Origin of the sequence: Lysinibacillus sp. AR18-8, assembly GCF_001705465.1 — a bacterium.
GTDB lineage: Bacteria > Bacillota > Bacilli > Bacillales_A > Planococcaceae > Lysinibacillus > Lysinibacillus capsici.
The window spans coordinates 57,672-108,878 of sequence record NZ_MDGU01000017.1; the positions used below are offsets into that span (position 1 = coordinate 57,672).

The following is a 51,207-nucleotide window of genomic DNA, read 5'->3' on the forward strand; positions in this document are numbered from 1 at the left end:
AGAGAAGTCCCAATTGCAACATTTGTAACATCTATTTCAATGGTTTCTGGAATGTCAGTTGGCTTCACTTTAATACGCACTTCACGATTAGGCTGGAGCAGGAATCCGCCATCAGCAACTCCAACTGCATCCCCAATTACAGTCACTGGAATATCCACTTCTAGCTCCTCTGACATATTGATGGATTTAAAATCCACATGCTTAACATTCCCTTTTAATGCACAACGTTGTACCTCTGTTAAAACTGCATTAATGCGTTTTCCTTCAACATCTAATTGGAAAACACTTTTCGTACCGTGTGTAGCTAACATTTTTGCAAAGGCTCTCGCATCTAACATAATTGCCGTTGATTCCATTTGAAAGCCGTAAACCACACCTGGAATGCCCCCATTTTGTCGAAGCTGTGTTAAAGAAGATTGTTGTCCCTTTTGACGTTTACTGGCAGTTAAAACCATATTCATCGAATATTTCCCCTTTCATGGAAACTAGTCTCATAAAAGGTTTTGCCTTTTCTATTGTATTTTATACATAGCAAGCACGCGATTATTTTGTCAGTATGGTAGTGATAATTTGCCTCTCAGGATTACCGTTACGCAATACAACACAGAGTGCGATAATCGCTAAAACCGTACAAACCATAAACATGACCATATAGGATGTAAATTGCACAATAAAGCCCATCAAAAACCCACCCAACCCAAAGCCTAAATCATAGGTAGCTAAAAATAAACCTAGCAAAACATTTCTTGATTCTTGTGGTACAACAAACGACATATATGTAGTAATTGTCGGATATAGCATCGCTGAGGCAAGGCCATTGAAAACAGCGGAAATATAGACAAAAGATCCTATTTCAGGTAAAACAGCAAGCAACGTTGTGCCCAATATGGAGCTGAAAAGCACACATGCAATAAATTTCGGATGCCATTGTCCATCTGAAGGAATTGAGCGTCGCAATACAAAGCGACTACCCACCACGACCAATGCCTGTAACGTTAAATAAATAGCTGGATTCCCCACTCCCTCGGTCAGCATAAACAATGGTAAAAAGGTGGTGATGGCGCCAAAAATAGCAGCACCAAGAACCATAACGATTGCTGATATGACTAGCCCCTTGTGTTGTTTTACCCCCTTCATGGCGGCTATCAGCTCTCTTGTTGTCACAACTTCTGTGTCTTCCTTTGCTTTTGGTAAAGGGGAGCCAATAAAAAACAGTAGTGGCAGAAGAGCCAACATAACCACAAAGATTAATAAATCCTGTCTATCCAATTGCGTCCACAAGAGTAGCGCTACTGCAGGTCCATATAAACCAGGTACAACACTGGATAAGGAATACATCGACATGCCTTGCCCCCGATCATGGTCGTGTAAGACAACTGTAATACCTAGCTGCATCGCCATAGAAAAGAAAGCGGTGATGATACCCTGTAGGACTCGTACTAAAAAAACACTATCAATACCAAATATGACATAGATAAGCAGTGCAAGTGCATGGCCTACTAACAGCCATTGCATAATCGTATAAGGACTATGCTTGGCGACCATTTGGCCAGCAAAAGGTCTTAATAGCATACAAACAAGCATATACATGGCCATCATGACTCCAATTTCACCCTCCAAGTACCCCCCATCCGCTGCTTCTAATGGAAAAATAACTGTCAACACGGCATTGGCGGTAAAAAAAATAACCGCAAGCCCATATAATTGCATCATGCGAAGGGATAAAGGCTGAAATTTCATGACACTTGCTCCCCTTGCAACGAAGAAATTTCTTGACGATTTATAGGTAATCTAGAGGCTAATAAGCGTTGGCTTATCGGATGGATCATACATGGAATTTGAGACACATCATGAAGAAATTCCACCACTTCACCCTGGTCTACAACAGCTACTTCATCTGCAAACAAACTAACTGCGTGTAAATCGTGAGTAATAAATAAATAACTGAAGCCTCTCTCCTGTTGCAATTGTTTCAGAAGTTTTAGGATACTGATTTGTACCAATATATCTAAACTATTAATGGATTCATCCAAGATAATGAGCTTAGGGTCTGTTGCTATCGCCCTTGCGATGGTCACTCGCTGTAACTGACCACCACTTAATTGATGAGGGTATTTTTGAGCATCTCTCTCAGATAGTCCCACCTGTACTAAAAGCTCCTTTATTTTTTCTAGCTGCTGTTGTTTTGTCAACTGTAAATGACAATTCATTGGCTCTGCAATGATGTCTTGAATCTTCATTTTCGGATTCACAGCACTATGGCAATCTTGAAAAACGATTTGAATATTTTTTTGTAATAGCTTCTTCTCTTCTTTAGATGTCGTTGCTAGATTAATATGATCGAAGTGAATGGTACCGCTATCTGGCTTTTCCATACCTATTATCAGCTTTCCTAGTGTGGTTTTGCCACTACCGCTCTCTCCGACAATGGCTAAGCAACCCCCTTGCTTCAAGGTGAATGACATATTTTTCACAGCTTCTATTGTTTCATGTTCCCCAAACAATCTCTTTTTTCGATAGGTTTTAGATACTTGTTGGATTTCTAACATCGGTTTTCCTCCTGTCTTACCCAATAGTTCGTGTCTAGTTCATATAGAATTCCGTTTGTATCACCTGACCAGCTATCCACAAGTTTTTCAAGTTGATCATCCTTCCTTTTCGCTGCGACTAATGCTTTGGTATAGGAATGAACAGGGTTTTGTAATAGCCGTTCGGCTGGACCATATTCCATGATTTTCCCTCTTCGCATAACAACAATTTGATCTGCCATTCGGGCAATGACGCCAAGATCATGTGACACAATCAGCATCGTTGTCTGATATTGTTGCTGACAATGAGACAATTCTTCTAAAACCTTGAACTGTGTCATCGTATCAAGGGCTGTTGTTGGCTCATCTGCAAGCAAAAGCTTTGGACGAAGACTCATAGCCATGGCAATCATGACACGTTGAAGCATGCCTCCGCTTAACTCGTGAGGATATTTTTTTAACAGTCTTGAATCGGTCAATTGAAAAAAAGCAAGTTGCTCAGTTGCTATGTGCAATGCTTGTTTTTTACTGAGCGATCGGTGTGCCTGTACTGTTTCAATCATATGGTCTCCTATTGTTATAATAGGATTAAACATAGCCATAGGATTCTGCAATATACATGCCACGTCATTGCCCCGAAGGCCTCGCAACTGCTGTTCATCCATTTCCATTAAGGAACGCCCTTCCAATAAAATGTCTCCCTCATAGTTTCGGGACTCCCGAAACAGTTGCAAGATGGCATAACATAGCATCGTTTTACCGCTACCGCTTTCCCCGACAATACCAAGCGTTGTACCAGTTGGAATCTGGAAATCAACATGCTGCACAACTTTTTTAGGTCCCCGTGCTGTTTGAAGCGTAATTGACAAATCCCTTATCTCTAACATATTGTCACCTCTTCTTCTTATACTTTGGCGTCCATAGCCGTACGAAGGGCATCCCCAAACCAATTAAAAATAAGAACGGTTAATGAGATCATGATACCTGGTATAAACATAAGCGTTGGTTCACTCATTAAATAGGTTTTACTATCATTAATCATCATGCCCCATTCTGCCATCGGTGCCGTAACACCTAGCCCTAAAAACGACAGCTCCGAAATTAAAAGTATTGTGGAGCCAAGCCCGATTAGTTTTAACAAAAATATTTGTGGAAAGACAAACGGCAATATATGCCTCCTTATAATTTTTCGTTTCGGTACACCTGTCAGCCGTGCATATTGTACATAAGTGCTTTCTTTTAAAGAACGCACCATATTGCGAATGATACGCGCAAAACCTACCCACGACACAAAACAAATTGCCACAAACATATTTTTAACGCCACCACCTAACGCACCTACAATGACAAGGGCAAAAATAAAATCAGGAATGGAGAGAAGAACATCACAAATACGCATTAATACTAGATCAACCAGCCCACCGATGTACCCTGCCAGACACCCTACGATGATGCTAATGATTAAGGTAATGAATAGTACGCCAGAGGCTAGCAGCAGAGAGGTGCGCGTACCAAATAATAAACGAGAGAGCACACAGCGCCCCAGGTGATCTGTACCTAAGGGGTAATGCATAGAAAATCCCTGTAATTTATTGGCTATATCTGTTGTATAAGGATCATGAGGCGCTAACCAAGGAGCAAATAGAGCCATTACCACCAGTATGAGTACGAGCAAGCTACTGATGATGAGTGGCAAATTTTTTTTCACTATAGAGCGCCTCCTTTCAGCCTGACACGTGGATCAACAACCGCACATAGTATATCTGCTATAAAATTGATAGTGATATACAATCCCCCAATGATGACGATAAAAGCTTGTAGTACAGCGTAGTCCCTTGCTAACATGGCCTCCACAATAAAGTGTCCCACGCCAGAAATGGCAAAAACATTCTCAATAATCGCTGCACCCCCTAATAGGCCTCCACAGGTCATGGCAAGGGATGTGATAAGTTGTGGTAAAATGCTTTTGAAAATATGTGTACGCAAAATAACCGTTTCTTTTACACCTCTTGCACGGGCAAATAGAACATGCGGTTTCTTCATTTCTTCTCTCATGCTTGAGCGGATGAGCCTAATGTAATAAGGGATAAATCCTAAAGCCAGTGTTATCGATGGTAAAATGACATGAGCAAAACTTCCCCAACCCATGAGTGGTAAGACGCCCCATTTCAAGGCCACTGTATAAATGAAGAGAAAGGCCAGCCAAAAACTTGGCATAGAGGCAATTGTAAAGATAGCTGTACGTGTAAACCAATCGAGCCATCCACCGTTTTTTCTTGCAGACCAAATGCCAATAGAAAAGCTAATGACAATAATTATGACCAATGCTGTTACCGCTAAAAGTAATGTTGTCTCAAAGCGTTGAAATAGTTCTGTTGCCACGGCCTTTTTCGATACAAAGGATGTTCCAAAATCTAATTGCAATGCATGGCTGAGCCAAGCAATATATTGCATCCACAAAGGTTGATCTAGCCCCATTTCTTCACGCATACTTGTCATGGCCTCTTCAGTAGCAGGAATTTGATTGATTGTAAAATAAGCTTCAACAGGATCAACAGGAATAAAGCGAATTAATCCAAAGGCGATGATGGTAATACCAAACAACGCCAGTAACATACTTGCTATCCGTTTAACAAAAAATGGCACCATTTTGACTACTTCACCTCATATTGATTCAGCGGCACTTCAAATTGCTGCATAGAAAACGATAAATTGGCTAGACGTTGATTGGCCACCAAATAATTTGTCCGATAAGATAATGGCATGAAAATCGCCTCTTCATGAATGGTTTGTAAAATGGCTTCATACAGGCTCTGTCTCTCTGATTCATCAGTTGAGCGAATCACTTTCGCAATATTTGCTGCTAATTGTTCTGAATGTGCTGTGCCTTTTAACGCATAATGGCCAATTTGCTTTTCCCCCGTCATCATTCGTAAATACATATGGGGATCATAAGGTGCCCCCCACGTATCATTCATAATGACATTGAACTCACCTGTTTTACTTCGCGTTCGGAAAAGTTGATCTTCTTCTCCAATCAATTTGACATCTACGCCTAATTCACGCCATGCGCCCTGTAAATATTCAAATATAGATTTATGCACTTGGTCATTACTGTTATATGGAATTGTGATGGTCAGTGCTTGACCGTCTTTGGATCGAAACGGAGCCCCTTCTTCAAAGATCCAGCCTGCTTTATCCAATAGTTGCTGGGCTTTTTCTAAATCATAGCTGTAAGACTCAAATGGAATATCACTATACGGAAATCCTGGAGCAAATAAAGACTTGGCCTCTTGTTCAATGCCATTTAATACATGTTCAATAATTGTTTGTCGATCAAAAGCATACTGCAAAGCAAGTCTGACATCTTTATCTTGCGTCACGCCATAGTCTGAATTGAAAGATAGTATTCTAGTAGAGGAAGGTTCAGAAATTAGCGTTTGATATTGGGGATTTTTCTCCAAAGCTCGGAGTTCCTCAGGTGCTAATTGACCACTTCCGAAAATTAAATCAATATCTCCTTTTTCAAGTGCCATCATACGTGCTTGTGAATCAGGAATAATTTTGACGATGACTTTTTCTAGCTTAGGCTTCTCTCCCCAATAATGCTCATTACGTGAAAACTCAGCAAAATTGTCTTGCTTGTAATCAGTTAAAATCCAAGGACCTGTTCCAACCGCTTTTTCAATGCCATTTTTGGTTGTCCCACTTGCTGGGAAGCCACTATCCCCTAACATACGTAATGGACGAATCAACGTTAACTCCTGTAAAAATGGATAGTAAGGCTCTTTTAAATGAATCTGTAATTTCAGCTTATCTAAGACTTCTACCCGATCAATGACTGCCACCACTTCTAGCCAACTATGCGGTGCAATATTCTCCACTACAGTTTCGATATTACGTTTAACATTGTCTGCCGTAAGCTGAGAGCCGTCTGAATACAAGACATTGTCTCGTAATGTAAATATGTAGCTCTTACCGTCTTGAGACATTTCCCATGCTGTTGCTAATCCTGGCTCTATTTGCCCATCATTTCCATAGCGTACAAGCGGATCGTATAACATTGCCTGAGCAAACATTTCATTTGGTGCATACAGGTGTGGATTTACTTCTCCAATATCCTTTGGCCAAGAAATGGTTAAAACATGTTCATTTTCACCTTTTGCCTTGTCTTTTTTTGTCTTGTCATCTGAATTTCCGCAGGCCACAAGCATACTTCCACTCACAATCAATAGAACTAGTAAACTCATTATTTTTTTCAATATACTTTCCCCTTCATTTAAATAGTAATGATTACTATTATCATTCAAAATCGAATTTTAAATGATTCATGACTTTTTGTAAAGTAGATATTCAAAAATAAATCTTAAAGACATAAAAAAACACCTCCTCTGTCCACGGAACAAAGGAAGTGCCTTCTGTCTTAATATAGTGCTATTTTTGTATGCAATAGCTCATGTAACTCATGCAATTTTTTAATTTCATAATGTGGTTCAATATCACTCGTATTTTCAACATTGCGGATGTTAAACCAACATGTATCAATGCCTGACAGCAATCCGCCTTTAATGTCTGATGTCAAAGAATCGCCGATTATAAGCGTTTTAGCTTTATCAAAATGCTCAATCCGCTCAAATACATAATCAAAAAAGGCAGGCATTGGTTTTTGATAGCCCGTTTGCTCGGAGATAAAGATGCCTTTAAAATATTGTGCTAAATCGGCATCCACTAGTCGTTTATTCTGTGTCAGCGTTACGCCATTTGAGACGACATACAAATGATAGTGATTGGCTAGTTGAGCGATGACTTCATAAGCTCCCTCTACATAATGATGTGCTTCCTGTAAGTATTGTTGGAATAGCGATTCAAAGTAGACGCCATCGACCTCCATCCCAAATTCCTTTAAAGCAACCGCAAATCTTGTATTATGTAGTGTATTTTTTGTCACTTCCCCACGCTCAAAAGCTCGCCACATCGATTCATTAATTTCTTTGTAGCGCGCTATCATCTCGGGCGTAGTGGCTATCTTTTCCTCTCTGAACATGCGGTCAAGTGCTGCATTTTCAGCTAAATCAAAATCTAGTAATGTATCATCTACGTCAAACAATAATATCTCATATTTCGTCATGTTCATTCCCACTTTCTTCGATGCATTGTGACTATTTACTCTATATCATGATAACGTTTTTTATGAAAAATAACAGTAAAATGCCCTATGACAGAATATTAGAACATGTATGCGCTTTATACACATGCTTATCCGTCCACACAAAAAAATACTTACAGGTAACATAGTCGCAGCATTGCTTTTAGCTGGTCCATTATCATTGGCTGGTACACAAAATACGTTTGCAGCTTCTAATGAGAATGAGTTTTCTAATATAGAGAACTTAAATTTTACCGAATCTGGCCAAACATTCACATTAGTTTATGATGAAGGTGAAACAGATTTTAACATTGAATATAATGGTGATAAAATGTTGTTAACTACTACAACTGGTAACAAAATTCATACATTTGAATATAATGAAGGTGATTCTTTTGCTATAATGGACGGAGAAAAAGTGGAATTATCTTTTGAAGAGTTTGTTGACCCTACTAAAGTCAATGATGATTCCCAACCTATATTTAGTGCTTATAAAGCAGATGATTATACACCTGTCTATATGTCAACTGCAAAAATCAATTTCGATAAAATGGTCACAGATGTATCTGATATTGTGACAGTAATTGGTGGTGTTATTGCAATTGGAGGAATTATCGGAGCTGCAATTACTAAAAAACAAATTGCATCAGTAATAGGAAATTGGGCTGGGGCTGTAGGGTTCGCCACACTTATAGTATCTAAGACATTTTCTGGGAAAATCACATATGATCAGTACAGAACTAAGGGTCTAGTTGATACAGGATATGGAACAAAATACCATGCAATTAGAAACGATAACGTTAGAGTAATTGCTTCCGTTGCAGGTTTTAGTATGAATGAACAATTAAGAGGTACTGGTGATTGGTATTTTAATACAAAGCCATATTAAGGAGGTTTATAGGTTTGCAAAAGTCTAGCATATTTAATAGAATTGCGTTAGTAGTGCTGTCTATTATGGTTATCGGGGTTCTTTATTCTTTCATTTGGCATAAAGAGAGTTTTGATAGACCAATTTGGATACAAGTTGTTATGACTTTTTGCTTTTTAATGTTGAGTATAAATAACTTTAGACTAAGGAAGTACGCTATGGGTTGGATTTTTGCTGGAGTAGTAGTAGCTTTTGGAATCAGTATATTTTGGGGTACTACTGCTGTTTAATCAATCAACACCATGTCAGTAAACTAAGATCAGCCAACAATTTCTTGTTACATTTTATGACAAAACCTCAAATTCAGATAAAGAGTAAAACGACTGTTTAAAAAGAATGGTCTTACAAAGACACAAAGCCTGTGATAACAGGCTGTAGGCCTTTGTCTTTGTGTATTAAGGTACAAGTAAATTGTGTTTTGACAAACTTTTAAATTTAAACTGAGTAGAAAAATTATATAGTATATCCCTAAGAAACCTCCAATGGTTATTCCAATGGAGGTCTTCATTTCATTATTTAACTGAGCCACTAATAAATGTTTTATCAGGATAATACATATTCTTTACAATTACATTTGGCCCTAAACATTTGACTGCTGGACAGTGGCAATTAATTGATTTAGAAATATTGGAATCTAACCACCGTTCGTAAATTTGAGGTAATGATTCATTTTTTATATTTCCGAAAGCCGAACCGTCATCTGAGAAATCCGTAACCGATATATCCCCAGTGAAAATATTTAAATTCATTCTTGATCGTCCATCAACATCATTTCTGATTGTTATATTATGTTCACTATTGATTCGCTTGATTAACGCTAAATCTCGCTCATCTTGACTACAAGGGTAAAATGGCAATGTACCAAACAATACCCATATGTCTTTATTTCTATAATCAAGAATTTCATTCACAACTTTTCTGTATTCCTCCAAACTAATAACTTCTAAATTTTCAGCGAAGTCACTAGCATACATAGGATGAATTTCGTGTCGCTTACATAACATTTCGTTAGCCACTTCATTATGAATTTTCTCCATATAGGGGACAGTATTACGATTTAACATTGTTTCTGCTGATACAAACATCCCTCCTTTGGAAAGTTCCCTTGCATTGTCGAAAATATTACGATATAAATTGCCTCTATATTCAATTGAAGGTTGCTTATCCATCATAGCGAAGCCTGTTTCAACAAATTCTTTTTCATCACACCAGTTATGCGATATGTGCATAACATCTAGATAAGGAGCAATTAATTCGTAATGAGACATAGGCAAAGTTAAATTCGAATTAATTTGCGTCTTAATTCCCCTACCCTTAGCGTATTTCAAAAGTGGTAACAAATTTTCCTTTATTCCCTTTTTAGTCATTAAAGGTTCTCCACCTGTAAAACTCATTGTACGTAAAGTTTCCACCTCATCTAACTTGTGGATAATTTCTTCTGTAGGTAATGCTGGTAATTCTTTGGTTAATAATGTGTAGCCAACTGCACAATGCGAACATCTCATATTACATAAATGTGTTGTAGTAAATTCAATATTTGATAAAGTTAATTTCCCATACCTATCAATGTCATGGTAACTTTCCCATTCATCATGAGTTTTCTGTACTGTAAACATATAAAAAACTTCCTTTCCATGCTTATAATTTTCGCACAGATAAAATAATTTTTAAAGTGCATTTATTTATAAATTATCTCGGAATCGAACTTAATCTTTATTATAACTTTTTTATTATTTTGTTTACATCTGCTCTATTTCTGACAACTCTATCTTCGTATCCTCTTTTATCTTCTATACAATTAATTTTTCTTGCGCCACTTTGTAATTACAAGGAGTTAAATTACCGACTTTGGTGACACACCAGCCCTCGGCAATATTGTACATGACGAACTACCATTGATTTTTGATAAATGGATGGCAACCGACTTGGCAAAATCGCTTAACTGCCATTGTCCAGCAGTCAAATGCTTAGGGCCAAATGTACTTGTAAAAAATATGTATTATCCTGATGCCGCGTTTGTGAGTGGCTCTGCTCGTGTATAAGTTCATCGATAACGAGAGAAACTCCATGTTGAACAAAGACTGATCAACATGGAGTTTCTTTTACATATGGCGTTATAAATTGTAGGTTGTCCTTATGCCTGCTCTTTAATGCATCGTATATAATTGTTCGATCCTAAGAGAGGAATCCGCCTCTTGATTTTTTTTGTCTTCGGAAATGATTTTCCCTTCATAAATCAATCCACCTGTACGTAAATCAACGATAGACAACCACTGTCCATCAGAAACACGATATACTAAATAAAATTTTCCCTCTGCTATACGTAAATATGGAGCATCATTCTCATTCGCAATGCTTGAATATTGAAGGGTTAAGGGTTCTTCCCACTGCTTCTTTTCAATATGATAACGATTCAATGTTAGTCCATTGGCTGAATAAACAGGAATGTATATCGTTTCTTTATGAATCAGCATTGACTTCCGATAGGGTTTTAATTCTTCTGGCATAGTCCATTCCTCTGCTTCATTCTTGGCATTATTATAGAGATATATTTGACTAGAGATAACTTCTAGCTCAGTATCTTCTTTTCGATCACTGTATTTTTCTACCATATATAAATAATAATTTTCGTTTTGAGTAGTAGTATTGTATTCATTAAAAATACGGATACTGGAAGTGCCTCTTTCTTCTGACACTAATTCTGCAAGGATGGCATCCTTTACTAATTCCTTCTTGTTCTCATCAATCGAATAGACATGCAACTCTTCCCTACCTTTTATAAGATAATTGGCTGATAAATAGTTGGTTGTTAATATATTTATTTTTCCATTTCCCACGTAAACGTCATTCACATTAATCCAATCATAGCTTGCTTTAACTGGTATATCGATTTTAAAGGAAGAACTGTCATTTGTATTTTTATCAAGTATATCAATTTGAAGCGTTACGACATTGCTAGCTTCTTTTCCACCATCATCTAAAAACGTTGTGTAAATCAAACGTGATTTGTCTTCATAATATTTTCTTGGATCAAATTCTTTCCCGCGCATAAAATTACGGTGTTCCTCAATATATTTTCGAAGAATCATAGGTTCATTCGGTGCCATCAAATCTCTAAAAAAAGACTGATTATTGGGATTCGTGGAACCATCCTTTGATATGTACAACATATGATAAAGATCATTACTCTGATAACTTGTTTGAAGAATAAGATTTTCGATTTCTTCCTTATTTCCGCTGATCGTTTCAATTTTATAGGATCTATCATTTTTAGAAGCCATTGCTGTTTTTTGGATATAGTAAGAACTGATAAACACCACGATGAAGAAACAAATACTGATTGTTTTCCAATATTTTTTCATTGTTATACCTCCTCTAGACCCTGATTTTATATTTTAATAAATGATTCGCAATCCAAATGGCACTGCCTAAAACGATCATGCTCGTTACCAGTACCATTAAGAAAATTTCAAGTGGGTAAAAGTAATTTGTATAAACATTAACTAATAGGATTGGAGCAAAAAATACCCCAAGTGACAGTAAGCCATAAAAAATAGCGTAAAAAATCCCTTTTAAACCATAACTTCGCTCAATTAAAATCGCGGTAAATATTACTGCCACGAAAAGTAACCCAAGTGCATATACCAGGATAAACTCTGTAAAGCTAGTCGGATACAGCCACCTCCACATATTTAAAGTAGAACTAGCATAAATTGAGAAATTTGATTGGAGGTCTATTGGTATAATCTTATTCACTATTTGTTTTTCCATCAAAATTAGCAAGATTTGCAAAGCAATCAAGCCAAGAACTAAAAGCATAATCGTCGTTAATTTCGCAAAATAAATGGCGATTCTTTCAGTTGGTAACATGAATAATCTGTAAATAAATGTATTTTTACCAAACCAATCTCGATACCAAATAAAGAAAACATAAATCATCAACATGGCGATACAAAAAAAGATTGGCAGCAGAAACCATTCTGAATCAGTGAATCGATCGAAAGAAAAAGTCCCGTATTGTTCCACATACTGGTTCATGGATAACTGGTTTTCTGCCATCAACTGTTTAGCATTTTTCATATAGGTTTGTGAGATAATTCCCGCTCCTATAAGCTGGCTGAGCATGGTCAAGCCTATTAAAATCAAATACAATTTAAAAAATCGATTTACTTCAAAATTAACAAGTTTTAAATAGTTTTTCATGCTCGATATACCTCCCTCATCACATCAACCACTGATTTCCCTTCATTTTCACGTACTTCCTCCACGCTAAATTCCCTCAATACTGCACCGTCATCAATAAGGACTGCTTTATCAATCAAATGCTCAATATCACTAATTTCATGCGTTGTTATAATGACACCACGTTCTTCAATTAAATGGCTTGTAAACACCTCTGCAATCTGCTCACGAGAGAAAATATCAATGCCAGAGAATGGTTCATCCATCAGTAAATAATCGACATCAAGTGACAATCCCAGTAGCATATTCACTTTTGCTGTATTTCCTTTCGATAAGTTAGCAATACGTTCATTCGGATCAAGTTTAAAAAATTGTAGTAATTCTTCTGCCCTCTGAGGATTCCAGCTTTTATAAAAATCAGCCATGAACGCAAAAGCTTCATTGATTTTCATTTGTGGCAACATCGTTATTGTGTCTGGGATGAAGGTTATTTTTTCAAAACTTTCTTTTGTGATTTTTTCTCCATCCATTAAAATTTCACCACTATTAATTGGTGTGAGCGCCATAATAGCTTTCATAATGGTCGTCTTACCTACACCATTTATTCCTATTAAACAAGTAATCTCTCCTTTTTCTGCAGTAAAAGAAATGTCTTTTAAAACCTGTTTCCTGCCGTATTTCTTGTTAACATTTTTTACTTCTATCATTTCGACTCCTCCGCTTCTCCGCTTTCGGCATCATGTTTTTTCTTTACAAGTTCCAATACTTCGGCTAAAGGCACATCGATAGATTTAATAGAGCCTAAAAATAAGTCAACCGCTTCGATAATCAATTCCTCACGGACATTTTTAAGGACTGCTTCATCTTTCGTAATGCAGCTAGGCATATTCCCCTCTGTAAAAATCAATCCTTGTTCCTCCATTTCCTTATAAGCTCGTTGCGCAGTATTTGGGTTAATCTTTAACTGATTGGCTAATTCCCTTCTGGATGGAATCTCCTGACCTGGCTCATAAAATCCCTTGGCAATTTGTTCTTTCAAATGCCGAATCACTTGGACATACACCGGGTCCCGATTATTAAAATTTATAGTCAAATAACTCAACTCCTCAAAAATTAATTCCGCGTATTAAACACTTAATACACAGTATGTAGAATGATGGGTTGCACCTATCAACATGAACATATTTTTTCTCTCGTTAACACCTCAGCGTATTAAGTGCTTAATACACCGACAATAAAAAAATGTATTAAACAGTTAATACACTTCTTGAAATGTATTATATGCTTAATACACATTTTAAGTCAACCACATTTATGGAAATATCTATCAATAATTAAAATCACAGCCAGTTGTACAAGTAGCATACATCATGGATGCAAATATACTTTTCTTCAAACAGACGAGTGTTTTTATCTTCATTGTTAACTGGTAATGACTGTATGTTTTCTTGTAATTATTTTTTAGCACAAAAAATATTTTATGTTCACAAGAGGTATAAGAAATAGAAGTTGAGCTATACTATTAAAGATTTCACTTCAAATCCAATGACTAGGAGGGTTAACCCGATGAGTGCGATTGATCGATAACTCAGAAGGACCATCAAAACTGAATAAGCTAAAGTACAGATTTCTTAGGAATATCTTAAGATCCTATGCGGAAGCGAGGCAGTGTGTCATGGAGCAGAAAATGTAAGTGGTAATCAGACCCGGAAATTCATTTCCGGGTTTTTCTAATTGTAAAGCCGTTATTCTAATTCAGCTAAATACATAAAAGCCATATTCAGATGAATATGGCTTTTTCTCTTATCCAATTAATTCCTTTGCAAGGAATCTATAGGTATTTAAACGACTTTCTAATTCATATTGATTGCAATTTAGCATCACTTCATCAAAGCCATAGCGTTCTTGCTCAGCGCTTAAAAAAGCAGCAATGTCTTGGGGTGTCCCGACAAGATTCGCCTTGCGATTATTGTCAATCGTCAATTTATCCATTTCAGTTAATGGATAATCTTTCGCCTCTTCGGGTGACATCGTTTGAATGATTTGCCCTTTCATTAATTGAAGACGAGAAATATCAATCGGTTTAGCTAAATATTCCGCTTCTTCTAGGGTTGGGGCAACTGTTGCTGCATATGTCACAATGATTTGTGGTTTATCCATATAATAAGAAGGCGTAAAATAGGCTTTATAGGCATCAAAGATATCCTTTGACATATTGCCCGTGAAAAATTGTGCATACGAATAGCCTACTCCCAGCTGGCCAGCCTGCATTGCGCTCTGACCACTAGAACCTAGTAACCAAGCCTCTGGTAATGAAATATGAGCAGGAGCTGCAACGACTTGATCATAGACATGTTCACCTGTTTTTTGATTATTCATTAGCTTTAATATGATTTCTAGCTTATCATACTGTTCTGTGAAGCGTTGTCGTCTTCCCTCTGCCAAGGCATAGATAGCGGCATGATCACCACCAGGAGCTCTCCCCACACCAAAATCAATACGATTGGGTGCCAGCCCCGATAATGTTTTAAAGACCTCTGCTAGCTTATAGGGTGAATAATGCATCATCATGACACCACCCGTACCAATGCGAAGCCGCTGTGTTTTAGCAGCTAAAAAAGCAGCAGTTACTTCAGGAGCTGAACTCGCCAATGACTGGCTATTATGGTGTTCAGCAAGCCACATACGGTGATAGCCAAGCTCTTCACCTAGCAATGCCAGCTGTTCTGTACGTTGGAAGGCCTCTTCTGCAGAATGACCTTTTGGAATCGGCATTTGATCTAAAATACTTAATCTCATGTAAAACATCCTCTCTGTCTCTAGCTCCCCCTTTTACTGTAATACAGTTTGGATGATTTACAAAATAAAAAACCTTACTCATAAGCTAGTTGTTTCTTTTCCCAAGTGTGATAGACCATGCCAACAAGCTTTTGTTGTTGTTGCTGGTTTAATACGACTTCTTTAAATTTCATTGCCTCTAGGGAAAATTGCTGCGTTTGTTCGTTCACGACAAATTGGAGAATAGCATGTCCTTTTTCGTCTTGAAACGTAATATCACCTGATAATTCTACAACTTGCTCCCCAGTTTTTGCTTCATAATAGCGCCAGTAAGGTTCATAAAAAGCGTAATTAAACGCATTTCGAACTGTGACATCTGAAAAATTCTCCAAATAGCCTTCCTTTACGGTATCAATATACTCATGATCTGTTATATCTTTTTTTGCATTAAAGACATACCCTACAAGTACTCCCATAAACACAACACAGAGAAATACACGTATATGATTTCCTAAACTCATGTCATCACGTCCCCTTTACGTAAAAACACCATTATCTACATAATACATCAAAATAATGACTCCAAGTAGAATTTTTTTGAGTTATGTAGAAATTATCGTCATTTCCTATTGAATCACTTCATTTATTTCTATTAAAAAATAGCAGCTAGAGTATTTACAGCCTATCCTCAGTTCGCTACTATCAGATTATTATGATAGAAAAGAGATGACCTTTTGTGCCTTTTGATTTAGATGTAAATATTTTATTAATTTTAATCCTCTTCGGTTTTTTAGCAGCCTTTATTGATTCAGTGGTTGGAGGAGGTGGGCTTATCTCATTACCAGCTCTTATGTTCGTTGGCCTTCCTCCCTCTGCTGCAGTAGCAACCAATAAATTGGCAGGTACAATGGGTTCCCTTACTAGCACAGTGACATTTTATCGCTCTGGTAAACTAGATATAAAAGCCGTCTATAAGCTATTCCCCTTCGTCTTTTTTGGCTCTATGCTGGGTGCTTGGATTGTCCACTTAATGGACCCAAGTGTACTGAAGCCATTAATGCTGATTATGCTTGCAGTCGTTGCCATTTATACCATCTTTAAAAAAGACTGGGGCAGTATGACCACCTTTAAACAATTAACCCCTAAGCGTTCTATTATTTTTGTTTTCGTGATTACACTTATTGGCTTTTATGATGGCTTTTTAGGTCCTGGGACAGGCTCGTTTCTACTCTTTGCTTTTCTCATAGTTGGCTATGATTTTTTACAATCAGCAGGAAACGCCAAATTTTTAAATTTCGGCAGTAATGTAGCTGCCCTCCTTATGTTTATATACTTAGGACAAATAAATTATGCCTATGGACTACCAATGGGTCTTGCGCAAATTGCAGGAGCTATTGTTGGTTCAAAATTTGCCATTAAACGCGGCAGTGGCTATGTACGTAAATTATTTATCGTTGTGACCATTCTATTACTCTTGAAAAATACATATGACTATTTTTCATGATCAGCCGTTATACTAACGTATGCCAATACTATAGAAGGATCAAACTTATCTCAATTGGGGTAAGTTTTTTTCATGGTATCAACTTTTTCCCTCTCCTCGTACGTCTAGTAAATGTATACAATTTGACAATGTTAAAAAGGAGCTTCTTTGGACATGAGAACAAGAAATGCATTTCAACATGAAGAGGTGTTTGTCCAATTCATTCGAGAACAAAAAGAGCGTTTTTATTTGCTCGCGTATAGCTATACAAAAAATGAACAGGACGCACTAGATGTTGTACAAGACAGTATCCAAAAAGCCATGCTTTCATTAGATCGACTTGAGAATGTGACCTATATGAAAAGCTGGTTTTATAAAATAGTTGTCCGTACAGCCATAGATTTTTTACGTAAGCATAAACGCTTACAAGTGACAGATGATGATACATTACAATATTTAACACCTGCTCAAGAGGATGTTTATGAGAATGTTGACTTGGAGCATGCGTTGGATGAACTCCCGCAAATGTATCGAGAGGTTGTCATTCTCCATTATTTCGAGGATTTAAAACTCGCTGACGTGGCGAACATCCTCGACATTAAGTTGAGTACAGCCAAATCGCGTCTTTATAAAGCATTAAAACTATTGAAAATCCAATTGGAAGATGTGAAGGGAGAAACTGCACATGGATAAAAAATTACAGGAGTTAGAAAAACAATATATGAAAGTCCCGATTCCAAAAGAGCTAGACTTCGTGGTTGAAAAAGCACTTAAGCAAGGTCGAAAAAAGAAAAAAAATCGTACACCTCAATGGGTCCTTGGATCTGCCGCTGCAGCCATGCTATTTACAGCTGGTTTAAATGTAAGTCCTGCAATGGCACGCACACTCTCAGAAATTCCCGTGGTTGGTAGTGTGATAAAAGTATTGACTTGGACAGAATATGAAGTGGCTGAAGATAATTATGATGCCAACATTAAAGTACCTTCTATTGAAAACTTAGAAAATCAGGATCTGGCGAATACATTAAATGAAAAATATCGTGCAGAAGGTAAGACACTTTACGATGAATTTATGGCAGAAGTGGGCGATTTAAAATTAAATGGCGGTGGTCATTTAGGTATTGATAGTGGCTACGAAATCAAAACTGATAACGAACAAATTTTGTCGATTGGCCGTTATGTAGTGAATACCGTTGCTTCTTCTTCAACGGTGATGGAATACGATACGATCGATAAAGAAAACGAAATTTTAATTACTTTACCTATGCTCTTTAAAGATCAACACTATATTGAAACAATTAGTGAAAATATTAAAGAACAAATGCGTACACAAATAGCTGAATCGAATCAAGATAAAGTTTATTGGGTAAAGGGTGCTGGCCTTGCCGATGAAGAGTTAATGGAAGAATTTACAACTATTAAACCTGATCAGCAATTCTACATTTCTGATAAAGGCAAGCTTGTGATTTCCTTTGATAAATATGAAGTGGCACCTGGCTATATGGGCGTTGTAGAGTTTGAAATCCCAACAGATGTCTTAAAAGACGATCTTGTAAGCACAAAATATATTCATTAATTTAGCTTACTTTTCCTATGACGAGGTATTGGATGATGGTGTCATCCAATACCTCGTTTTTTCATGAAACCATACCATTTTCTGCTTATAAAGCCGACTTTTTTTGTCAAAGCTAATATGTATCAATCAATGTTAGAGGGTTTTCAACATGAAAAGTGTAGGATCAATCAGTATTTTACATGTCATCTTCCTATCAATGACTGTTATTGGCTTAAAAAATCATGTAACCATTATTCCTCCGCTACTAGATGTGGCCAAAAGAGATGGCTGGCTATCCGTATTGTTTGCTGGAGGAATTATTTTCTTTTGGCTATTTTTATTAGTATATATTCAATCAAAATCTAATCAGGAGCCCATCCGAGATTGGCTCGATTCAAAAATCGGGAAAATTGGCTCTACTATTGTTATTTATACAGTTGCTATTTTTTTAATGATTATCGCAGCTTTTACAATGGTTGAAACACTGCAATGGATTAATACTACATTTTTACCGCAAACCCCTGTAATTATCTTACTATTTATCTACGTCATTCTGTGTATTCTTCTTGTGACGACTAGCTTACAGACGCTCGTCATTTTAAACGTTTTTGTATTATTCGGAGTAGTTATCTTTGGCTTTTTCGTGGCCTTTACGAACATGCAGGTAAAAGATTATGAATTATTACGTCCATTTTTTGAACATGGATTCCAGCCTGTCTTGCGAGGTATGATTTTCCCTGCATCAGGGTTTATTGAGCTTTTAATGTTGCTATTTTTACAGCATCAATTTAAGGAACGTATTCGCTGGTACCACTTTGCTATTATGCTGGCCATTTTAGTAGGACTGACATTAGGACCTTTAATTGGAGCCATTACAGAATTTGGACCGAATGAAGCGGCTAAGCAACGCTATCCTGCCTACGAAGAATGGGGATTAGTGACAATCGGTCGCTATATCGAGCATCTTGACTTTTTCTCCATTTATCAATGGCTGACAGGAACCTTTATTCGTGTTAGCTTCCTTTTGTACATTGTGGCAGATTTATTGAAGATGACAGGAGATCCCAAGCGTATATGGCAAATGCTTGCTCCTCCCTTCTTTATTCTTTGTTTACCATTAATCATGCTAAATGAAAGCCTATTTTTAAAAGTAAAAGGAAATTATATTCTGGCAGCCACTTTTATTTTTTTCTTTTTACTGTCAATATTTTTCGTAGTCGTAGCTTTCTTGTCGGATAAATCTTCTAAAAAGGGGAAAACTGAAAAACAAGATAAGAAAAGTGGTGAATCATAATGCCTCAGCAAGAACAAGCGCTAGATCTTAGTACGCTCAGAAAATTATTTCAAAAATCAGCAGATATTCAATTTCAGGAATATATGTTTAATCAGCAGAAAGTACACTTTATTACGTGTGATGCTATGATTGATCAACAAATGCTTAATGAAGTGATTATTCAACGTATTCAATATTTATATGATCATTTGGATGAGGTTCCCTTTGAAGAGAATATCGCAAGGCATCTTCATGTTCCAAGTATTCAAAAAGTACAAGACAAGGAACAGCTGATAACTTTTGTCTATAGTGGCTTCTTGTTGTTGTATTTTGACGAAGACAATCTTTTATATGCAAGCAATATTGCCCAAAAGCCGAATCGCCAGCCTGAAGAAACGCGCATGGAGGTTCTTGTTAAAGGGCCCAGAGATAATTTCATTGAAGATATTCGCGTCAATATCGCACTCATAAGAAAACGTTTGCCGACCAATTCATTTTGTGTGGAAAAAGTGGAGCTTGGGAAACGATCAAAAACTACGGTAGCCATTCTTTATTTTGATGATATTGTGGATATGGATATTTTACATGGCATCAAAAAGCAGCTTGCTGCTGTTGATACAGATATTGTTTTTAGTGGCGATTTATTGATGGAACGGGTGAATAAAAATTCCAAGCTTTTTCCGAAGTTTGATTATACTGGACGACCTGATTATGCGGTTCAGGCCTTAGCAAGAGGACGCTTTATTATTTTTGTAGATGGCGTCGCCTATGCCATCATTACCCCTGTCAATTTGTTTCTCTTACTGAAATCAGCTGAGGATAATGAATATCCTATTATTTTCAGTTCACTCGAACGATTATTAAGAATATTTGGTATTTTAATCGGCTTACTACTTCCTGCATTCTGGCTTGCCTTGACAACCTATCACCAAAACCAATTGCCGCTTCAACTACTCGCAACCGTCGTGCAAGCGAAGGCTGGCTTACCGCTCCCCTCTTCGCTTGAAATGTTGCTGATGTTGCTGATGTTTGAATTATTTCGTGAAGCAGGCTTGCGTCTCCCTTCCGTTATTGGTGGGACCATCAGTGTTGTAGGTGGATTAATTATTGGGGATGCAGCCATTCGAGCAGGTGTAACGAGTCCTGAAATGATCGTTGTCATCGCCATTTCTACCATTGCTTCCTTTACATTAGTGAATCAGTCACTTGTTACTTCAGTTAGCATATTACGCGTTGCCTTTATCTTTGCTAGTGCCTTTTTCGGGTTATTTGGCTTCTTTGTTTCTTTATACCTGACACTGCTTTATTTAAGTAATATTCGAATTTACGGCTACTCTTACATGAATCTAGCAACAGATCTAAATTGGGCAACCATTAAAAAATCCATCTTTCGATTATCACCCAAACGCTATACAGAGCGGAACAAAGCGCTTGCTCCTCAGGATTATACACGAACTTCAAAAGGGCATGAGAACAAAGATTCTCCACATAAAAACAAATAGCATCCCTATCGATTGTGAAGGGATGCTATTTTTATTCGCTCAACTATTTTGGACTCTTTCTTTTATAAGGTCCAGTACACTTTCCCAATGACCTTTCATTTCTTCTCGTACTGTCTGATCAGAAAGATGTTCTTGATGAAAGCTAATGGTTGTTTTATTACGCTCTTTGGGTAAAATACGTATTTGTACGGTAGATGGTTTTGACCACTCTTCCTTTTGCCAAGTCAATCGAAGCTGCTCTAATGGTTTAACAATCCTGATTTCGCCTGTCCCTGTCTTTGAATGGTATTTGTACCCAGGTTCGAATATAACTGAAGTGTCTTCCCCCAGCCATGTACGTACTCCTTCTGTTGTCGTAATCAATGCCCATGCTTGCTCCTGCGAAATTGGAAATGTCCTTCTAACCCCGATTTGAAAACCCACACTTTTCGTTTGACCGATAATTTTTTCGTTATCCATTGCTTCACCTCTATTTTATGACCTTTATTGTGAACTGTAATGTTCTATTCGATTTACCTGCTAAACATTCCTTCTATGATTCATAAATGAATGTTCCATTTTCCATATTAAAGATTTGACCTGTTACCCTATGCATATTCGATGGCATTACCTTCAATCGATTCCCTCTTTCCACATAAACCTTCACTATGCATGTCAGTGTCCTTTGGCTACCACATGAGCAGTTGTACAAGTAACTTAGGGAAGCAACCAAAAAAGGGAAATTGTTTTAAAAAACAATCTCCCCCTCCTTAATTTACGTCAATTCCACAAACTCTTTCTGAACGCTTTGTTCTGTTTGTCCCTTGCGAAATTGAATATGATGAAGCTTTGCAAAAATCCCATTTTGAGCCACTAGCTCATCATAGGTACCATCCTCTTCAATGCCCTTCGGTGTCACAACTAATACACGATCAGCATTGCGAATAGTTGCCAGTCGATGGGCAATAACTAGTGTTGTACGATTTTCAGCAAGCTCTGTTAACGATTGCTGAATAATCATTTCTGTTTCTGTATCTAAGGCAGAGGTTGCCTCGTCTAAAATTAAGATAGGCGGGTTCTTTAGGAACATACGAGCAATCGCTAGTCGTTGCTTTTGTCCTCCTGATAATTTTAAGCCACGTTCACCTATTTGTGTATCATAGCCATCGGGCAGCTCTGCAATAAATGCCTCTAGATGTGCTTTTTTCGCTGCCTCTCGAATTTCCGCTTCACTTGCATCTAATTTTCCATAGGCAATGTTTTCACGAATCGTACCTGTAAATAAAAAGACGTCCTGCTGTACGATACCAATTTGAGCACGTAATGACGCTTGTGTCATATTACGTATATCGATACCATCAATCGTAATAGCCCCTTTTGTCACCTCATAAAATCGAGGAATCAATGAGCAGATTGTAGTTTTACCAGCACCCGAAGGCCCTACAAAGGCAATAGTTTGGCCAGCTTTTACATCAAATGATATATCATGTAAAACCTGTTTGGATGCATCATAATTAAAATGAACGTGATTGAAGGCAATATTTCCATCTAAATGTTTTATAACCTTTGCATCCTCACGATCCTGAATTTCTGGCTCCTGTTCAATTAATTCACGGAAGCGCTTAAAGCCAGCCATTCCTTTCGGATAAAGCTCTAATAAAGCACTAATTTTATCAATTGGTTTAATCAGGACATTCGTATATAAAACAAAGCTCACTAGCTCCCCATAAGATAATTTCCCATTAAAGCTTAGCCAAGCGCCGACCACTAACACCATTAATGTAAGGAGGCGCGTCATCATGTAAATACTGGAGTGTGTCCCTGCCATAATTTTATAGGCATATAATTTAGCCGTACGGAAAAATCCATTTTGCTCCTTAAAGCGTTTAATTTCAAAATCTTCATTTGTAAAGGATTTCACAACACGGACACCAGATACACTATCCTCTACACGTCCGTTCACATCAGCAATTTTGCCATACATCGTTTTCCAAGCATTGTTCATTTTTATATTACTAAATGTCACAAGCCATGTTAAAAATGGCACCATAATCGCTGCAATCAAAGCGAGTGTTGGATTGACATTAAACATAATGGCAAAGGCCCCAACAAAGGTCATGATTGCAATGAAGAGATCCTCTGGTCCATGATGGGCAAACTCGCCTATATCAAACAAATCATTGGTAATACGACTCATAATATGACCTGTTTTCGTATTATCAAAGAATCGGAAAGATTGCCTTTGTACATGCGTAAATAATTCCTGACGCATATCCGTTTCGATATTTATGCCTAGTTTATGCCCTAAATAGTTAACGATAAAGTTCAATAATGTACTAATGGCATAAACAAGCAGTAATAGGACACTTATTTTCACGATCATGCCCCAATCCCCTGTTGGCAATAACTCATCGATAAACCATTGAACAGCCAATGGAAACGCAAGCTCTAAGATTGCTACAATAATGGCACTCGAAAAATCGATGACAAACAATCGTTTATGTGGCTTGTAGTAGGAAAAAAATTTTCTATACATGTTTGTCTCCTCTCTAAGTTGTAAAAATTTTGCCTATCTTTTAATAGTACCATTTGTGCAAACGTAACGGAAAAGTATTTTTTCTCCATAGCAGTATATTTTTATTTACTTTTAAAATGTTGCATGTTACTATGTTAGTAAGAATTGAATAGCTTTTGACTTTATTGTCAAAGGGGAGTAGCTAGCAGATGCGATCGAAGCATCTGATTCACATTCGTCATTACATGGTATATTACCATCGGGTGTGATGGCATTTCTTGTCACACAGAACACTTTCTGTGCAACGAACAGTTAATTGCTTAGCAAGACCTTTGCCTATTTTTTAGGCAGGGGTCTTTTTCTTTTGCTTAAAATAGGGAAAGAATAAGTTAGCAAGCCATTCATTTCTGTTCAACAATTAAAGGAGGCAATAAATTTGGAGGCAATATTTTTAGAATACGCATGGGTACTTGTCGTATTAATTGTACTAGAAGGTTTGTTAGCAGCAGACAACGCCGTCGTAATGGCTGTTATGGTTAAGCATTTACCAAAGGCACAACAACAAAAAGCTTTATTGTATGGATTGGTGGGGGCGTTTGTTTTCCGTTTTGCCGCATTATTCCTTATTACAACGCTCGTTAATTTCTGGCAGATTCAAGCAATAGGTGCAGCTTATCTACTGTTTATGTCTATTAAGCATATTTATGATTCGCGGAAAGCATCTCAAAACTCCGAAGAAATTCAAGAGCCGAAAAAACAATCTGGCTTCTGGATGACGGTTGTAAAAGTAGAACTTGCTGATATCGCATTTGCTGTGGATTCTATTCTTGCGGCGGTTGCCATTGCTGTCACACTTCCACATATCGGTGATTTTGATATTGGCGGTATTAACGCAGGTCAGTTCGCAGTGATGTTCTTAGGTGGTATTATTGGTGTCATCATGATGCGTTTCGCAGCTCGTTGGTTTGTAAAGGTTCTCGACAAATTCCCATCACTTGAAACAGCTGCTTTCCTAATTGTCGGCTGGGTTGGTGTAAAATTAGCTGTATTAACATTAGCACATGAAAAATTGGGTGTGATTCCACACGAATTCCCCCACTCCACTCTTTGGAAAGCTATTTTCTGGATTGTCTTAATTGCTATCGCATTAGGTGGCTACCTAATCGGTGTCAAAAATCAAAAGAAACAAGAACAATAATAATGAAAAATCGCTTCGATTACGATCGGGGCGATTTTTTTATTTTCTTAAAAATATAAAAGAAGGTATTTTCTAATTGAGAACGAATATCAATTATTTTTTGCATGAATTGCTTTAAAAATTAAATTTTTTGTATGTTACTGCCTCTACGCTGTATACTAGTAAAGAAGTCATTTACTGCAAAAGGAGGAAAACTTTTATGTTATCTGAAAAACTACACACAGCTCTTAATGAACAAATGAATTTTGAATTCTACTCTGCGCATGCCTATATGGCAATGGCAGCCTATTGCACAGATCAAGATTATGATGGCTTCGCTAACTTCTTTTTAGTACAAGCAGAAGAAGAACGCTTCCATGCCATGAAATTTTATAATTTCTTAAGTGATATGGGCTACCGCGCAACAATTCAAGGTTTTGAAAGCCCAGGCAATCATTTCGAATCCATTTTAGATGCCTTTAAAACGGCTCTATCACACGAAAAAGAAGTAACACGCCGTATTTACAATTTATCAGACATTGCTTTAGATGAACGTGAGCATGCGACAATGGCCTTCTTAAAATGGTTTATCGACGAGCAAGTAGAAGAAGAATCTACATTTGATACATTAATTCGTAAAATCGAGCGTATCGAAACTGACTCAAACGCAATCTTTATGCTAGATGCAGAATTGGCTACACGTACATTTACACCAGATACAGAAGCATAATATTTCTTATAAAAAAATCTGCCATTAAGGCAGATTTTTTTAGGTATCTATCTTGCTTGTGGGATTTTCAAAAGATGCAATAAAAGAGAAACGTTGAAAAATCAACGTTTCTCAGGTTCTTTATGGTTCCCTTACCACTCCATCAAAGGCAGCTTGATAGATTTGATAGATATCTTCACGCTTTAATGGCATTGGACTTCGCGCTAAAATACGCGTTTGTTTTGTAGCATCCTCTGTTAGCTGTTCAAGTGCTGATGCAGGGATATTGAATCCTTGTAATGTTGAGGGAATTTTCACATCTTGAACGAGTTGTTGTAAGGCGTCAACACATTTATAGGAAGCCTCTTCTTGCGATAAATAGGAAGATGATATCCCCATGGCATCTAAAATATCTTTCATTCGTTTTTCACAGCTTTGACGAATATACCCCATGACATATGGTAATAGTACTGCATTGGAATCACCATGAGCTATATGGAACTGACCTCCCAGGGGATAGGCTAAAGCATGGACGCCTGCTACACCGGCATTGAAAAAGGCTAATCCTGCTAAATAGCTGCCATAACTCATATCTGTGCGCGCTTGCTTGTCTTGTCCATTATGGACAGCTGTTCGGATTGACTGGCTAATTAATCGGATAGCTTGTAGTGCAAGTGCATCCGTTACTGCATTCGCATTTACTGATACGTAGGCTTCTATCGCATGAGTTAACGCGTCTACCCCAGTCGCCGCTGTCACCTTCGATGGTAAGGAAATCGTTAAGGCAGGATCTACAATCGCTACATCCGCTAATAAATAATCATGTGTCACGACATCCTTGGTTGTATCCAGTGATAGCACAGAAATATTTGTTACCTCCGAGCCTGTCCCAGAAGTGGTAGGAATTAAGATTTTAGGTAACCCTTTATTATCTAATGTTTTCGTTCCTGTTAGGTTTAAATAATCTGCAACTTTTCCATCATGTTTTGCTAATACGGCGGCAAGCTTTGCTAAATCCAGTGCACTGCCCCCACCTACACCAATCACCAAATCAAATGGATGCTTTCTCGTAAAATCAACCAGTTTTTCGCCAATTGCAAGCGGAGGCTCTGGTGCAATATCCGTATAAATGGTTGTTGTATAGCCTTTCTCAATCAAAGGCTTTTCAACATTGTCCGTTAGACCTATTTCTTTTAATAATGGATCTGTCACGATCAAAATATTGTGAGCGTTAAACTTCTTTACCTCTAGCAGAAGCTGACTCAAACAGCCCCAGCCAGTATAGCTAGCAGGCGTAAAGGTTAATTTATGCATGGCTTCTCTACTCCTATCTATTCATAATAGCCTTCCGTTGATTTTCTAAATGATTTAAATTGAATAGGATCATGGCCAAACCATACCTGTGAATTTGTTTCATTTGCTAGTCTTCGAATCCGTTCCACTGTTGTATTATAACCTACAGAATCGTAGATAATGCCTGGTGGCTTGACAGGAGGACCAAAGCTTTCTGCCGTATAAATGGCATCTGAGGCTAAAATAATACCACCTGTGTCAGGCATTTGAATATGCAAACCTAGCATTCCCCAAGCATGACCACTACCAAAATTTAATACTTGTATCCCATCAGCTAGTTTTACATGATCCTCGCCACGTTTGATTAAGCGCCATTGTAGATTGTTTTTAATCCACATATCAATGTCACCCCAAACATAGGCACCGTCTTTCACGTTTCTAGCATATGTTTGTAATGTGCCATTAAACTCATCTTCCTGTACAATAATTGTGGCATTTGTAAAGAGTTCTAAGCACCCTGCATGGTCGAGATGCAAATGGGAAGCAACAACATATTTGATATCCTCTGGACGAACATTTAATTCTTCTAGACGATGATGTAAATAGCATTCTTCTGGCATATTAATAGGAAATGCTTTTTGCGTAAATTCACCCCATCGCCCTTCTGGACCCATCGAGTTTGGATTGCATGCAGTATCAAATAGAATTTTGCCTTCTGGATGATCAATCAATACTGTATAAACAGGGAATTCAACAAATTCATTTGGCTGGTTTGGATGATCGATGGTTGCGGGATTGTGCATCGCAATCATATAATTTTTATCCATTCGCATCGTACCATTGTCCATCACATACAATTTTGGATGTTGTTTAATCATTTTCATTTTCCCATCTCCATTCGTGATTATTGGTTATTCCAAATTACTAGCTTCATTTCCGTCATTTCTTCTAACGCATATTTAATGCCTTCACGGCCTGTGCCGCTTTCCTTTACACCACCATATGGCATGTGATCTACTCGATAAGTAGGTACATCATTAATGATGACTCCACCAACGTGCAATGCTTTTGTAGCCTGAAAAGCTGTCTGAATAGAAGGAGTGAAGATGCCTGCCTGTAGGCCATAGTGAGAATCATTGATAGCCGCTATCCCTTCATCAATGGTGGATACCGTATTAACGATAACAACAGGTGCAAAAATTTCTTCACAGGATACACGACTCTGTGGTTGAACATTATATAAAACAGTGGGCAATAAAATATGATTGTCAATGTGACCACCTGTAATTACTTGTGCCCCTTCAGCTACTGCCTCTTCAATCCATTGATAAGCACGCTGTTGTTCAGCTTGTGAAATCATCATAGCAAGATCTGTTTGATTATCCATTGGATCACCAATTGTAAGCTGCTCTATTTTTTCCTTCAGCCGAATTAAAAATTCCTCCACCATACTTTCCATGACATAGATACGTTGTAAAGAAATACAGACTTGACCTTGGTTGGAAAAGGCCCCCATCACAATGCGATCCATAATACGCTCTAGCTGTACCCCTTCATCGATAATTACGCCTGCATTGGAACCTAATTCTAAGGTTACTTTCTTCAAGCCTGCACGATTGCGTAGAGAAATCCCTACCGCTGGACTTCCTGTAAACGTTATCATCTTAACATTTGGATGTGCTAAAAATGCATCGCCTACTAATTTACCTTGTCCAGTTACAAGATTAAAGGCACCTGCTGGTAAATTTGTTTGCGCCAATAATTTTGCCAAAAAATGGGCGGATAGCGCAGTTTGTGTGGCAGGTTTCAATACAATCGTATTGCCTGCAGCTAATGCTGGCCCAACTTTGTGTGCTACTAGATTTTGCGGAAAGTTAAATGGTGTAATCGCTGCCACAACACCGATTGGCTCTCTTAATGTATAAGCAAAGCGCCCCTCTCCATTTTTTGATGCATCCATTGGAACCATTTCACCAGTAAGTCGCTTTGCTTCTTCTGCCGCAAATTTATAGGTTTCAACTGTGCGATCAATTTCAGCGTAAGCATACTTTAACGGTTTGGCTGATTCCATTGCAATGATACTTGCTGCTTCATCTCTATTTTCTGCAAAAAGGGTGGATAACTGCTCTAATATCTCTGCTCGTTGAAAAGCAGTTAATGCAGCCATTTGAGGAGCTGCAGCATGCGCACTTTCAATGGCCTCCTGTACATCTTTTTCAGTGGCCATCGCAAAGTGTGCCAATACCTCTTGTGAATAGGGAGATTGGATCTCCATCCATTCAGCAGTCATCTTCCATTCTCCATTAATCCATAAGCCCTTTTTCAATCGTAATTCACTCCTTTCTTTTTATGGTTACGTATTCATTTCAGAAAATAAAGAAATGAATACGTAACCATTTTGGTGTAAAAAATAAACTGATGGTCTATCAGTTTATTTTACACGTTGTATTTCTTGGGAAAATCTTAACAGACTCTGTTTGTCTAATGCAAGTACTTTTTTTCTCCATTACCTCAAATAATTTTTCGATAGCAATAAAACCTAAGTTCTCTTCTGATGTTAAACCTACAGTTGTTAAGGCAATAGAGTGATGTTTACTAAGCTCTACATTATCAATACCAATGATATTAAAATCTCTCGGAACCTGAAAACCTCTCTCTAAACAAAGATTCAATATTTCAATGGCAATGGCATCCGTAGCAGCACAAATAGCTGTTGGTCTTTTTTCGAGTTGTAAAAGCTCTGCAAACGCACGTTCAATATCCATTTTATTGGTGTTCGTTAAAAAAGTAGGCACTAATTTTGCATCTAGCCCATAATCCTGTAAAGCTTGTTCAAATCCCAGATAGCGTCCATAGAAGGTACTCATTTGATGTGGACCCCCTATCCAACATAAAGAGTCATGCCCTAATGATAGGACATGCTTGGTCGCAAGGTAACCTGCTTGAACATTATCAATTTCTACAAAATGTCTATTCTCTTTATGCTTACGGTTAAACATAATAAATGGAATAGCTAGTTTTTCTAGTTTATAAAATAAATCATCTTGATACAACATAGAAGACAATATAATTGCGTCTGCTTTCGTTTCTAAAACTGCATTGTAGATTGAATTAAGATTATCCTCTGTGCCAAAATAGACATTAACTTTATAGCCACGTGCATTAACATAATTCACGATGGCTGTAGTTGTATCAACAAAAAAAGGGTTGTGTAAGGGCCCCGAAATCAATGTAATAATACCTGTTTTTTTCTGAACAAGCGATCTTGCTATATCATTTGGCACATAGTTTAGTTCCTCTATCGCCTGCATTACTTTTTCAATTGTTTTTGGCTTTACAAGCTCTGGTGTATTCAATACTCTAGATACAGTTGTTTGTGAGACACCAGCATGCTTCGCCACATCTTTTGAAGATACCAAAAAAACCACCCATTTCATCATTGTGAAGCTATATTATATCATCTATAGAATAATGATTATAGTGATGATTCCTTCTCTACCTTAACGCTTTCGCTCATATGGCTTTGCAGCTTCACTCGCTTTAAAGTTATAAACAGGTTTAATAACTTTGACAATATCTACAGTTTCCCTAATCGCAGAAGTAATTTCTGTCATCGGCTTATAGGCCATTGGTGCCTCATCCAATGTTTCTTCATTGACTGATGTTGTCCAAATCCCCTGCATCGTATCTTTAAAATCGGCCATATTCAAAGCTTTTTTCGCTGCGCGTCGTGAAAACATGCGTCCTGCTCCATGGGGGGCTGAATAATTCCATTCCGCATTGCCTTTCCCTATACAAATCAGAGATCCATCCCGCATATTCATTGGAATAACTAGCTTTTCATCTTTATTTGCACGAACAGCCCCTTTGCGAAGCGTCATCGTTTCTGTATCGATATAGTTATGAATCGTATCAAACGTATCTGTAAAATGCCAATCCATCTGTTTAGCAATGGTTTCTGCAATGGTCCAACGATTCATCCGTGCAAATTGCTGTGCAATCTTCATATCATGGATATAATCATGGAAAGCTTCCCCCTCTAAATATGACAAGTCTTTCGGAACGAACGGTGTTTGTTCTTTATAGGCTTGTATCATGGATTGAATCTCTTGTTGTCGTCCTTGCTGTTTCATTGCCTCTATTTTTTCTGTCAAATCTTCTCGACGTAAATTTTCATAAGCTCTTTTTTGATGCCAATTAGCAACCTTTGCCCCTACATAGCGTGACCCCGTATGGATGAGCAAATAGTGCTGATCATCTTCATCTTTGGCAAGTTCAATAAAATGGTTGCCTCCCCCAAGTGTACCTAATGACAAGTTCGTATAGTCGTCTTTCAAGCCGCTTGCTCGAAATTGTTTACCTTCAAACTCTACAAAATGTCGGCTTGGCGATACTTCTTTATGAATATCCTGCCCACTTGGTACATATGTGCGAATGATGGCATCGAGTTGAGCAAAATCAACTGTTGTTACGTCAAGTTGTGCTACAAATACACCACACCCCACATCAATGCCGACAAGATTGGGTACAACACGGTCTTGCAATTGGATGGTCGTGCCAATGACACATCCTTTACCCGCATGATAATCTGGCATAATACGTACTTTAGTGCCTGCCATAAAAGCCTGGTCTGTTAATTCTTGAATCTGATCAACAGCTGTTTGTAATGCTGTTTGCGCAAAGATTTTTGCATTCGTGAAGCGTCCATTTATTTCAATCAAGTGTATCCCTCCTTACTACTTATACGTAAAACTGGAATGATTTGTTTCATATCATAAAGAAAACGTTCTAAAAGCATGCTACTTTTAGAACGTTTGGTGAAAACCTAATCTTCATATTGTACAACTAATTTTTTAGGTATTTCGGGTATATCATTTGATTTTACATCTTCTTCCCTTAAGTCAAGCATTTGCAGGGGATATTTTTCTTGCACCTCAAAAGGTATTGCAATACTTTCCATTTTATTATTCATTTGACTTCTTGCGAGTAAGCCATTGTTTGATAAATCAATGGCTAAAATAGCCTGCACAGTTTCCTCAAGCATGGCAATATCCTTCGATTTCAACGGCATTTGCTCATTCATTAAAAATGGTTGAAGATGCTCTTTTATATAACCCTGTGCTTCGATTAAGCAAGAAAATTCATTTAATTTTTCAGCATAGCGCTTTAACTGACGCTTATCTTTTGCACGCTGTTGATTTAGTTTCTGTACCTTTTGTTCAATACGGCTCATGCGTACTTTCACTAAATCAATCAAAAAAGGCTGTGTATCTCGAATCGCCTGTAGCATTGAAACCTCTGCTTGTTGTACCTTGGCATATTGGGCGACACAAACCTCTTGCTGCTCATTGAGTTTTTGAACACGCTCTTTGAAAAATTCATTTTGCGTATGTTGGCCAAAGAAAGCTTTCATAAGACCTTTACCATGAATTTTTTTATGTTGTGCATCTAAACGCTCATATTCGCGTAAATACTCACTGTGCATGTTGCGGTATTCACGCAACATTTGTTGATAGTGCACAGCAATTTCAGTAAATTCTTCCACCTTGGAATCGTGTAAATAATCATGTTGCGCTATCGTTTGTAATAGCTGATACAGTGTTTGAACCTGTTTAAACGTGTTCGCTACCTGTTCATATTCTTGCTCATATTCTTTGACAATTGCTAAGTCACGTTGATAGCGAGAATATTCATATTGGGTATCGCCTGCATATTTTTCTATATTCTCTACAGCAGATTGAAATGGATCTCGTTGTGGAATTACAGTTAATTCGAAGCGGAATCGTTCAAGCCATTGTAAGAAGCGAATTAGGATGGCATATGTTTTTTTATCACTATTTTCAGCCACACGATGAATGTGAGCAATTAATTGATCATACTGACTTTTTTGCCAAAGCTCATGACTGTCTGTTTGTTTGGCTACTAGTGCATTAATTGCTGAAATCCCTATAAAATCACTCATCAAATGACCAATACGTTGTTGTTCAGAGTCCATAAATGCTGTGGCATGTTCCTCATCATCGATGCCGTTGATGACACATAAAGGTTCAACACCTTTATTCTTTAACGTTTCAATCAAGAGAAGTTCAGCATCCATTGCCATTGAACCAGCGCGTAACACCCAGAAAATTTCATCAACACGGTTCATAAGCGCCTCTGAAAAATAAGCCATTTCTCCTCCGCCTGCTTCTAATGACACAGAATCAATTATTGTCACGGATTTTAATAAATCATTTTTCAAATAGACTTCTAGGTAATCTAAGTGTTCACGTAAAATCTGGGAAGCAAACGTATCGCCAGTTGTTAGTAGCTCTAATTTACTGAGATCAAATACAGCGACAACACCATCTAAAAAATAAGCTTTAATCTCTTCTTGCTCGCCGTAGCGTATAAACGTATTTACACTTGTTGGATGCTGATCATCTACCGATAATATTTCGCGTCCTAGAAGTCCATTCACAAGTGTTGTTTTGCCCACCCGCTCTTTTCCAACTATTAAAATCATCGTCTGGTTATTGGCATCTTGAATGATTCGATTTAAATGTTTTGCTGTATCTTTCACATATGTATTTTGGACGATGATGCCATACAAGTGTCGTAGTTGGTCAACAAATTGCGGCAAAATATTATTCGCTGAGGTTGTATTTTCGATTGGCGTATTGTCAATGTTCGTCATCCTCAAAACCTCTTTTCGTATGTATCTATAAGACCATTATAAATGAAACTATGGCTTTTCTAATACATGGATTGATGAAAAGAGGACAATATACTTATACATTTATACGACAAATAGGAATTCATCCTTACACCTATTTCCTGTCTGCTTCATATATGATTGCTACACAGACTAAAGGGAATAGTCCCAGCTATGAGTTTAGAAGTATTAGGCTTGGAGATTTCTCTCCAAGGTTGCTGAATAGCTGACCTTTGTCCTATCCCTCCAAACCAGCCATACGTGCATAAACAGCTCCAAGTAATGGCATTCCACCTTGGGCACCTAGTTTCTCTACAGATAAGGAAGCAGCGATATTAGCAAAATATACAGCCTCATCCAACGATTGCCCTTCTACTAAAGCATAGGCTAATGCACCATTAAAGGTATCACCTGCGCCCGTTGTATCCACGACTGTTGTCATATAACCTGGAACATGAATTGGATAGGAGCCATCGAAATAACGTGCACCATCACTTCCTAGCGTCACGATTAATTTATTAGGATATTTTTCTAAAACTTGTTCCACTGGCTCGTTAAAAATTTCAGCACATTCTGTCTCGTTAGGTGTTAAATAGGTAATATCGTCCATCCACTGCACATCAAAATTGGCTGCTGGAGCAGGGTTTAACAGTATCGGAACACCCGCTTCTTTACATAAATGAATGGCATGGGCTGTCGTCTCTTTAGGGATTTCAAGCTGTATAATTACCAAGTGACTTTTTTGTATCAACTCTTTTGAAGCTTCAAGATGGGATATGCTTAGGTCATAATTAGCTCCAGGTACGACAACAATTCGATTATCGTTATTGTAAATAAGTATATTAGCAATTCCTGTAGGAGCAGTGGTGCTTTTTACAATGGCGTTTGTCTGAATCTGCTCTTGCTGTAAAGCAGCATGTAATGTCTCACCAAAATGATCATTCCCTAAACAGCCAACCATCGCCACCTCACTGCCAAGACGAGCTGCGGCAACTGCTTGATTAGCCCCTTTTCCTCCTGGAACTGTTTGAAACGAGTTACCTAGAATGGTTTCCCCCTGCTTTGGAAAAGCATTCATTTGTACAACTAAATCCATATTTAAACTTCCTATAACTGTAATCATGGAATTCCACCTTTCATCTTTTGATCAAACAAAAAACAACTGAAATGAGTATTATCATTTCAGTAGCTTAACAATATAAAAATTCGTATAAACTAAAAACCTATCGACTGTTTTAGGGATGCCCTAAATTCTTTCACTTACTGTAAATCGATACGAGCTTCTTTTACTCGTTAAATGAAAACGATCTAGTCACTCAGGCTATCTTCCTGTTATGCGAAGCAATGCTTGAGATGACGCTTTCAAAAACTGGCTGGATTTGTCCTTTAATATACAAATATTTTTATAATGATAACATAGTGCCACCTTCGCATTTGATGTTTCCTTTATTATAAATAATTTCATATAGGAAATGCACTACAAACACAAAAAAACTGAAGACAACATCAAATTTGTCTTCAGTCATATCAATTAATAGGCTACTCGCTTCGCCTCATATGCGGCAATGTGGTCCTCATATTTAAAGGTTAAGGCGATTTCATCCCAGCCATTCAGTAACGTTTCTTTATAGTATGGGTCAATTGTAAAATGATAGACTGTACCATCTTCCCCTGTTACGGTTTGCTCTGCAAGATTTACTTCCATACTATAGGGTTTTGCTAAGCCTTTTGCTAAAATAGCATCACATTCTGATTCTGTTAGCTTAATCGGTAAGATACCGTTTTTGAAGCAGTTATTATGGAAAATATCTGCAAAAGAAGGTGCAATCACAACGTTAAAACCGTAATCTAAAATTGCCCATGGTGCATGTTCACGAGAGGAGCCACAGCCGAAATTATCTTGCGCCACTAGAATTTTAGATTCTTTAAATTCAGGTTTATTTAATACAAAGTCAGCTATTTCATTCCCTTGTGCATCGAAACGCCAATGGTAAAATAAAAACTGTCCAAAACCTGTGCGCTCAATACGTTTTAGAAATTCTTTTGAAATAATTTGATCGGTATCAACATTTTTTCGATCAAGTGGTGTGATGACACTATTTACGATATTAATTGGTTCCATTTTTCAATCATCCCTTCCCGAGTAAAGCAAGACTTACACTGTTTCCTTCACAAATTCACGTACATCGACGAAGTGACCTGCAATCGCAGCGGCTGCTGCCATTGGTGGTGACACTAAATGTGTACGAGCTCCAGCGCCCTGACGTCCTTCAAAGTTGCGGTTTGAGGTAGAGGCACAGCGTTCTCCAGCTGGTACGACGTCATCATTCATCGCAAGACACATCGAGCAACCAGATTCTCGCCATTCAAAGCCTGCATCCATAAATATTTTATCTAAACCTTCTGCCTCTGCTTGTTTTTTCGTTGTATGTGAGCCTGGGACAACGATGGCTGTGACCTTGTCATGCACCTTACGCCCTTTGATGACATCAGCAGCTGCACGCAAATCACTAATGCGTGAGTTTGTACAGGAGCCAATGAAGACATGCTGGATGTCAATGGATGTTAATGGCTGGCCTTCCTCTAAGCCCATATAGGCAAGTGCTTTTTGAAGTGCCGCCTTGTCTGATTCATCCTCATAATCTGCTTGTGTTGGAACATGCCCAGAAACACCAGTACCCATCGATGGGTTTGTTCCCCACGTAATGATTGGTTCAATTTCTTCAGCTTTTATAATACGAACCGTATCGTACGTTGCATCTTCGTCTGAAGCAAGACTTAACCAGTAAGCGGCTGCTTCTTCCAATTTTTCTCCCTGCGGTGCATATTTGCGTCCACGAATATAATCGACTGTTGTTTGGTCAGGTGAGATAAGCCCTGCTTTTGCGCCTGCCTCAATTGACATATTACAAATCGTCATGCGTTCTTCCATAGATAGTTTGTGGATAGCCTCTCCAGTGAATTCCACAATATGTCCTGTACCAACACCTATTCCGAACTTGGCAATGATGGCTAGAATAATATCCTTTGCCGCTACCCCAACTGGTAGCTCCCCTTCAACACGAATCTCCATCGTTTTCGGCTTATTTTGCCATAATGTTTGCGTCGATAATACATGCTCCACCTCTGATGTTCCAATACCAAATGCAATGGCCCCGAAGGCACCGTGTGTCGATGTATGAGAATCACCACAAACAATGGTTTTACCAGGCTGTGTTAATCCAAGCTCTGGCCCAATCACATGGACAATCCCTTGGTCAGGGTGACCCATGCCCGCTAACTCAACGCCAAATTCCTCAGCATTTTTAGCTAATGTTTCGATTTGATTGCGCGCAATGGGATCATGGATAGTTGGTAAATTTTTTGTTGGTACGTTATGATCCATTGTCGCAAAGCTTAAATCAGGACGACGCACTTTACGTCCGTTCATGCGTAACCCTTCAAAAGCTTGCGGAGATGTTACTTCATGAATTAAATGAAGATCAATATATAACAGGTCCGGTTTGCCCTCTTCCTGATAAACAACATGTTTATCCCAAATCTTTTCAATTATATTTTTACCCATTGTCTTCACCTATTTCTTTAAATATATGTTGTCATAATACTTTGTGATACAAAGCTAGTATCAATTTCGTTAATTACCTTATCTGTCCATTCATTAGTCGATAAAATACGACTGCCGTCACGAGCAAGATCTGCTGTAAAGTAGCCATCATCAAATACTGCACTTACCGCGCGTTCAATTTCTGCTGCTTCTTCTTTTAAGCCAAATGAATATTGCAGCATCATCGCTACGGATAAAATGGTTGCAGCAGGATTTGCTACACCTTGCCCTGCAATTTCTGGTGCGGAGCCATGTACTGGTTCATATAAGCCAAAATTATCACCACGAATGGATGCGGATGGTAAAACACCTAGAGAACCAGTAATAACAGATGCTTCATCACTTAAAATATCACCAAACATATTTTCAGTAACGACTACATCATAGTGTCCAGGATTTGTAATAAGTTTCATTGCGACAGAGTCTACTAGGTTATGTTCTACGATTACATCTGGATACTCTTTTTTCTTTGCTTCTACAACTTCACGCCATAAGCGACTTGTTTCAAGCACATTCGCCTTGTCAACAGAGCATAATTTGCCACCACGTAAACGTGCTAGTTCAAAGGCATTTTCAACGATACGCTCTACCTCTGCTTTAGAGTAAACCGTTGTATCAATTGCGCCATTTTCAGTACGCATACGTGGTTCCCCGAAGTATACGCCGCCTGTTAGTTCACGTACAATCATTAAATCAACGTTCTCAGCCACTTCACGCTTTAATGGTGAAGCATCTAGTAAACTCGGGAACGCCTTTACTGGACGTAGATTGGCAAATAAATCGAAGTGTTTCCGAATTCGCAGTAACCCTTTTTCTGGGCGCAATTCAGGAGGGTTTTGATCCCACTTTGGACCACCTACAGCTCCTAATAAAATCGCATCACTATTTTCACACATCTCGATTGTTTCATCAGGTAATGGATTATTGTGCTGGTCAATCGCAGCACCACCAATTGTTGCATATCCTAAATGAAATGTATGATTAAATCGTTTACCAATCACCTGTAATACACGTACAGCAGAAGCAACAACCTCTGGCCCAATTCCATCACCGGGAAGTACTGTAATTTTTCTCTCCATCGTCAAAACACCTTTCTTTGTATAGCGTATTCGCTAATTTAGTAAAGACGCTCACCTACCTTTTATCGAGGTGAGCGTAGTCATTACGTCTAAGCGTAATTTTTGGTTAATTGATACAATACGCCATGACATCATTGCATCCGACTTGTGAATGGTACTTCATACAATTCACTACCTCAGAAACCTATACAGGATGTGCGCGAAGGCTTGCTTGAATTAAATGACGGTTAATAGCATTTAAATAAGCTTTTGCCGATGCTTCTAAAACATCTTGAGAGGAATTACGGCCTGTAGTCGAAACCTCATCATAGCGAATATTAATAACCGCTTCACCCAGTGCATCTCGTCCTTTGCCAACCGATGTCACACGGTAATCAATGACATGTACAGCTCCAGGTACAAGTTGCTCCAGTGTATTAAAAATTGCTTCTACTGAACCAGAGCCAGTAGCTACAACGGTTTTTTCTAGTCCCTCAGGTGTAAGCACAATAGCTGTAGCTGTAGGAATATTTTCAGTACCATATTGCACCTGCACCATTTTCAACTCAAAGAGTGGTACATCTTCTACTTGAACTTGTTGCTCAGTAAGAAGAGTAAGTAAATCTTCCTCTGTAATTTCTTTTTTACGATCAGCCAATTTTTTAAATTCCACAAATGCTTTGTTCAACTTTTCATCAGAAAGATGGAAGCCCATTGTTTCCGCACGATCACGGAAGGCTGCACGACCAGAATGTTTCCCGAGAACTAATGGAATCTCACCTTCGCCGATTAAAGCAGGTGAAATAATTTCATAGGTTTCTGGATTTTTTAAGACACCGTCTTGATGGATGCCCGATTCGTGTGCAAAAGCATTTCTTCCTACAATCGCTTTATTTGGCTGAATCACAACATTTGTCAATTTACTGACTAATTGAGACGTACGTTTAATTTCTTGCAACTGAATGCCCGTTTGCACCTGATAAATATCCTTGCGAATATGAAGTGCTACAGCAATTTCCTCGAGTGCCACATTACCTGCGCGTTCGCCGATACCATTGATTGTTCCTTCGACTTGTGCAGCACCATTTTCTATTGCGGCAATCGTGTTAGCTGTTGCCATCCCTAAATCATCATGACAATGGGCAGAGAATTTCACTTTATCAGCACCTTTGACATTTTCCAGTAGGAACTTAAATAATGCACCATATTCTTGCGGGGATGCATACCCTACAGTGTCTGGAACATTAATCGTTGTTGCACCAGCAGCAACCACTTCGTTCATAATTCGCACTAAAAATTCACGATCAGAGCGGAATGCATCCTCGGCAGACCATTGTACAAGTGGGAAGTACTTTTTAGCGTATTTAACAGCCTCTACCGCTTGCTCCACCACTTGCTCAGGGGATTTTTTTAATTTGTATTCCATATGAATAGGTGATGTGGCTAGAAAAATGTGAATATGTGGCTGTTGTGCTACTTTTATCGCTTCCCATGTAGCATCAATATCCTTTTGGATACAGCGAGCTAGCCCCGTCACAATGGAATTTTTTACTGTACCTGCAATGCGATGGACTGCATCAAAGTCACCGGGTGACGAAGCAGGAAATCCTGCTTCTATAATTGTCACACCAAGGCGCTCTAATTGTTTGGCAATTTCAATCTTCTCGGCTGTGTTTAAGTTGATCCCAGCAGATTGTTCACCATCGCGAAGCGTAGTATCGAAAATATCAATTTTTCGCACTTGTCGCCACTTCTCTCACAACTTTTTCTTTACCTTCGTTGATGAATGGCATCATAGCACGTAGTTTTGCGCCTACTTCTTCGATTTGATGGTTCGCACCAGCTTCTTTGAATTTTGTATATTCTGGACGACCATTTTCATTTTCTTGAATCCAACGACGAGCAAATGTACCATCTTGGATATCTGTTAATACGTCTTTCATACGAGCTTTTACAGACTCATCGATAATGCGTGGTCCTGCAACATAATCTCCCCACTCTGCTGTATCTGAAACTGAGTAGCGCATTGTTGCCATACCGCCCTCAAACATTAGGTCAACAATTAATTTAAGCTCATGTAGTGTTTCAAAGTAGGCTAATTCTGGTTGATAACCAGCTTCTACTAATGTTTCGAATCCTGCTCTTACTAGCTGTGTTGCACCACCACAAAGTACCGCTTGTTCACCGAATAAATCTGTCTCTGTTTCTTCTTTGAATGTTGTTTCAAGAAGCCCACCACGTGCAGCACCGATTCCTTTACCATACGCAAGCGCTAAATCTTTTGCTTGGCCTGTAGCATCTTGGTGAATAGCGAATAGTCCTGGTACCCCAGCACCTTCTTGGAATTGACGACGAACTAGATGTCCTGGTCCTTTTGGTGCTACTAAAAATACGTCAACGTCTGCTGGTGGTGTAATTTGACCGAAATGGATATTGAAGCCGTGTGCAAACATCAATGCTTTACCAGCTTGTAAATGTGGCGCAATTTCCGCTTCATAAACTGCTTTTTGGCGTTCATCTGGTAGTAGAATTTGGATAACATCTGCTTCTTGTGCTGCTTCAGCCACTGTTTTCACGTCAATACCATCTGCTTTTGCCGCATCGAAGGATCCACCTGGACGAACCCCTACTACCACGTCAAAACCTGATTCTTTAAGGTTTAAAGCATGTGCATGACCTTGTGAACCGTAACCGATAATTGCGATTTTCTTTCCTTTTAATACGTCCTCGTTGATATTTTGCTCATAGTACATTGTAGCCATTGTTAATTTCCTCCTAGAATATGTTTTGTTTTTTATAGCTTTAGATACTTGCTCTGTCTATAAAGCTATTCATTTTTATATGCAAACTATTTTAAAATAGAGAGCTGCGGGTTTGAGACTTTTTGTGTTTCACGAACGGAGGCAGTTGCCCCTGTACGTGTAAGTTCTTTAATGCCATATGGTCGAATGAGTTCGATAAAGGCATCAATCTTCTCTGGATGCCCTACTACTTGATACGTCACAACATTTTTGGCTGTATCAATAATTTGGGCGCGGAACGGTTCAACAATTGAATTCATTTCCAAACGTAAATTTGGTGGGGAAATCACCTTTACTAGTGCTAGCTCTCGCAGAACAATCGATTTATCGGTAATGTCATTGACCTTTAACACATCAATTTGCTTGGATAACTGTTTCACTAGCTGCTCAATTTTGCGTTCGTCCTCTATGTTGACTACGAAGGTCATCTTTGAAAAATTCGGTTGCTCCGTATGACCTACTGTAATCGATTCAATATTGAACTGACGCTTCATCAATAAACCTGTCAAACGGTTTAATACACCACTTTGGTTAATCACAGTTACGGTAATTACTCGCTTCAATTTTTTTTCACCCCAATCATTTCATGTAAGCCTGTGCCAGGTGCTACCATTGGGTAAACACATTCAAGCTGTTTCACTCGACAGTCAATTAATACTGGCTCATCAGACAGCAGTGCCTCACGGAAAATAGACTCTGCTTCATCGATTGTGTTAATACGATAACCTTTAATGTTATAAGCATCAGCTAACTTAACAAAATCTGGTTGGATCGGCATAAGTGATGATGAATAGCGCTCTTCATAGAATGTTTGTTGCCATTGACGTACCATGCCAAGACAGCTATTATTCAAAATCACTATTTTTACTGGTAAGTTAAATTCCTGTAGGATGGATAGCTCCTGTGCCGTCATTTGGAATCCTGCATCTCCTACAATCGAAATAACTTTTTTGTCTGGCTTCGCAAATTGGGCGCCAATTGCGGCCGGGAAGCCGAAGCCCATCGTACCAAGTCCACCAGACGTTACCCATGAATGATCATTATTTAAATGATAATATTGTGCTGCCCACATTTGATGCTGCCCAACATCTGTCGTCACAATGGCATTACCTTCAGTTACCTTGTGCACTAATTGCAATGCCTCTTGTGGTAGGATTTCTTGCGTATTTGTATCCTTGCAATACCATAATGGATATTCCATCGCATGATTCCTTAAATAAGCTAACCAATCGGCTGTATCAGGACCTTGGAAATCCTTTTTCAATAGTGCTTTTAAAGCCTCCTTGGCATCAGCAACAATTGGAATATCTGTCGGTACATTTTTGCCAATTTCAGCAGGATCAATATCGATATGGATAATCGTTGCATTTGGTGCAAATGTAGCTAGATTACCTGTTAGACGATCATCAAATCGTGCCCCAATATTGAGTAATAAATCCGATTTTGTGATCGCTGTATTTGCTGTAGCTGTACCATGCATCCCAGCCATCCCAAGGAATAAGTCATGTTCACCATGGATGGAGCCCAATCCTAGCAATGTATTCGTTACTGGAATACGATATTTTTCTGCGAAAGTCGTTAATTCCTCACGTGCATCTGCAAAAAGAACACCTGCACCCGCTAAGATGATTGGGTTTTTTGCCAATGAAATGGCTTGAATCGCCTTTTGGACTTGTAAATAATTTGGTTTATATGTTGGCTGATAGCCTGGTAAATAAATTTCATCAGGTGCTTGCGGTGGATTCTCTACATCAAACAACATTTGGGAAACGTTTTTTGGGAAATCCACGACAACTGGTCCCTTACGACCTGTGCTAGCGATATGGAAAGCTTCCTTCACAATGCGGGGAATATCATTGACATCCTGCACCTGATAGTTGTGCTTTGTAATCGGTGTTGTAATCCCCATAATATCGGCTTCTTGGAAAGCATCTGTTCCGATCACAGATGTCGCAACCTGTCCTGTAAAAACAACCAATGGAATAGAGTCGATCATGGCATCCGCAATACCTGTTACAAGGTTTGTTGCACCAGGTCCACTTGTGGCAATAACAACGCCCGTTTTACCTGAAACACGAGCATAGCCTTCCGCCGCATGAATAGCACCCTGTTCATGTCTTGTTAAAATATGGCGAATTGGGTTTTTATACATCGCATCATAAATTTGTAATACGGCTCCTCCTGGATAGCCAAAGACAATTTCAACCCCTTGATCGTGCAATGCCTGCACTAATACATCTGCACCGTCCTTCGCTTGATAGGTTTGTTCAGCTGTTGCTGTTGTAGCTAATTGTTCTTGTTCATTGATTGAAACATTCGCACTCATCAAATTATGCCTCCTTCATTTCTTTCAAACTCACACATCAGTGTTGTAGATTAGTGAAGTGTCAATAGCTGGATTGACTATTCCTCTCGTCCTTTTCGTTGAGAGGCTGTTCAATTGCATCGTGAAAATAATAAAAAGCCTTTTTCTCCACACGCAAAGAACTACCTTACGTAGGGATGAAAAAGACTTTCCATGGTACCACCCTTTTTTATAGCAAATAATTGCTACCTCGCGAATAAATGACAGCATTTATGCACCAATGCGAAAGACATCGCATCCAATATAGTGCCATAAAACATTTATTCATTAATAACGAGCACTTTCGACTATGCCCGGAGCTATCTAATGGTGTAAACACGTTTAATAGCCCACTCCGAGGGGATGTCGGATCTAGTTGTATCGCCGGCTTCCAGCACGACCGGCTCTCTGGTAGATACAAGGCTCTAGAACCTTTAACCTCATCAACGTTTTTATTTATCTAGTTGTTAAATTTTCATTACGCCTCCAGTGGAAGCGCTCGTCACTAATTTTGAATATCTTGCTAACCAACCACGTTTGATTTTTGGCTCAAAGACTGGTAATTTTGCACGACGTTCAGCTAAAACTTCATCTGAAACTTGTAAATTAATCGTACGATTTGGTAGATCAATTTCGATAATATCTCCGTTTTCTACTAAAGCGATTGGACCGCCTTCAGCAGCTTCTGGTGAAATATGGCCAATTGAAATACCACGAGATGCACCTGAGAAACGACCATCTGTAATTAATGCAACCTTTGTACCAAGGCCTCGACCTTGAATGGCAGATGTTGGTGCAAGCATTTCTGGCATCCCTGGACCACCCTTAGGTCCTTCATAGCGAATGACGACTACATGGCCCTCTTTCACCGTTCCATTATCAATGTTTTCTTGTGCTGCTTCTTGTGAATCAAAGACAATTGCCTCGCCCTTGAATACTTTGATAGAAGGATCAACGGCCCCTACTTTAATAACAGAGCCATCTGGTGCGATGTTACCGAATAAAACTGATAATCCACCTACAGCACTATATGGGTTGTCTTTTGTTCGAATGACTTGATCATTCGTGATGTGATAATCTTTGACAAGCTCACCCATTGTAACGCCTGCTACGGTTGGACGGTCTGGATGAATAGCACCTGGAATAGATGTTAATTCATTAATAATGGCACTTACTCCACCCGCTTTATTAATATCATCCATTGAAATATCTGAAGCAGGCATGATTTTTGCTAAATAAGGCACTCTTTCCGCTACTTTATTAATATCTTCAATGTTGTAATCTATTTCGGCTTCATTGGCAATTGCTAATGTATGAAGAACTGTATTTGTGGAGCCCCCCATTGCCATATCAAGAGCAAAAGCATCATCAATTGCCTCTTTTGTAATAATATCGCGAGGTTTAACGTCTTCCTTGACCATGCGAATTAATTGCTTAGCTGCTTCTTTAATCAGCTTGTGACGCTCTTCAGAAGTGGCAACGATTGTACCATTTCCAGGTAAAGCAACACCAAGCATTTCCATTAAGCAGTTCATGGAATTTGCTGTAAACATGCCTGAGCATGAGCCACACGTCGGACAAGCATTATTCTCAATATCCAACAGCTCTTCCGCAGACATTTTTCCTGATTTGTGTGCTCCTACACCTTCAAACACAGATGTTAAGGAAAGCTGTTTCCCTGCTGCAGAAGTTCCTGCCTCCATTGGACCACCTGAAACAAAGATAGATGGTACATTCGTACGAACTGCTGCCATAAGCATTCCTGGTGTAATTTTGTCACAGTTTGGAATATAAAATACGCCATCAAACCAATGTGCATTAATAACTGTTTCAGCAGAGTCTGCTATAATTTCACGACTTGGTAAGGAATAACGCATACCAATATGCCCCATTGCAATACCATCATCGACACCAATTGTATTAAATTCGAATGGAATACCACCCGCTTCAATAATAGCTTCTTTCACTACATCAGCGAACGTACGTAAATGAACGTGACCTGGTATTATGTCGATATAAGAGTTACAAACCCCAATAAATGGTTTGCCTAGATCTTTTGCTTTTACTTTGCCTGTTGCATATAAAAGACTTCGATGTGGCGCTCGATCTACGCCTACTTTAATCATGTCACTTCTCATTTTAAACGCCCCTCATTGCTATCCATACTATGTTCGTTGCTATAGACAAAATGTTCTGTCTTTTTAATTTTTGTTTATAGAGTAATAGCCTCTTAGACGACTACTGCTGTAACGAACGTGTTAAATTGTTGTTATCATAGTACGAAAAAAAGGTCTCGTCAACACTATTTTTTGAATTGTTTAAACAATTCAAAAAATCTGTCAAAATTGAAATCGTTTACATGCTGATTAAGCATCAGTTTTATCTCGCTTTGATAAAAATTTTGACATTTCGTTCAAATTTTAATTTTTTAATAATAAACAAAAATGGATAAATAAAAAATTCCCATATATTTGAATAAGCTAAGTTATCCAATCCTAGAGATAACGCTTACAATAGAAACAACTTTTTTAAGTATCCTGTAAAAAATATTTGTTCAGGATCGTATTGGTGTCGAATGCTTAAAAACTTTTCAATCTCTGGATACAACGCATAGACCGTTTGCGCTGTTAAATGATGTTGTTTTCCCCAGTGAGGACGACCTTCATATTTTTGCATCAATGTATGCACCCATTTAAAGTAAGGCTCTTCTGCCATTCCCTTATACATATGAAAGGCTATAAAAGCCGACTCACGCCCTTGTGTTGGACTTAAAAAACCTGCTTCGCCTGCAGTTGTTCGACACTCTAAAGGAAAATGAACATTAAAAGTCCCTTTTTTAAAGGTTGCATGGATTTCCTCCAAACAAGCTTCAAACTGTGATAAAGGGATGGCATATTCACTCTCTTGAAACTTCACGCTACGAGGTGAGGGATAAATTTCATAGCTTATCCCTACTTTTTCACTTTCTACCACATTGGCAGCCGCTATCTTGCTCATGGCACTACTTAAACCAGGTTTCCACTTACAAAGCTCTGACATCGCAAAGAAAGCCCCGTTTTCTACTATTTGTAGCTTTAACGTTTCTATTTTTTTATTCCATTCACTTTGATAAACAGGCGCGACCGCATTCATCCGTTTTACTTGAATTGTTTCACTACCAGGGAAATAAAACCACTCCACATGACGATGTTGACGAATATCCTGCGCAAATAACGAGAGACCATTTGTCAATGTTTCTCTTGCCCCCACATAATGCAAACCATATAGTGGTATGACCTTAATCGTTACTTTGACCAGAACACCTAGCATCCCAAGTGATACATGCAGCGCTTCAGATAAATCATCCATACCTCTCCTATGTTCCTGATAAGTACCAGTACCGTCTACAAATCCCCATGCCTGGACAGCTGACGATAGAGAACCAAGTGTAACCCCCGTGCCATGTGTGCCAGTTGACACTGCCCCTGCAATGGTTTGCTCCTGTATATCGCCCATATTGATTAACGCAAAACCGTGTTTCGCTAGCATTGGTCCAATTTCATATAGGTAGGTCCCCGCCCATAATGTTGCCTCCTGCCTTTCCTCATTCACAGCGATTAATCCACGCAGATTATGTAAGGAAATTGCTATATGCTCAGGCATAGCCACAGCGCTAAAAGAATGAGCAGCACCTGTGACACGGATTGTCTTTCCTGATTGACACGCATGCTTCACAATTGCTGAAACTTCATCAATAGAGTGCGGTAAATACATTTCACTCGGATAGGAAATAACATTCCCAGCCCAGTTTGTCCACTTTTCACCATTTCGCCATTTTTCTATAGAAAACATTGTCCATCTCCCCTATATGTTGTGTAATGTCCTGCATACTTGTCCCCACGAATAGCATGCAGGACCTGAAAACGCTCACAAAGCTCTCCTGCCTTCGCATGTCGAAAATAAATGGTATCGCCAATATTGATACTCTTCCCTTTGACCTTAATAGGTGTTTGCACTTCCCCTGCGCCTTCTAGGCTAAGATATGCAAAAGTGGTAGGGTCATAGAATACAGGCAAACGATCCATCCCAATGGCTCCAGAAGCCGTATAGCCTCCCCCATGACAAACAACGATGTTTTTTTCAGGCATTCTTGTTACACGTAAGGCAAATCCAGCAGCCTTTTCTAGCTGTAAATGTGTAAATTGATCGAACAATGCTGGTGCATAAAAAGCCGAGCCAACTGTAATTTCCGTTACTTCCTTCTGTTGATTGGTGTACGTCATACTTCCTGATCCTCCACCATTAACAAAGCGTAGATTTGGAAAATAAGCCTTGATATGGGCGATCGCTAATCGACGAAACTGCGTTACTTGCTTTTTGGCTTGTACTTGCATGGCTTCTATGACTCTACCTTTTAAAGCATTTGCAGGACGATTGCCAACCCCTGCTATTTGAGCCTCATAGCCCATCGCTCCTACCACTTCAATTACAGGGGTGTTTTGAATGGTTTGTAAAAAAGGTGTCAACGTTTCAAGAGAAGACAATGACGAACGTTTTGTTCCAAAATACAATACTTTAAAATCATTAGAAACATTAAGATCAATGCAAACCTGTACACGTACGCCAATCTCTTGTCCTAATTTCGCCAATAGTTGGATATGTTCTGGTCTGTCTACCATAAAGGTGACGATTTTTCCCTCCTTTACAAAATGCAACAATCGACGAATCGTTGCTTCCTCCATTACTGGATAGCCAAGCAATAAGTCATCAAACCGCTGCTCTAATAAAAAAAGGGTCTCTGCTGCAGTAAATGTCATAAACCCCACAACATTCACAAGTTTTTTCTGTATATAACGAAGGACCTCAATAGAACGAATCGATTTTGTTGCAATACGAATTTGTTTTCCCCCACAAGCATCTTGAACCATTTGTATATTTTTATCTAGTGCATCTAAATCTAACCATGCAAATGGTCTTTCCAAATCACAAAATGCTTGATCCAATCTTGACGTCATTTCATCACTCCCTTGTATAAACTATGTATTTGACATTTAGCAGAATAATTCCTTTTTTCAGTTAATTAAGCATAATAAAACAACCGTGAGCCTGTTTTACAATAAGACTACACGGTTGTTTTAATATGGGATAAACATTTCATTCACCTTTCTATTAAATTGGTTACGATGCGTATAAGAAATCAGCTGCAAGATTTAGCATTACTAATAAATGCAAACCAGCAATTAAAAAGCCTTGACGATTTAAACGTTTCATAACAGCCATATTCATATGACCACGCTCCTTTTCTACATTATAATCCCTTTATACAGAATTTTCAAACTATTAAAAAGTGGAAATTTACCCATTTTTCTTTTTCTACACAAAAAACTCTCCCAAAGAAATAAGGAATCGCACATAGAATTGACATTCTGTTTCAATAAAAAATAATGTATTTTTTCACGAATGAAAAGGTTATTGTAGTAAATAATTTAGTTAAATGGCTGTTTTTTATTGTTACTGGCGATTGGGCGTTGCATGCATTTCTGGTACGAATTGAATACATGAACATACTATAGAAGTAAGCGATAATCGGTGTATGTACAATATAGAAGTAATTGTAGTTAATGTGGACATTTTCACGGTAGTTTATGCAGTTGGATTAGCTATAAAGTGAGCACAGCAAAGGAGCTGCATTCACTTGTCTACAGCCTTATTTACAACATGTAATAATTACTAAACAAAATCACAGTGTTTAATCTACTCCATTCAGGGTATAACTAAGTAATCGCCATTATATCTTAAATTTAAGGAGATGAAAGTAATGATTAGTTTCATTTGGTATTTAATTATTGGAGGAATTCTTGGATGGCTAGCTGGCGTCATTTTAGGTAAAGATGTACCAGGCGGCATCATCGGGAATATTATTGCAGGGATTGTCGGTTCTTGGATTGGTAGTATGGTTTTAGGGAACTGGGGCTGGAGAGTAAGTGATTTCTACGTGTTCCCAGCACTAATCGGTGCCATCGTGTTGATCTTTATCGTCAGCCTTATTTTAAAAGGTATGCGTAAAGCAACTTAAATATGTAATGAAGAGCCATCCAATGTGATGGCTCTTTATTTTTTTTCATGTAAGAGAACAGCTGCTTGGAGCTCATCGTGAAAATCATCATACAACTGGTAGTAATATAACACATCCTCAACATATTTCTCGCTATGGTTGTATTGGTAAACAGCTTTCTTAATATTCCCTGTCGCAGCACCGTATTTGGATAAGTAATTCGCAGCACTAAATACTGCATCCTCAATATCATAGGGATCAGCTATTCCATCCCCATTTGCGTCAACGCCATATCCTCCATATTTAGCAATCGTCTCAGGACTCATCAATTCAGTTTTTGTGATGCTTCCTTTTCCCAAACCTGAGCATGTCGGATGCTGCCAGCCAACGAATGTACAGGGCATGAATTGCATATGCCCCTCCGCCCCAGCAGAGGATACCATTGATTTTACCGTAGAAAACCGTGTTTCAATACGATGATGCGCAGCAAGTAATGTCCAGGGTACACCATATTTTTCTTCTGCAGCTACATAAACGGGAATGTATTGCTCAGGAATTTTCATATCGAAATGCTGTTGAATCTCCTCAATTGCCTTTTGCTGGACAAGCTTTTCGAATATCGGTAATGTTTGAAGCTCCTTCCAAGCAAAAAATGTGAGAACATACACGGTAATTGCAATTGGAATCAATAATGCTATCATACCCAATTTTGTCGCGGGTGATAACAGAGGTTTGTTATTCTTTTTCTTTGCCATACGTCACACCTAATCTAGTATTCTTTTTCTATATTACCAAATTTTCCGTAATGTGCAGTATATCTTTTCATTTTGAAAGAATGAAGTCTTCCACATCTATGAAAGTACATCATTTCCACCATGAAAGCAGTTGAAAGGTTTGCTAAAAATATAGTAAAATACAGATTGATTCGTTTATTGGATAATAATAGGGAGGAATTTATTTTGTGGAAAGACTTTAAAGAATTTGCGATGAAAGGCAATATTGTCGATCTAGCAGTAGCAGTAGTCATTGGTGGTGCTTTCGGTAAAATTGTTACCTCCTTAGTTGAAAATATCATCATGCCATTAGTCGGTGTTTTAACAGGTGGTATTGATTTAACAAAGAGTTTTGTTTTTGGCTCAGGTGAAGCCCAAATCAATTTTGGTGTATTTCTACAATCCATCATTGATTTTTTAATCATAGCATTTGCCATTTTTATGGCCTTACGAATTATGACAAAGCTCACACGTAAAAAAGAAGAAGCAGTCGTGGAAGAACCAGCACCTGAACTCGATGCCAAAGAAGAGCTTCTCAAAGAAATTCGCGACTTGCTAAAAAAAGAACAAGCCTAACATGTTGTTAAAGCATCTGTCTCTCAAAGGAGGCAGATGTTTTTATTTTGTCTCCTTTACTTGTATTCTAACCGCTACTTCAAACCTATCCCCCACTTTGTCTGCTCTATCCACCATTTTTCACGTTGTATCCGCTACTTTTCACGTTCTAACCGCTACTTCAAAACCTATCCCTCACTTTGTCCGCTCTATCCCTCATTTTTTACGTTGTATCCGCTACTTTTCACGTTCTAACCGCTACTTCAGAACCTATCCAGATTAAGTCCATATAATTG

Annotated in this window: 46 protein-coding genes and 1 pseudogene (1 of these 47 cut by a window edge); 12 read left to right on the forward strand and 35 right to left on the reverse strand. The window is 38.4% G+C overall.

Annotation, left to right across the window (positions count from 1 at the left end):
* The 8 genes from BFM98_RS14770 to BFM98_RS14805 all read right to left on the reverse strand — a co-directional run.
* Positions 1-461, reverse strand: the 5' portion of a protein-coding gene (locus BFM98_RS14770) for a 50S ribosomal protein L25/general stress protein Ctc (protein WP_048392414.1). Its footprint begins 175 nt before the window's first position; only the first 461 of its 636 coding nucleotides appear in the window; it begins with the start codon at positions 459-461; its stop codon lies beyond the left edge, outside the window.
* 82 nt (positions 462-543) lie between these two features.
* On the reverse strand, positions 544-1,740 hold the full coding sequence (cntE, locus tag BFM98_RS14775) for a staphylopine family metallophore export MFS transporter CntE (RefSeq protein WP_066037777.1): 1,197 nt from the start codon (positions 1,738-1,740) through the stop codon (positions 544-546).
* Positions 1,737-2,549 carry an ABC transporter ATP-binding protein gene (locus tag BFM98_RS14780; RefSeq protein WP_066037778.1) on the reverse strand — a complete coding sequence of 271 codons (813 nt, stop codon included), beginning with the start codon at positions 2,547-2,549 and terminating at the stop codon, positions 1,737-1,739. Before BFM98_RS14780 ends, cntE begins: the two co-directional genes overlap by 4 nt.
* The gene (locus BFM98_RS14785; protein WP_066037779.1) at positions 2,543-3,415 is read right to left on the reverse strand and encodes an ABC transporter ATP-binding protein; all 873 of its coding nucleotides are present in this window, start codon (positions 3,413-3,415) and stop codon (positions 2,543-2,545) included. The genes BFM98_RS14780 and BFM98_RS14785 overlap by 7 nt, the downstream gene beginning before the upstream one ends.
* Before the next feature lie 17 nt (positions 3,416-3,432).
* Complete coding sequence (locus tag BFM98_RS14790; RefSeq protein ID WP_066037780.1) at positions 3,433-4,236, reverse strand: ABC transporter permease; 804 nt, start codon at positions 4,234-4,236, stop codon at positions 3,433-3,435.
* Complete coding sequence (locus BFM98_RS14795; RefSeq protein ID WP_066037781.1) at positions 4,236-5,177, reverse strand: ABC transporter permease; 942 nt, start codon at positions 5,175-5,177, stop codon at positions 4,236-4,238. The genes BFM98_RS14790 and BFM98_RS14795 overlap by 1 nt, the downstream gene beginning before the upstream one ends.
* A 5-nt stretch (positions 5,178-5,182) precedes the next feature.
* Complete coding sequence (gene nikA, locus BFM98_RS14800; protein ID WP_254660043.1) at positions 5,183-6,778, reverse strand: nickel ABC transporter substrate-binding protein; 1,596 nt, start codon at positions 6,776-6,778, stop codon at positions 5,183-5,185.
* A 173-nt stretch (positions 6,779-6,951) separates the two neighbouring features.
* A complete protein-coding gene (locus BFM98_RS14805) occupies positions 6,952-7,656 on the reverse strand; it encodes a YjjG family noncanonical pyrimidine nucleotidase (protein WP_066037783.1) in 705 nt (234 codons plus the stop codon).
* Between the two features lie 124 nt (positions 7,657-7,780).
* On the opposite strand from BFM98_RS14805, the gene BFM98_RS14810 reads away from it, so the two are divergent.
* Positions 7,781-8,563: a hypothetical protein gene (locus tag BFM98_RS14810; RefSeq protein WP_139111239.1), complete on the forward strand. Its 783-nt coding sequence runs from the start codon at positions 7,781-7,783 to the stop codon at positions 8,561-8,563.
* 14 nt (positions 8,564-8,577) lie between these two features.
* Positions 8,578-8,832: a hypothetical protein gene (locus BFM98_RS14815; RefSeq protein ID WP_066037785.1), complete on the forward strand. Its 255-nt coding sequence runs from the start codon at positions 8,578-8,580 to the stop codon at positions 8,830-8,832.
* Between the two features lie 282 nt (positions 8,833-9,114).
* Here BFM98_RS14815 and yfkAB read toward each other — a convergent pair whose 3' ends face one another.
* Positions 9,115-10,218 (reverse strand): radical SAM/CxCxxxxC motif protein YfkAB, encoded by a 1,104-nt coding sequence (gene yfkAB, locus BFM98_RS14820; RefSeq protein ID WP_066037786.1) that lies wholly within the window; start codon positions 10,216-10,218, stop codon positions 9,115-9,117.
* A gap of 222 nt (positions 10,219-10,440) precedes the next feature.
* On the opposite strand from yfkAB, the pseudogene BFM98_RS23480 reads away from it, so the two are divergent.
* Positions 10,441-10,644: pseudogene (locus BFM98_RS23480) on the forward strand (radical SAM/CxCxxxxC motif protein YfkAB); the annotation flags it as partial.
* A 105-nt stretch (positions 10,645-10,749) separates the two neighbouring features.
* Here the strand turns inward: BFM98_RS23480 and BFM98_RS14825 are convergent.
* From BFM98_RS14825 to BFM98_RS14850, 6 genes are all read right to left on the reverse strand, one after another.
* A complete protein-coding gene (locus BFM98_RS14825; RefSeq protein WP_066037787.1) occupies positions 10,750-11,964 on the reverse strand; it encodes a hypothetical protein in 1,215 nt (404 codons plus the stop codon).
* A 13-nt stretch (positions 11,965-11,977) separates the two neighbouring features.
* On the reverse strand, positions 11,978-12,805 hold the full coding sequence (locus BFM98_RS14830; protein ID WP_048392405.1) for a hypothetical protein: 828 nt from the start codon (positions 12,803-12,805) through the stop codon (positions 11,978-11,980).
* The gene (locus BFM98_RS14835; RefSeq protein WP_066037788.1) at positions 12,802-13,491 is read right to left on the reverse strand and encodes an ABC transporter ATP-binding protein; all 690 of its coding nucleotides are present in this window, start codon (positions 13,489-13,491) and stop codon (positions 12,802-12,804) included. The genes BFM98_RS14830 and BFM98_RS14835 overlap by 4 nt, the downstream gene beginning before the upstream one ends.
* A complete protein-coding gene (locus BFM98_RS14840; protein WP_004230719.1) occupies positions 13,488-13,877 on the reverse strand; it encodes a GntR family transcriptional regulator in 390 nt (129 codons plus the stop codon). The genes BFM98_RS14835 and BFM98_RS14840 overlap by 4 nt, the downstream gene beginning before the upstream one ends.
* A gap of 710 nt (positions 13,878-14,587) precedes the next feature.
* Positions 14,588-15,583 (reverse strand): LLM class flavin-dependent oxidoreductase, encoded by a 996-nt coding sequence (locus BFM98_RS14845; RefSeq protein ID WP_066037789.1) that lies wholly within the window; start codon positions 15,581-15,583, stop codon positions 14,588-14,590.
* Between the two features lie 74 nt (positions 15,584-15,657).
* Positions 15,658-16,083, reverse strand: coding sequence for a hypothetical protein (locus BFM98_RS14850; RefSeq protein WP_048392403.1), 426 nt, complete (start codon positions 16,081-16,083; stop codon positions 15,658-15,660).
* Between the two features lie 215 nt (positions 16,084-16,298).
* Between BFM98_RS14850 and BFM98_RS14855 the strand changes: the two genes are divergently transcribed.
* The 5 genes from BFM98_RS14855 to BFM98_RS14875 all read left to right on the forward strand — a co-directional run bounded on the left by BFM98_RS14855 (position 16,299) and on the right by BFM98_RS14875 (position 21,375).
* Entirely contained in the window at positions 16,299-17,066 is a 768-nt protein-coding gene (locus tag BFM98_RS14855; RefSeq protein ID WP_066037790.1) for a sulfite exporter TauE/SafE family protein, read from the forward strand.
* Between the two features lie 153 nt (positions 17,067-17,219).
* Positions 17,220-17,738 carry an RNA polymerase sigma factor SigV gene (locus BFM98_RS14860; protein WP_004230723.1) on the forward strand — a complete coding sequence of 173 codons (519 nt, stop codon included), beginning with the start codon at positions 17,220-17,222 and terminating at the stop codon, positions 17,736-17,738.
* Positions 17,731-18,621 (forward strand): anti-sigma-V factor RsiV, encoded by an 891-nt coding sequence (gene rsiV / locus BFM98_RS14865; RefSeq protein WP_048392401.1) that lies wholly within the window; start codon positions 17,731-17,733, stop codon positions 18,619-18,621. The genes BFM98_RS14860 and rsiV overlap by 8 nt, the downstream gene beginning before the upstream one ends.
* Before the next feature lie 148 nt (positions 18,622-18,769).
* On the forward strand, positions 18,770-19,894 hold the full coding sequence (locus BFM98_RS14870) for a GerAB/ArcD/ProY family transporter (protein WP_048392400.1): 1,125 nt from the start codon (positions 18,770-18,772) through the stop codon (positions 19,892-19,894).
* On the forward strand, positions 19,894-21,375 hold the full coding sequence (locus BFM98_RS14875) for a spore germination protein (RefSeq protein WP_066037791.1): 1,482 nt from the start codon (positions 19,894-19,896) through the stop codon (positions 21,373-21,375). Before BFM98_RS14870 ends, BFM98_RS14875 begins: the two co-directional genes overlap by 1 nt.
* 39 nt (positions 21,376-21,414) lie before the next feature.
* On the opposite strand, the gene BFM98_RS14880 is transcribed toward BFM98_RS14875, so the two are convergent.
* Both BFM98_RS14880 and BFM98_RS14885 read right to left on the reverse strand, forming a co-directional pair.
* On the reverse strand, positions 21,415-21,834 hold the full coding sequence (locus BFM98_RS14880) for an SRPBCC family protein (protein ID WP_066037792.1): 420 nt from the start codon (positions 21,832-21,834) through the stop codon (positions 21,415-21,417).
* 295 nt (positions 21,835-22,129) lie between these two features.
* Positions 22,130-23,890: an ABC transporter ATP-binding protein gene (locus BFM98_RS14885; RefSeq protein WP_054550469.1), complete on the reverse strand. Its 1,761-nt coding sequence runs from the start codon at positions 23,888-23,890 to the stop codon at positions 22,130-22,132.
* A gap of 415 nt (positions 23,891-24,305) precedes the next feature.
* On the opposite strand from BFM98_RS14885, the gene BFM98_RS14890 reads away from it, so the two are divergent.
* Positions 24,306-25,067 carry a TerC family protein gene (locus BFM98_RS14890; protein WP_016994674.1) on the forward strand — a complete coding sequence of 254 codons (762 nt, stop codon included), beginning with the start codon at positions 24,306-24,308 and terminating at the stop codon, positions 25,065-25,067.
* Between the two features lie 199 nt (positions 25,068-25,266).
* Positions 25,267-25,776, forward strand: a complete 510-nt coding sequence (locus tag BFM98_RS14895; RefSeq protein WP_048392396.1) for a ferritin — start codon at positions 25,267-25,269, stop codon at positions 25,774-25,776.
* Between the two features lie 120 nt (positions 25,777-25,896).
* On the opposite strand, the gene BFM98_RS14900 is transcribed toward BFM98_RS14895, so the two are convergent.
* From BFM98_RS14900 to BFM98_RS14980, 17 genes are all read right to left on the reverse strand, one after another.
* Complete coding sequence (locus tag BFM98_RS14900; RefSeq protein ID WP_054550470.1) at positions 25,897-27,069, reverse strand: iron-containing alcohol dehydrogenase; 1,173 nt, start codon at positions 27,067-27,069, stop codon at positions 25,897-25,899.
* A gap of 17 nt (positions 27,070-27,086) precedes the next feature.
* Positions 27,087-27,932 (reverse strand): AhlS family quorum-quenching N-acyl homoserine lactonase, encoded by an 846-nt coding sequence (gene ahlS / locus BFM98_RS14905; protein ID WP_066037793.1) that lies wholly within the window; start codon positions 27,930-27,932, stop codon positions 27,087-27,089.
* Positions 27,933-27,952: 20 nt separating this feature from the next.
* Positions 27,953-29,374, reverse strand: a complete 1,422-nt coding sequence (locus BFM98_RS14910; protein ID WP_066037794.1) for an aldehyde dehydrogenase family protein — start codon at positions 29,372-29,374, stop codon at positions 27,953-27,955.
* Positions 29,375-29,474: 100 nt separating this feature from the next.
* Positions 29,475-30,476 carry a LacI family DNA-binding transcriptional regulator gene (locus tag BFM98_RS14915; protein ID WP_231595618.1) on the reverse strand — a complete coding sequence of 334 codons (1,002 nt, stop codon included), beginning with the start codon at positions 30,474-30,476 and terminating at the stop codon, positions 29,475-29,477.
* Between the two features lie 72 nt (positions 30,477-30,548).
* A complete protein-coding gene (locus BFM98_RS14920) occupies positions 30,549-31,769 on the reverse strand; it encodes an RtcB family protein (protein ID WP_054550473.1) in 1,221 nt (406 codons plus the stop codon).
* 104 nt (positions 31,770-31,873) lie between these two features.
* Positions 31,874-33,724: a dynamin family protein gene (locus BFM98_RS14925; protein WP_048392390.1), complete on the reverse strand. Its 1,851-nt coding sequence runs from the start codon at positions 33,722-33,724 to the stop codon at positions 31,874-31,876.
* Positions 33,725-33,980: 256 nt separating this feature from the next.
* Positions 33,981-34,865: a ribokinase gene (gene rbsK / locus BFM98_RS14930; RefSeq protein ID WP_066037795.1), complete on the reverse strand. Its 885-nt coding sequence runs from the start codon at positions 34,863-34,865 to the stop codon at positions 33,981-33,983.
* Positions 34,866-35,273: 408 nt separating this feature from the next.
* The gene (gene leuD / locus BFM98_RS14935; protein WP_048392388.1) at positions 35,274-35,864 is read right to left on the reverse strand and encodes a 3-isopropylmalate dehydratase small subunit; all 591 of its coding nucleotides are present in this window, start codon (positions 35,862-35,864) and stop codon (positions 35,274-35,276) included.
* A 33-nt stretch (positions 35,865-35,897) separates the two neighbouring features.
* Complete coding sequence (gene leuC, locus BFM98_RS14940; protein WP_048392387.1) at positions 35,898-37,307, reverse strand: 3-isopropylmalate dehydratase large subunit; 1,410 nt, start codon at positions 37,305-37,307, stop codon at positions 35,898-35,900.
* A gap of 17 nt (positions 37,308-37,324) precedes the next feature.
* A complete protein-coding gene (gene leuB, locus BFM98_RS14945; RefSeq protein ID WP_004231422.1) occupies positions 37,325-38,425 on the reverse strand; it encodes a 3-isopropylmalate dehydrogenase in 1,101 nt (366 codons plus the stop codon).
* A 184-nt stretch (positions 38,426-38,609) separates the two neighbouring features.
* Positions 38,610-40,145, reverse strand: coding sequence for a 2-isopropylmalate synthase (locus BFM98_RS14950; protein WP_048392386.1), 1,536 nt, complete (start codon positions 40,143-40,145; stop codon positions 38,610-38,612).
* The gene (gene ilvC / locus BFM98_RS14955; protein WP_016991908.1) at positions 40,132-41,166 is read right to left on the reverse strand and encodes a ketol-acid reductoisomerase; all 1,035 of its coding nucleotides are present in this window, start codon (positions 41,164-41,166) and stop codon (positions 40,132-40,134) included. The genes BFM98_RS14950 and ilvC overlap by 14 nt, the downstream gene beginning before the upstream one ends.
* 86 nt (positions 41,167-41,252) lie before the next feature.
* A complete protein-coding gene (ilvN, locus tag BFM98_RS14960; RefSeq protein ID WP_016991907.1) occupies positions 41,253-41,768 on the reverse strand; it encodes an acetolactate synthase small subunit in 516 nt (171 codons plus the stop codon).
* Positions 41,765-43,531: a biosynthetic-type acetolactate synthase large subunit gene (gene ilvB, locus BFM98_RS14965; protein WP_054550476.1), complete on the reverse strand. Its 1,767-nt coding sequence runs from the start codon at positions 43,529-43,531 to the stop codon at positions 41,765-41,767. The genes ilvN and ilvB overlap by 4 nt, the downstream gene beginning before the upstream one ends.
* Before the next feature lie 485 nt (positions 43,532-44,016).
* Entirely contained in the window at positions 44,017-45,687 is a 1,671-nt protein-coding gene (ilvD, locus tag BFM98_RS14970; protein WP_004231412.1) for a dihydroxy-acid dehydratase, read from the reverse strand.
* A 370-nt stretch (positions 45,688-46,057) separates the two neighbouring features.
* Positions 46,058-47,380 carry a D-arabinono-1,4-lactone oxidase gene (locus BFM98_RS14975; protein ID WP_066037796.1) on the reverse strand — a complete coding sequence of 441 codons (1,323 nt, stop codon included), beginning with the start codon at positions 47,378-47,380 and terminating at the stop codon, positions 46,058-46,060.
* Positions 47,368-48,543, reverse strand: a complete 1,176-nt coding sequence (locus tag BFM98_RS14980) for an amino acid deaminase/aldolase (RefSeq protein WP_066037797.1) — start codon at positions 48,541-48,543, stop codon at positions 47,368-47,370. Before BFM98_RS14980 ends, BFM98_RS14975 begins: the two co-directional genes overlap by 13 nt.
* A gap of 803 nt (positions 48,544-49,346) precedes the next feature.
* Here BFM98_RS14980 and BFM98_RS14985 point away from each other — a divergent pair.
* Entirely contained in the window at positions 49,347-49,604 is a 258-nt protein-coding gene (locus BFM98_RS14985; RefSeq protein WP_004231402.1) for a GlsB/YeaQ/YmgE family stress response membrane protein, read from the forward strand.
* Positions 49,605-49,639: 35 nt separating this feature from the next.
* Here BFM98_RS14985 and BFM98_RS14990 read toward each other — a convergent pair whose 3' ends face one another.
* Positions 49,640-50,338, reverse strand: a complete 699-nt coding sequence (locus tag BFM98_RS14990; protein ID WP_016995260.1) for a lytic transglycosylase domain-containing protein — start codon at positions 50,336-50,338, stop codon at positions 49,640-49,642.
* A gap of 204 nt (positions 50,339-50,542) precedes the next feature.
* Between BFM98_RS14990 and mscL the strand changes: the two genes are divergently transcribed.
* Positions 50,543-50,932, forward strand: coding sequence for a large conductance mechanosensitive channel protein MscL (gene mscL / locus BFM98_RS14995; protein ID WP_009370295.1), 390 nt, complete (start codon positions 50,543-50,545; stop codon positions 50,930-50,932).
* Positions 50,933-51,207: the final 275 nt, after the last annotated feature.

What these genes read in the sequence shown, in the direction of transcription:
- BFM98_RS14985 (WP_004231402.1), top strand. Translation starts at nt 49,347, where the DNA reads ATGATTAGTTTCATTTGGTATTTAATTATTGGAGGAATTCTTGGATGG.
- ahlS (WP_066037793.1), bottom strand. Translation starts at nt 27,932, where the DNA reads ATGAAAATGATTAAACAACATCCAAAATTGTATGTGATGGACAATGGT.
- BFM98_RS14850 (WP_048392403.1), bottom strand. Translation starts at nt 16,083, where the DNA reads ATGAGTTTAGGAAATCATATACGTGTATTTCTCTGTGTTGTGTTTATG.
- BFM98_RS14825 (WP_066037787.1), bottom strand. Translation starts at nt 11,964, where the DNA reads ATGAAAAAATATTGGAAAACAATCAGTATTTGTTTCTTCATCGTGGTG.
- BFM98_RS14845 (WP_066037789.1), bottom strand. Translation starts at nt 15,583, where the DNA reads ATGAGATTAAGTATTTTAGATCAAATGCCGATTCCAAAAGGTCATTCT.
- nikA (WP_254660043.1), bottom strand. Translation starts at nt 6,778, where the DNA reads ATGAGTTTACTAGTTCTATTGATTGTGAGTGGAAGTATGCTTGTGGCC.
- BFM98_RS14980 (WP_066037797.1), bottom strand. Translation starts at nt 48,543, where the DNA reads ATGACGTCAAGATTGGATCAAGCATTTTGTGATTTGGAAAGACCATTT.
- ilvC (WP_016991908.1), bottom strand. Translation starts at nt 41,166, where the DNA reads ATGGCTACAATGTACTATGAGCAAAATATCAACGAGGACGTATTAAAA.
- BFM98_RS14810 (WP_139111239.1), top strand. Translation starts at nt 7,781, where the DNA reads ATGCTTATCCGTCCACACAAAAAAATACTTACAGGTAACATAGTCGCA.
- BFM98_RS14830 (WP_048392405.1), bottom strand. Translation starts at nt 12,805, where the DNA reads ATGAAAAACTATTTAAAACTTGTTAATTTTGAAGTAAATCGATTTTTT.
- BFM98_RS14805 (WP_066037783.1), bottom strand. Translation starts at nt 7,656, where the DNA reads ATGACGAAATATGAGATATTATTGTTTGACGTAGATGATACATTACTA.
- ilvD (WP_004231412.1), bottom strand. Translation starts at nt 45,687, where the DNA reads ATGAGAAGTGACATGATTAAAGTAGGCGTAGATCGAGCGCCACATCGA.
- leuB (WP_004231422.1), bottom strand. Translation starts at nt 38,425, where the DNA reads ATGGAGAGAAAAATTACAGTACTTCCCGGTGATGGAATTGGGCCAGAG.
- leuD (WP_048392388.1), bottom strand. Translation starts at nt 35,864, where the DNA reads ATGGAACCAATTAATATCGTAAATAGTGTCATCACACCACTTGATCGA.
- BFM98_RS14975 (WP_066037796.1), bottom strand. Translation starts at nt 47,380, where the DNA reads ATGTTTTCTATAGAAAAATGGCGAAATGGTGAAAAGTGGACAAACTGG.
- leuC (WP_048392387.1), bottom strand. Translation starts at nt 37,307, where the DNA reads ATGGGTAAAAATATAATTGAAAAGATTTGGGATAAACATGTTGTTTAT.
- BFM98_RS14900 (WP_054550470.1), bottom strand. Translation starts at nt 27,069, where the DNA reads ATGCATAAATTAACCTTTACGCCTGCTAGCTATACTGGCTGGGGCTGT.
- BFM98_RS14780 (WP_066037778.1), bottom strand. Translation starts at nt 2,549, where the DNA reads ATGTTAGAAATCCAACAAGTATCTAAAACCTATCGAAAAAAGAGATTG.
- BFM98_RS14785 (WP_066037779.1), bottom strand. Translation starts at nt 3,415, where the DNA reads ATGTTAGAGATAAGGGATTTGTCAATTACGCTTCAAACAGCACGGGGA.
- BFM98_RS14925 (WP_048392390.1), bottom strand. Translation starts at nt 33,724, where the DNA reads ATGACGAACATTGACAATACGCCAATCGAAAATACAACCTCAGCGAAT.
- BFM98_RS14880 (WP_066037792.1), bottom strand. Translation starts at nt 21,834, where the DNA reads ATGGATAACGAAAAAATTATCGGTCAAACGAAAAGTGTGGGTTTTCAA.
- BFM98_RS14870 (WP_048392400.1), top strand. Translation starts at nt 18,770, where the DNA reads ATGAAAAGTGTAGGATCAATCAGTATTTTACATGTCATCTTCCTATCA.
- BFM98_RS14990 (WP_016995260.1), bottom strand. Translation starts at nt 50,338, where the DNA reads ATGGCAAAGAAAAAGAATAACAAACCTCTGTTATCACCCGCGACAAAA.
- ilvB (WP_054550476.1), bottom strand. Translation starts at nt 43,531, where the DNA reads ATGAGTGCGAATGTTTCAATCAATGAACAAGAACAATTAGCTACAACA.
- BFM98_RS14895 (WP_048392396.1), top strand. Translation starts at nt 25,267, where the DNA reads ATGTTATCTGAAAAACTACACACAGCTCTTAATGAACAAATGAATTTT.
- rbsK (WP_066037795.1), bottom strand. Translation starts at nt 34,865, where the DNA reads ATGATTACAGTTATAGGAAGTTTAAATATGGATTTAGTTGTACAAATG.
- BFM98_RS14875 (WP_066037791.1), top strand. Translation starts at nt 19,894, where the DNA reads ATGCCTCAGCAAGAACAAGCGCTAGATCTTAGTACGCTCAGAAAATTA.
- BFM98_RS14835 (WP_066037788.1), bottom strand. Translation starts at nt 13,491, where the DNA reads ATGATAGAAGTAAAAAATGTTAACAAGAAATACGGCAGGAAACAGGTT.
- yfkAB (WP_066037786.1), bottom strand. Translation starts at nt 10,218, where the DNA reads ATGTTTACAGTACAGAAAACTCATGATGAATGGGAAAGTTACCATGAC.
- BFM98_RS14860 (WP_004230723.1), top strand. Translation starts at nt 17,220, where the DNA reads ATGAGAACAAGAAATGCATTTCAACATGAAGAGGTGTTTGTCCAATTC.
- rsiV (WP_048392401.1), top strand. Translation starts at nt 17,731, where the DNA reads ATGGATAAAAAATTACAGGAGTTAGAAAAACAATATATGAAAGTCCCG.
- BFM98_RS14885 (WP_054550469.1), bottom strand. Translation starts at nt 23,890, where the DNA reads ATGTATAGAAAATTTTTTTCCTACTACAAGCCACATAAACGATTGTTT.
- BFM98_RS14795 (WP_066037781.1), bottom strand. Translation starts at nt 5,177, where the DNA reads ATGGTGCCATTTTTTGTTAAACGGATAGCAAGTATGTTACTGGCGTTG.
- cntE (WP_066037777.1), bottom strand. Translation starts at nt 1,740, where the DNA reads ATGAAATTTCAGCCTTTATCCCTTCGCATGATGCAATTATATGGGCTT.